This window comes from Arthrobacter sp. GAS37 (assembly GCF_044908325.1).
Taxonomy (GTDB): domain Bacteria; phylum Actinomycetota; class Actinomycetes; order Actinomycetales; family Micrococcaceae; genus Arthrobacter; species Arthrobacter ramosus.
This window is the reverse complement of record NZ_JBIYDB010000001.1, coordinates 285,936-343,166: the sequence shown is the minus strand read 5'-3', so window position 1 is coordinate 343,166 and position 57,231 is coordinate 285,936. Positions and strand designations below refer to the sequence as shown.

The 57,231-nt window shown below is 62.8% G+C and carries 55 protein-coding genes and 1 riboswitch (2 of these 56 running past the window's edge); of the genes, 30 read left to right on the top strand and 25 right to left on the bottom strand.

Annotated features, from left to right (window positions below; translation table 11 throughout):
• The 3 genes from ABH924_RS01605 to ABH924_RS01595 all read right to left on the bottom strand — a co-directional run.
• Nucleotides 1-67, bottom strand: partial view of a DUF3090 domain-containing protein gene (locus ABH924_RS01605; protein WP_404496382.1) — the start only. The gene continues 488 nt to the left of window position 1, outside the view; 67 of the gene's 555 nt are visible here — the first part of the coding sequence; its start codon is at nt 65-67; its stop codon lies off the left edge, out of view.
• Nucleotides 68-91: 24 nt separating this feature from the next.
• Nucleotides 92-784, bottom strand: coding sequence for a histidine phosphatase family protein (locus tag ABH924_RS01600; protein ID WP_404496380.1), 693 nt, complete (start codon nt 782-784; stop codon nt 92-94).
• Nucleotides 785-865: 81 nt separating this feature from the next.
• Nucleotides 866-1,645, bottom strand: coding sequence for an alpha/beta fold hydrolase (locus ABH924_RS01595; protein ID WP_404496378.1), 780 nt, complete (start codon nt 1,643-1,645; stop codon nt 866-868).
• A gap of 177 nt (nt 1,646-1,822) precedes the next feature.
• On the opposite strand from ABH924_RS01595, the gene ABH924_RS01590 reads away from it, so the two are divergent.
• The 4 genes from ABH924_RS01590 to ABH924_RS01575 all read left to right on the top strand — a co-directional run bounded on the left by ABH924_RS01590 (nt 1,823) and on the right by ABH924_RS01575 (nt 8,669).
• Entirely contained in the window at nt 1,823-3,496 is a 1,674-nt protein-coding gene (locus ABH924_RS01590; RefSeq protein ID WP_404496376.1) for a GNAT family N-acetyltransferase, read from the top strand.
• 588 nt (nt 3,497-4,084) lie between these two features.
• Nucleotides 4,085-5,860 carry an ABC transporter family substrate-binding protein gene (locus ABH924_RS01585; protein WP_234748378.1) on the top strand — a complete coding sequence of 592 codons (1,776 nt, stop codon included), beginning with the start codon at nt 4,085-4,087 and terminating at the stop codon, nt 5,858-5,860.
• Nucleotides 5,861-6,036: 176 nt separating this feature from the next.
• Complete coding sequence (locus tag ABH924_RS01580) at nt 6,037-7,578, top strand: ABC transporter permease (RefSeq protein ID WP_404496374.1); 1,542 nt, start codon at nt 6,037-6,039, stop codon at nt 7,576-7,578.
• On the top strand, nt 7,575-8,669 hold the full coding sequence (locus tag ABH924_RS01575; RefSeq protein ID WP_234748374.1) for an ABC transporter permease: 1,095 nt from the start codon (nt 7,575-7,577) through the stop codon (nt 8,667-8,669). The genes ABH924_RS01580 and ABH924_RS01575 overlap by 4 nt, the downstream gene beginning before the upstream one ends.
• Before the next feature lie 24 nt (nt 8,670-8,693).
• On the opposite strand, the gene ABH924_RS01570 is transcribed toward ABH924_RS01575, so the two are convergent.
• Nucleotides 8,694-9,320, bottom strand: coding sequence for a PH domain-containing protein (locus tag ABH924_RS01570; protein WP_404496372.1), 627 nt, complete (start codon nt 9,318-9,320; stop codon nt 8,694-8,696).
• A gap of 79 nt (nt 9,321-9,399) precedes the next feature.
• Between ABH924_RS01570 and ABH924_RS01565 the strand changes: the two genes are divergently transcribed.
• From ABH924_RS01565 to ABH924_RS01535, 7 genes are all read left to right on the top strand, one after another.
• Entirely contained in the window at nt 9,400-11,247 is a 1,848-nt protein-coding gene (locus ABH924_RS01565) for a dipeptide ABC transporter ATP-binding protein (RefSeq protein ID WP_404496371.1), read from the top strand.
• Between the two features lie 425 nt (nt 11,248-11,672).
• Nucleotides 11,673-13,355 (top strand): ABC transporter substrate-binding protein, encoded by a 1,683-nt coding sequence (locus ABH924_RS01560; protein ID WP_404496369.1) that lies wholly within the window; start codon nt 11,673-11,675, stop codon nt 13,353-13,355.
• Between the two features lie 133 nt (nt 13,356-13,488).
• The gene (locus tag ABH924_RS01555; RefSeq protein WP_059387472.1) at nt 13,489-14,418 is read left to right on the top strand and encodes an ABC transporter permease; all 930 of its coding nucleotides are present in this window, start codon (nt 13,489-13,491) and stop codon (nt 14,416-14,418) included.
• Nucleotides 14,419-14,425: 7 nt separating this feature from the next.
• Complete coding sequence (locus ABH924_RS01550; RefSeq protein ID WP_404496367.1) at nt 14,426-15,376, top strand: ABC transporter permease; 951 nt, start codon at nt 14,426-14,428, stop codon at nt 15,374-15,376.
• Nucleotides 15,377-15,387: 11 nt separating this feature from the next.
• Nucleotides 15,388-17,100 carry a dipeptide ABC transporter ATP-binding protein gene (locus tag ABH924_RS01545; RefSeq protein ID WP_404496365.1) on the top strand — a complete coding sequence of 571 codons (1,713 nt, stop codon included), beginning with the start codon at nt 15,388-15,390 and terminating at the stop codon, nt 17,098-17,100.
• Nucleotides 17,101-17,396: 296 nt separating this feature from the next.
• A complete protein-coding gene (gene typA, locus ABH924_RS01540; protein ID WP_234748362.1) occupies nt 17,397-19,325 on the top strand; it encodes a translational GTPase TypA in 1,929 nt (642 codons plus the stop codon).
• Between the two features lie 43 nt (nt 19,326-19,368).
• Nucleotides 19,369-19,749: a hypothetical protein gene (locus ABH924_RS01535; protein ID WP_404496363.1), complete on the top strand. Its 381-nt coding sequence runs from the start codon at nt 19,369-19,371 to the stop codon at nt 19,747-19,749.
• A gap of 1 nt (nt 19,750) precedes the next feature.
• Here the strand turns inward: ABH924_RS01535 and ABH924_RS01530 are convergent, their stop codons facing one another.
• Nucleotides 19,751-19,894, bottom strand: coding sequence for a hypothetical protein (locus ABH924_RS01530; RefSeq protein WP_404496361.1), 144 nt, complete (start codon nt 19,892-19,894; stop codon nt 19,751-19,753).
• Between the two features lie 106 nt (nt 19,895-20,000).
• Here ABH924_RS01530 and ABH924_RS01525 point away from each other — a divergent pair, with 106 nt between their 5' ends.
• The 3 genes from ABH924_RS01525 (at nt 20,001) to ABH924_RS01515 (ending at nt 21,589) form a co-directional block, all read left to right on the top strand.
• Nucleotides 20,001-20,207, top strand: a complete 207-nt coding sequence (locus tag ABH924_RS01525; protein WP_404496360.1) for a hypothetical protein — start codon at nt 20,001-20,003, stop codon at nt 20,205-20,207.
• On the top strand, nt 20,204-20,578 hold the full coding sequence (locus ABH924_RS01520; RefSeq protein WP_404496358.1) for a hypothetical protein: 375 nt from the start codon (nt 20,204-20,206) through the stop codon (nt 20,576-20,578). The genes ABH924_RS01525 and ABH924_RS01520 overlap by 4 nt, the downstream gene beginning before the upstream one ends.
• 201 nt (nt 20,579-20,779) lie before the next feature.
• Nucleotides 20,780-21,589, top strand: coding sequence for a type IV toxin-antitoxin system AbiEi family antitoxin domain-containing protein (locus ABH924_RS01515; RefSeq protein ID WP_404496356.1), 810 nt, complete (start codon nt 20,780-20,782; stop codon nt 21,587-21,589).
• Between the two features lie 239 nt (nt 21,590-21,828).
• On the opposite strand, the gene ABH924_RS01510 is transcribed toward ABH924_RS01515, so the two are convergent.
• Nucleotides 21,829-22,071: a hypothetical protein gene (locus ABH924_RS01510; RefSeq protein WP_234748349.1), complete on the bottom strand. Its 243-nt coding sequence runs from the start codon at nt 22,069-22,071 to the stop codon at nt 21,829-21,831.
• Nucleotides 22,072-22,207: 136 nt separating this feature from the next.
• On the opposite strand from ABH924_RS01510, the gene fdxA reads away from it, so the two are divergent.
• The 3 genes from fdxA (at nt 22,208) to ABH924_RS01495 (ending at nt 25,212) form a co-directional block, all read left to right on the top strand.
• Nucleotides 22,208-22,534, top strand: a complete 327-nt coding sequence (gene fdxA, locus ABH924_RS01505) for a ferredoxin (protein WP_018776555.1) — start codon at nt 22,208-22,210, stop codon at nt 22,532-22,534.
• A 15-nt stretch (nt 22,535-22,549) separates the two neighbouring features.
• Complete coding sequence (dapC, locus tag ABH924_RS01500; protein WP_404496563.1) at nt 22,550-23,698, top strand: succinyldiaminopimelate transaminase; 1,149 nt, start codon at nt 22,550-22,552, stop codon at nt 23,696-23,698.
• Between the two features lie 230 nt (nt 23,699-23,928).
• Complete coding sequence (locus ABH924_RS01495) at nt 23,929-25,212, top strand: citrate synthase (RefSeq protein WP_234748347.1); 1,284 nt, start codon at nt 23,929-23,931, stop codon at nt 25,210-25,212.
• Between the two features lie 128 nt (nt 25,213-25,340).
• Here ABH924_RS01495 and galE read toward each other — a convergent pair whose 3' ends face one another.
• Nucleotides 25,341-26,354, bottom strand: a complete 1,014-nt coding sequence (galE, locus tag ABH924_RS01490; protein ID WP_404496353.1) for a UDP-glucose 4-epimerase GalE — start codon at nt 26,352-26,354, stop codon at nt 25,341-25,343.
• Between the two features lie 114 nt (nt 26,355-26,468).
• Here galE and ABH924_RS01485 point away from each other — a divergent pair, with 114 nt between their 5' ends.
• On the top strand, nt 26,469-27,095 hold the full coding sequence (locus ABH924_RS01485; protein WP_404496351.1) for a TetR/AcrR family transcriptional regulator: 627 nt from the start codon (nt 26,469-26,471) through the stop codon (nt 27,093-27,095).
• Nucleotides 27,096-27,158: 63 nt separating this feature from the next.
• Nucleotides 27,159-27,770, top strand: a complete 612-nt coding sequence (locus tag ABH924_RS01480; RefSeq protein ID WP_234748340.1) for a hypothetical protein — start codon at nt 27,159-27,161, stop codon at nt 27,768-27,770.
• A gap of 29 nt (nt 27,771-27,799) precedes the next feature.
• Here the strand turns inward: ABH924_RS01480 and ABH924_RS01475 are convergent, their stop codons facing one another.
• Together ABH924_RS01475 and dapD are read right to left on the bottom strand one after the other, a co-directional pair.
• Nucleotides 27,800-28,642, bottom strand: coding sequence for a hypothetical protein (locus tag ABH924_RS01475; protein ID WP_404496350.1), 843 nt, complete (start codon nt 28,640-28,642; stop codon nt 27,800-27,802).
• Between the two features lie 11 nt (nt 28,643-28,653).
• Complete coding sequence (gene dapD, locus ABH924_RS01470) at nt 28,654-29,679, bottom strand: 2,3,4,5-tetrahydropyridine-2,6-dicarboxylate N-succinyltransferase (protein ID WP_234748336.1); 1,026 nt, start codon at nt 29,677-29,679, stop codon at nt 28,654-28,656.
• Between the two features lie 86 nt (nt 29,680-29,765).
• Here dapD and dapE point away from each other — a divergent pair, with 86 nt between their 5' ends.
• Nucleotides 29,766-30,890 carry a succinyl-diaminopimelate desuccinylase gene (gene dapE, locus ABH924_RS01465; RefSeq protein WP_404496349.1) on the top strand — a complete coding sequence of 375 codons (1,125 nt, stop codon included), beginning with the start codon at nt 29,766-29,768 and terminating at the stop codon, nt 30,888-30,890.
• Between the two features lie 102 nt (nt 30,891-30,992).
• On the opposite strand, the gene ABH924_RS01460 is transcribed toward dapE, so the two are convergent.
• The 4 genes from ABH924_RS01460 to ABH924_RS01445 form a co-directional block, all read right to left on the bottom strand.
• Nucleotides 30,993-31,847, bottom strand: a complete 855-nt coding sequence (locus tag ABH924_RS01460) for an amino acid ABC transporter permease (protein WP_404496347.1) — start codon at nt 31,845-31,847, stop codon at nt 30,993-30,995.
• Nucleotides 31,844-32,491 carry an amino acid ABC transporter permease gene (locus ABH924_RS01455; protein ID WP_404496345.1) on the bottom strand — a complete coding sequence of 216 codons (648 nt, stop codon included), beginning with the start codon at nt 32,489-32,491 and terminating at the stop codon, nt 31,844-31,846. The genes ABH924_RS01460 and ABH924_RS01455 overlap by 4 nt, the downstream gene beginning before the upstream one ends.
• 62 nt (nt 32,492-32,553) lie before the next feature.
• Nucleotides 32,554-33,453, bottom strand: coding sequence for a glutamate ABC transporter substrate-binding protein (locus tag ABH924_RS01450; RefSeq protein WP_404496343.1), 900 nt, complete (start codon nt 33,451-33,453; stop codon nt 32,554-32,556).
• Between the two features lie 50 nt (nt 33,454-33,503).
• A complete protein-coding gene (locus tag ABH924_RS01445) occupies nt 33,504-34,259 on the bottom strand; it encodes an amino acid ABC transporter ATP-binding protein (RefSeq protein WP_404496341.1) in 756 nt (251 codons plus the stop codon).
• Nucleotides 34,260-34,494: 235 nt separating this feature from the next.
• On the opposite strand from ABH924_RS01445, the gene ABH924_RS01440 reads away from it, so the two are divergent.
• From ABH924_RS01440 to ABH924_RS01425, 4 genes are all read left to right on the top strand, one after another.
• Nucleotides 34,495-35,295: a TIGR00730 family Rossman fold protein gene (locus ABH924_RS01440; protein ID WP_234748643.1), complete on the top strand. Its 801-nt coding sequence runs from the start codon at nt 34,495-34,497 to the stop codon at nt 35,293-35,295.
• 37 nt (nt 35,296-35,332) lie between these two features.
• Nucleotides 35,333-35,668, top strand: coding sequence for a DivIVA domain-containing protein (locus ABH924_RS01435; RefSeq protein ID WP_234748322.1), 336 nt, complete (start codon nt 35,333-35,335; stop codon nt 35,666-35,668).
• Between the two features lie 35 nt (nt 35,669-35,703).
• Entirely contained in the window at nt 35,704-36,930 is a 1,227-nt protein-coding gene (locus tag ABH924_RS01430; RefSeq protein ID WP_404496561.1) for a hypothetical protein, read from the top strand.
• A gap of 230 nt (nt 36,931-37,160) precedes the next feature.
• On the top strand, nt 37,161-37,328 hold the full coding sequence (locus ABH924_RS01425; RefSeq protein WP_009357720.1) for a DUF3117 domain-containing protein: 168 nt from the start codon (nt 37,161-37,163) through the stop codon (nt 37,326-37,328).
• Nucleotides 37,329-37,403: 75 nt separating this feature from the next.
• Here the strand turns inward: ABH924_RS01425 and ABH924_RS01420 are convergent, their stop codons facing one another.
• Nucleotides 37,404-38,036, bottom strand: a complete 633-nt coding sequence (locus ABH924_RS01420) for an O-methyltransferase (RefSeq protein WP_059387489.1) — start codon at nt 38,034-38,036, stop codon at nt 37,404-37,406.
• Between the two features lie 259 nt (nt 38,037-38,295).
• Between ABH924_RS01420 and sigE the strand changes: the two genes are divergently transcribed.
• From sigE to ABH924_RS01405, 3 genes are read left to right on the top strand one after another with little or no spacing between them, the layout of a single operon-like run.
• Nucleotides 38,296-38,940 (top strand): RNA polymerase sigma factor SigE, encoded by a 645-nt coding sequence (gene sigE, locus ABH924_RS01415; protein WP_234748318.1) that lies wholly within the window; start codon nt 38,296-38,298, stop codon nt 38,938-38,940.
• A 6-nt stretch (nt 38,941-38,946) separates the two neighbouring features.
• A complete protein-coding gene (locus ABH924_RS01410; RefSeq protein ID WP_404496338.1) occupies nt 38,947-39,858 on the top strand; it encodes a hypothetical protein in 912 nt (303 codons plus the stop codon).
• Between the two features lie 31 nt (nt 39,859-39,889).
• Nucleotides 39,890-40,273, top strand: a complete 384-nt coding sequence (locus ABH924_RS01405) for a twin-arginine translocase TatA/TatE family subunit (protein WP_059387493.1) — start codon at nt 39,890-39,892, stop codon at nt 40,271-40,273.
• 2 nt (nt 40,274-40,275) lie between these two features.
• On the opposite strand, the gene ABH924_RS01400 is transcribed toward ABH924_RS01405, so the two are convergent.
• Genes ABH924_RS01400 through ABH924_RS01390 form a run of 3 tightly spaced genes read right to left on the bottom strand, consistent with a single transcriptional unit; the run spans nt 40,276 to nt 43,392 of the window.
• Nucleotides 40,276-41,403, bottom strand: coding sequence for an Mrp/NBP35 family ATP-binding protein (locus ABH924_RS01400; protein ID WP_404496336.1), 1,128 nt, complete (start codon nt 41,401-41,403; stop codon nt 40,276-40,278).
• A gap of 11 nt (nt 41,404-41,414) precedes the next feature.
• A complete protein-coding gene (locus ABH924_RS01395) occupies nt 41,415-42,059 on the bottom strand; it encodes a DUF1003 domain-containing protein (RefSeq protein WP_404496559.1) in 645 nt (214 codons plus the stop codon).
• A gap of 49 nt (nt 42,060-42,108) precedes the next feature.
• Nucleotides 42,109-43,392, bottom strand: coding sequence for a magnesium transporter MgtE N-terminal domain-containing protein (locus ABH924_RS01390; protein ID WP_404496334.1), 1,284 nt, complete (start codon nt 43,390-43,392; stop codon nt 42,109-42,111).
• A 76-nt stretch (nt 43,393-43,468) separates the two neighbouring features.
• Here ABH924_RS01390 and ABH924_RS01385 point away from each other — a divergent pair, with 76 nt between their 5' ends.
• Entirely contained in the window at nt 43,469-44,302 is an 834-nt protein-coding gene (locus ABH924_RS01385) for a general stress protein (protein ID WP_404496332.1), read from the top strand.
• Between the two features lie 47 nt (nt 44,303-44,349).
• Here ABH924_RS01385 and ABH924_RS01380 read toward each other — a convergent pair whose 3' ends face one another.
• From ABH924_RS01380 to ABH924_RS01365, 4 genes are all read right to left on the bottom strand, one after another.
• The gene (locus ABH924_RS01380) at nt 44,350-46,833 is read right to left on the bottom strand and encodes an FtsX-like permease family protein (protein WP_404496331.1); all 2,484 of its coding nucleotides are present in this window, start codon (nt 46,831-46,833) and stop codon (nt 44,350-44,352) included.
• Nucleotides 46,790-47,560: an ABC transporter ATP-binding protein gene (locus tag ABH924_RS01375; RefSeq protein ID WP_404496329.1), complete on the bottom strand. Its 771-nt coding sequence runs from the start codon at nt 47,558-47,560 to the stop codon at nt 46,790-46,792. Before ABH924_RS01375 ends, ABH924_RS01380 begins: the two co-directional genes overlap by 44 nt.
• Nucleotides 47,557-48,495, bottom strand: a complete 939-nt coding sequence (locus ABH924_RS01370) for a lysophospholipid acyltransferase family protein (protein WP_404496327.1) — start codon at nt 48,493-48,495, stop codon at nt 47,557-47,559. The genes ABH924_RS01375 and ABH924_RS01370 overlap by 4 nt, the downstream gene beginning before the upstream one ends.
• Nucleotides 48,496-48,845: 350 nt before the next feature.
• Nucleotides 48,846-50,429, bottom strand: a complete 1,584-nt coding sequence (locus tag ABH924_RS01365; RefSeq protein WP_404496326.1) for an aminopeptidase P family protein — start codon at nt 50,427-50,429, stop codon at nt 48,846-48,848.
• An 80-nt stretch (nt 50,430-50,509) separates the two neighbouring features.
• Between ABH924_RS01365 and ABH924_RS01360 the strand changes: the two genes are divergently transcribed.
• Nucleotides 50,510-51,355, top strand: a complete 846-nt coding sequence (locus ABH924_RS01360) for a PHP domain-containing protein (protein WP_234748301.1) — start codon at nt 50,510-50,512, stop codon at nt 51,353-51,355.
• Here ABH924_RS01360 and ABH924_RS01355 read toward each other — a convergent pair.
• The 4 genes from ABH924_RS01355 to thiE form a co-directional block, all read right to left on the bottom strand.
• A complete protein-coding gene (locus ABH924_RS01355; RefSeq protein ID WP_404496323.1) occupies nt 51,352-52,215 on the bottom strand; it encodes a DNA-methyltransferase in 864 nt (287 codons plus the stop codon). The two genes, ABH924_RS01360 and ABH924_RS01355, sit on opposite strands and share 4 nt — an antisense overlap.
• An 8-nt stretch (nt 52,216-52,223) precedes the next feature.
• The gene (locus ABH924_RS01350; protein ID WP_404496321.1) at nt 52,224-53,930 is read right to left on the bottom strand and encodes a DEAD/DEAH box helicase; all 1,707 of its coding nucleotides are present in this window, start codon (nt 53,928-53,930) and stop codon (nt 52,224-52,226) included.
• Nucleotides 53,931-54,218: 288 nt separating this feature from the next.
• Nucleotides 54,219-55,733 (bottom strand): RNB domain-containing ribonuclease, encoded by a 1,515-nt coding sequence (locus ABH924_RS01345; protein ID WP_404496319.1) that lies wholly within the window; start codon nt 55,731-55,733, stop codon nt 54,219-54,221.
• A gap of 37 nt (nt 55,734-55,770) precedes the next feature.
• Nucleotides 55,771-56,460 (bottom strand): thiamine phosphate synthase, encoded by a 690-nt coding sequence (gene thiE / locus ABH924_RS01340; RefSeq protein WP_404496317.1) that lies wholly within the window; start codon nt 56,458-56,460, stop codon nt 55,771-55,773.
• Between the two features lie 26 nt (nt 56,461-56,486).
• Nucleotides 56,487-56,607, top strand: a riboswitch (TPP riboswitch).
• Here thiE and thiO point away from each other — a divergent pair.
• Nucleotides 56,598-57,231 carry the 5' portion of a glycine oxidase ThiO gene (gene thiO, locus ABH924_RS01335; protein WP_404496315.1) on the top strand. It continues 677 nt past the right edge of the window, so only the first 634 of its 1,311 coding nucleotides appear in the window; it begins with the start codon at nt 56,598-56,600; its stop codon lies off the right edge, out of view. It overlaps the preceding riboswitch by 10 nt.

Sequence of the window (57,231 nt, the reverse complement as noted above, 5' to 3'; positions counted from 1 at the left end):
CCGGAAGGCCGATGGTGCCGACGACGACCCGGTCAGGCCAGGCAAACTCGTGAACACGTGTAGGCATGTCAGTATTCTAGGCACATGAGGTTCATGGCGCCTTTTGTCCTGCACCGCCGCCCACCGGCGCATCGCCAGGATGGATGCCGTTCGACAGCCACGACAGATCACCCGCGTCGGTGTTGGTCGCGTGGACGCTGGGCCGACTAGCGCCGTAGCGCACGATCGATACGGAGCCGGGGCCCACGGTAATACGCTGGAACAGGTCAAGGTGCATGCCGAGCGCGTCGGCAAGGATTGACTTGATGATGTCCCCGTGGCTCACCGCCACCCACACCGCTCCTTGCCCGTATTCGGCTTCGAAGGCTGCATCGTGGCGTCGAATCGCTGCCACCGACCGAGCCTGCATGGCGGCCATGGATTCACCGCCGGGAAAGACGACGGCGGACGGTTGGGACTGCACAACCGGCCACAGATCCTCGGTCGCGAGATCAGTGAGCGTGCGGCCCTGCCACTGGCCGTAGTCGCACTCGGTGAGATCGAGATCAACCGGCGCGTACGGCGTGCCAGCCTGGCGATCGAGGATGAGTTGAGCGGTCTGCTGACAACGCTCAAGCGGGCTCGACACCACCGCGACCAAGGGCACGGCCGCGAGCCGGTCTCCGGTCAGAGCCGCCTGGTCGCGCCCGATCTCGTCCAGGCTGACGCCGGCGGCCCGACCGGCCAGCAGCCCAGTGACATTGGCTGTGGTACGGCCGTGCCGCACGAGAATAACTGTCGCCATCCACCCAGCCTAACCACCCGCTCCGCTTCAACGTGTAATTAAAGTCTGCCTCAATGCGTGAGCAGTCGAGCGAATTGTCGATTAGCCCCGACGGGCGACATCTTGGCTCAGAATATTGGGCCACGTTTCGACATCTCCTGGGGTGCGGGCGACCCTCAGCGTTGCTTGCGGGAGCAGTGCGGCAAGAGATTCCGCGGTTGACAGCGGGTGGCCCGGATCATCGACCCACGCCAGGATTGTCGTCGGTACGTCGATTCGCGCGACGGCCTCAGGAGCAGGCAGATCGCTGAGTGCCGCTCCTCGAAACAACGACGGCAAGAGGGCGTCGGCGACGTCGGGCACCGTCTCCGGCGCACCAATTGTGGCCGGCGGAGGTGTTGCTCCGCGCGTGGTGGCGAGGAATGCCTCGACACCAACAGATTCGATGAGCGCCGCGGCAACCCGGTAGTTTGCAGCCTGTGCAGCCCGGGTTTCCCACGCGGTGGGTGGCACCATAAGCGTGAGCCCGGTAAAGCGGGCTGGCTCGCGGGAAGCGGCGTGCAAGAGTGTGCCGGTACCCATGGAGGGACCAACCCCGTGGACACGTTCGCCTGGGAACCAGTGATCGAGCAGTCGCAGGAGGTCGTCGGCGAGGTTTTGCCACTGATATTCCTCCGGAACCTTCCGCCCCGTCGACCGGCCATGACCGCGTGCGTCGTACCGCAGCAGTCGAGTTCCACTAAGCCCTCGACCGAGGTCGAGGTTGAGCACCCGATCGTGCGCGCGGCTTGAGGTAAGGCCATGCAGTTGGACAACCGGGTGTCCACCTTCGTCGCTCAAAGCAACCGCAAGCTCGGCTCCGGGAACCTCGAAAGTGGGCATCAGGCTCCTCGTTTCGTGACTGAACGCGTCACGTCGAGTGGCCGCGTTGAACATTCAGGCTATCTGGGGCGATAGGATACTGCCATGCGGCTGACCAACGTCACGCACCTGCGCCTCCCGTTTGGACGACTTTGGGGCTACGACGTCAGTGTGTCTGCGCTCGACCGACGTCTTCCAGTGTCCTTTGACCAGCGGCTCCATGTGGGGGCAGGCGACCGCCTCGGCTCCTGGATGGCATTGTCTTTTCGGCTGCCTTCACCCACCCGTCGTGAGTCAATTGCCGATGCCTGGCTGGCTGTCATCGCCCGTCATGGCACACTGCGAACGGCATTCGTGCCCGGTGCGGATGGTGATCCGGAGCTTCACGAGATTGATATTGGTCCCGGAACCTGGGTGGAGCATCAGGTCTCTCCTGGCCAGGCCGTCAATGACGCGGTGCGGGACATTCTCGATGCCGCATGTTCGCCATACGCACAGCCCTCACACCGGCTGTGCGTATTGGAGACTGCTGCTGGACTCACCGTGGTGATTGCGGCCGACCACGCCCACGTCGATATGTGGTCGATGCTGGTGATCGCGCGGGACCTGCTGTCGGCGCTCGATGCTGGGAGGGCGGGCCGTGAACCGTTGCCCGGGGCGGCGCCCGCATTTGTTGAACACACGCAAGCGCTGCTGGATCGGAATGCGGCGCCGGACCACGTGCGTCACCGATGGGAAGACATCATCCGGGACAGCGGCGGCGTCATGCCGCAATTCCCACTGCCCTTGGGTGCGCCAGATCCGCAGCGCGAGCGTGTCGAAGTTCGCGATGTGTTCGATCTCGACGACGGTGCCGCATTTGCTGCGCAGGCCCGCAACGACGGTGTCTCGACGCTCGCACTCGCTGTTGTTGCGATGACAGCGGTGACCCGCGAGTTGGCGGGAACCCCGCTGCGAGCCGTTTTTCCAGTGCACAGCCGCTTCGACGACCGCTGGCATGACTCAGTCGGCTGGTTCATTACCAATTCGGTACTTGAGTCGGCGGTCGCCGAGCCGCGCGCTGCGGCGGCCGCAGTAAAAGAGGCTGTGCAGCTTGGCTCGTGGCCTCTCGCGGACGTACTGGCTCCATGGGGCGGCATGCCCGCAGCTCCTGGTATGTTCGCGATCTCCTGGCTGGACCTGCGCAGGCTGCCGGTGCGAATCGACTCCGTCGGACTCGACGCCCAATATGTGAGCGCGACAATCGACACCGACGGCGTCATGCTTTGGTTCATCCTGGACGAGTCCGGTCTGCACTTGAGATGCCGTTATCCCGACACCGTTGAGGCTCGATCCAACGTCGGCGGATGGCTTGATCTGCTGGTCGCTCGTTTGCAGGCAGATGCGCGATCCTCGGTTCGAGGACTGCTGCGGGTGGAGGGCCGGACCTTCAGGCTGGAACGGGCGGGTCGCGATGATGTCGAGGCCATCGCCGCGCTGCTGTCTGATGATCAGTTCGGTCCCGATCGTGAGTGCGTCGAGCTCGAACAATACGAGGCAGCCTACAACTTGGTTGTTCGCGACAATTCCAACTATCTGGGCGTTGTCCGCAATGATGCCGGGCGCATCGTCGCCACGATGCAATTGACCGTCATTCCAGGTCTTTCCCGGGGTGGTTCTTCCCGACTACAGATCGAGGGACTGCGAGTCGCGGCCGCGGAACGCTCGCATGGTTTGGGCACCGCGATGCTTGAGTGGGCACATAACTTCGGGCGTGCGCGTGGGGCGCAACTGGCACAGGTGACCACCGACGAAGCACGGGAACGGGCTCGGGCCTTCTACGCCCGACTCGGATATCGGACTGCCCACGTAGGACTGAAACGGCGCATATAGACGTCGGCATAGGCCGGGCTAGTCTGTATTCGGGTACCAGACTACGGTCGCGGGCTCGCCGTCGTCGGACTCATTAGCGGATTGATCGTCCAGGGGTTGGCCGTGTGCCAAACCAGACCATTGGTATTCTCCGCCTGGGTGAATCTCCGGGAAGTCCGATACCTCGCCCTCGCTGCGTTCTTTATCGCGGGGACCGCCCTCATACGTGAATTTCTCGCCCATACACCTCAACGTAAACCCCACGACGAGGTCTGGATACCCCTGCATCCTGCCCGCGGCCCACAGGGGTCTCTTCCCAGCGTTCCCGCCCGGAAGGTTCAGTGATGGGGCATTAACTGATAAAAGCCCCGGTTCGCCTTGAATCGGGGCTTATGTCATGTTGGCGCGAATCACGGAACCACTAGGACGTCCTTCAATGATTGCATCTCGATAACAAACTTTACCGGCGGGAAACTTTGGACCCAAAGATCCGTTCCGGGCGCTAGGCTACTGCTCATGTGAGACCAGCCACAAGCCTGCTGAGGGGGTTGTGGCAGTCTGCCGGAGTCAACAGCGCCGGCTTTTTCCACTCAAAAAATAGGAGGCGGAATGCGTTTCGGACGTACTTCCAAAGCAGTGGGTATTGCGGCAATCGCCGCGATCGCACTGAGCGCCTGTGCCGGCAATTCCGGTGGCAATACCCCATCCACCGGAGCAGCCAAGACGGGTGGCACGGCCACTGTGGTCGAGGTCAACGCTTTCAACACGTTCAACCCCAACACAGCCGACGGCAATACTGACATCAACTCCAAGGTCAGCTACGCAACGCACTCGGGCTTCTACTACATCGACAACAAGCTGAACGTCGTTCACAACGACAAGTTCGGCAAGATGGAGAAGGTCTCGGACAACCCGCTGACCGTCAAGTACACCATCAACGATGGTGTGAAGTGGTCGGACGGCACCCCGGTCTCCGCAGCTGACCTCCTCCTGCAGTGGGCGGCCTTCTCCGGTTACTACGACGACGCCGATTCCAAGGCCAAGACGGGTACGTCCTACTTCTCGTACGCTGGTGACAACACGGGCCTCAGCCTGACGGACTTCCCGGAGATCAGCAACAACAACAAGACCCTCACGCTTAAGTACTCCAAGCCGTTCGCTGACTGGGAGATCGTGCTTGGTGGCCCAGGCATTGACGTTCCTGCCCACGTCCTCGCCCAGAAGGCCGGCCTGAAGGACACCCAGGCCTTGATTGACTTCTTCAAGAGCAAGCCGCGCGGAGATTCCAAGGCACCGCTTCCCGCGGATCCGAAGCTGAAGGCAATGTCGGACATGTGGAACACAGGCTTCGATACGAAGACGCTTCCCGCAGACCCGACCCTGTTCCTCTCAAACGGTCCTTACATCGTCAAGAGCATGAACCAGGACCAGTCCCTCACTATGGTCCGCAACAAGGACTACAACTGGGGACCGACTCCAAACCTTGACGAAATCACCGTCCGGTACATCGGTTCCGCGCCGGCTCAGGTCCAGGCCCTCAAGAACGGCGAGGCGGACATCATTGCCCCGCAGGCTTCTGCGGACACTCTCGACCAGTTGAAGGCACTCTCCAGCCAGGGCGTCACCGTCGATCAAGGCAACCAGTTGGCCTTCGACCACTTGGACCTGAACTTCTCGGGTCCGCTGGCCGACCAGAACGTGCGTACCGCCTTCATGAAGACGGTGCCCCGCAAGGACATCGTCAACAAGATCATCGGCAAGCTTGATCCGAACGCGAAGCCGCTGGACTCCCAGATCTTCGTTCCCCAGCAGGCTGCCTACGCTGATTCCGCCAAGAACAATGGCTCCTCGGCCTTCCAGGACGTGGACATTGATGGTGCCAAGAAGCTCCTGAACGGTGCTACTCCGGAAATCCGCATCATGTACAACAAGGACAACCCGAACCGTGTTGACGCTTTCTCGCTGATCCGCGAATCCGCCACCAAGGCTGGCTTCAAGATCGTCGACGGCGGCTTGGGCGCCTCTGACTGGGGCAAGGCCTTGGGCAAGGGCGGCTATGACGCAACCATCTTCGGCTGGATCAACCCGGGTGTCGGAGTCTCCGGCGTTCCGCAGATCTTCAAGACCGCTGGTGGCAACAACTTCAACCAGTTCAGCAACACCGATGCGGACAAGCTGATGGAGCAGCTCGTGGTCACCACCGACCGCAGCAAGCAGGACGATCTCCAGAAGCAGATCGATAAGAAGATCTGGGACAGCTCTTACGGTGTTCCGCTCTTCCAGTCAGTGAACGTGGACGCCTACAGCGACCGCATCACCGGCGTGAAGCTCATGCCGAACCAGACTGGTGTTTGGTGGAACTTCTGGGAGTGGGCTCAGAAGTAAACCTTGCTCGCTGAGCTAAATTACCTGCCAAGGCGCCGGGACCGACGTATCATGGTCCCGGCGCTTTGGTTGGTGCACCGGCATATTGTCTGCTTCCCACAACCTCATCCAGGGAACGGGCACGATTCTGCGATGGGCGCCGGCGAACCCGGGCCTGGATTTCGAGGTTCCTCACCATGTTGACCTATATAGTCCGGCGGTTGGTTACGGCCGCATTCATTCTTCTCGGAGCATCGTTCCTGGTGTATCTCCTGACAGCGTCGTCCGGAGATCCCCTGGCAGAATACAGAGCCAGCAGCGCGCCGAACCGGCAAGCGCTGATGGATGCCCGCATCAATCTGCTTGATCTCAACACTCCGCCGCCATTGCGCTACTTCAAGTGGCTTGGTGGTGCGGCCCAATGTGTTGTGCCGTTTGGAAACGCCTGCAACCTTGGCAAGAACATCGCCGGACAGCCAATTACGGAGGCTCTCGGCTTTGCCTTGGTTCAAACCCTCACGCTCGTCACTGGCGCTACAGTCCTGGCCATCCTCATCGGCATTTCCCTCGGCATCGTTACTGCCCTCCGCCAGTACAGCGCCTTGGACTATGGCGTGACCTTCATGGCGTTCCTGTTCTTCTCGCTACCGATCTTCTGGGTGGCCGTCCTCCTCAAGGAATTCGGCGCCATCGGCTTCAACGACTTCCTTCGAAATCCGGAAATACCGCCTGCCGTGGCCTTGGGGATCGGTGCCGTTCTTGGCGTCATCGCCACCGTGGTCGTCGGCGGAGCGGCCAAACGGCGACTGATCGTCGGTGGCTCGGTCTTTGCGGCTGTCTCCCTTGTCCTTTTCTACTTCTCCCTGACGCAGTGGTTCCGCAATCCCGGTTTGGGTCCCGTCATCATCGCCATTCTTGGAGTGGGAATTGCCTTCGGAGTCACGGTATTGGTTTCGGGGCTCAAGAACCGCAAGGCTTTGCAATCGAGCCTGATCGTGGTGGGCATCGGCGTGATCGCCTACTTCGCCGTCCAACCGTTGCTCAATGACGCGACCGGGCTCATGATTTTCCTCCTTGCCATCGCCACTATCCTTGTTGGCGTGGCCATCGGGTACTTCATGGGCGGTTACGACCGCGGACAGTCAATGCGTGCCGCCGCCATCACCGCGTTCCTGGTCGGAGCACTCGTGGTCCTGGACCGCTTCATGCAGGCGTGGCCGTCGTACTTCAACAACAGCCGGGTTCGTGGGCGTCCTATCGCCACCATCGGGGCGGGAACCCCGAACATCCAGGGTGACTTCTGGATCATGTCCACCGACACGCTCACCCACCTCGTATTGCCCACGATCGCCCTGATCTTGGTCTCTCTGGCCAGCTATACGCGATTCACGCGCTCGTCGATGCTGGAAATCATGAACATGGACTACATCCGGACGGCACGGGCAAAGGGCTTGAGTGAACGGTCCGTGATCATGGGCCACGCGTTCCGAAACGCCCTGATACCCATCGCGACGATCGTCGCGTTCGACATCGGCGCATTGATCGGTGGTGCGGTCATCACGGAATCGGTGTTTTCCGTCCGTGGCATGGGCTTCCTGTTCATTGACGGATTGCAACGCTCGGATGTGAACCCGGTTATGGGCGTCTTCCTGTGCGTCGCCATCACCGCAATGGTCTTCAACCTCGTAGCGGACCTCGCGTACTCCGCTCTCGACCCGCGCGTAAGGATCAAAGCATGAGCCAGCCAACACAAGAGGAAGAAATTCTGGCACAACAGGCGCTTGCCGAAGCAGCACGCGCCGAGGCCGGTATTGAAGTTACCGGTGGCCTCAGCCAAGGCCAGATTGTCCGCAAACGGTTCTTTGGCCACACCGGTGCCTTGATCGGGCTCGCAGTGTTCGCTGCGATCTTCCTGCTCGCTTTCACTTCCGTTGGCGCTTTTGGCATACCTGGGTGGTGGAAGTACAACCACGTGGATGTTTCGCCCCTCGTCAATGATGGTGTCCCGACGTCGTCGTTGTGGCCCCTTGCCTGGGGAGAGCACCCGTTCGGCCAGGACCGGATTGGACGCGATCTGTTTGCCATGACCATGCGCGGCGCCCAACAGTCCATCACAGTCATGGTCCTGATCGGCGCCATCGCGGGTGCGGTCGGCGCAATCGTCGGCGGCCTTGCCGGCTATTTCCGCGGCTGGGTGGAAGCCGTCCTCATGCGCCTCACCGACGTCATCATCATCATCCCCGTGCTGCTCCTTGCGGCCGTGGTTGGCCAGATTGCCAACCGCAGGGATGAAGGCAGTTGGATTGCAGGCTTCGCTTCCAACAACGGCGTCGTCATTCTTGGCGTCTTCCTTGGCTTCGTCCTCTGGGTGGGCCTCGCCCGCCTGGTCCGCGGTGAGTTCCTGACCCTGCGCGAGCGGGAGTTCGTAGACGCAGCCAGGATCTCCGGAGCGTCCAACGCAAGGATCATCTTCAAACACATCCTCCCCAACGCCGTCGGCGTGCTGATCGTCAACGTGACGCTGACCATGTCCGCAGCGATCCTGTTGGAGACCGCCCTCAGCTACCTGGGCCTCGGCGTGAAGGCTCCCGATACCTCGCTCGGCCTGTTGGTTGCGCAAAACCAAGAAGCCTTCGCGACAAGGCCGTGGCTGTTCTGGTTCCCCGGCCTGTTCATCATCCTCATCTGCTTGAGCATCAACTTCATCGGCGACGGCCTGCGGGACGCCTTCGATCCGCGGCAGAAGAAGTTCAGGGCCAAGACCGCCGTCGAAACCGCGCGCCACTCCAGCACGACGGCGCCGGTTGCCGACGCCTCGAAAGGCAGCTGAGTGCTACCCGTGCGGGGAAACCTCCTAAAGGAAGACCGCCCAGTAACTGGCCGCGGCCAGGGCCACCGTGGCCGCTATCCGGAACCATCCGACGGCGACCGTCACCGAAGCGTCCTCAGCCCGGCCGGGTTCTACGCGTCCGGCTTCTACGAGGTCCTGCCAGCGGGTGCGGACGAGGACTGCTGCGGCACCGGAATCGGTGTTCTTGAGGTCTCCGGGGCGAACCGAGTTGCCGGGGCCGTAGGTGGTGCCCGGGAGTCCTTTGAGGTGCTCGGGGCGGGCATTGCGCCCGCCCCAGATTCCCGGCGCGGGAGCAGCCCACGCCGGGTACTTCTTGCCAGGCGTCACGAGGGTGAGGGCGTAGCGGGTATCAACCTGCACCAGGGCGTCCCACGGAACATCGATGGTCCGGTAGGGATTCTCCAGCGCGACGCCGGAATCCCGGACCACCACTACCGGACGCCAGAAAAGCAACCAGCCAAGGAAGGCTATGAAGAGCAGGGGAGTGGTGCCCGGAAGGGCGCGCGGCCCGGCCGCCACGAGCGTGACGACCACTCCGAAAACGGCAACTGCCCAGCAGATCCAAGCAAACATCTTGCTGGTGCGGGCCTTGAAGATTTCGACATTTCCGGCGTACGGCTTTCTGCTCATGCCCCTAATAATTCAGGATTCCGGGCTACTTCACTAATCACCCCTTGGAGGGTGGCCCGGGTGGAAGGGAAGACCCAACATGACTGACAACGCCAGCCCCGAACCGGAGGCTACCCACCTCGAGACCGAGTCGGACAAGAGCGCGCGGGGGGCCATGGTCCTGGAAGTACGCGACCTCAGCGTCGACTTCGGTGTCGACAAAAAATGGGTTCCTGCCGCCATCGGACTGAACTACGAGGTCCGGGCCGGTGAGGTCCTCGCCATCGTCGGCGAGTCTGGTTCCGGCAAGAGCGCCAGTTCCATGGCCCTGCTCGGCTTGCTCCCCAGCAACAGCCGCGTTCGGGGGAGTGTCAAGCTCTCGGGCAAGGAGTTGCTGGGTGACAAGTCTGGCAACATCCGGGAGGTCCGTGGGAAGGACGTCGCCGTGATCTTCCAGGAGCCCATGACAGCACTCAACCCGGTGTACACCGTGGGTGCGCAGATAGTGGAGACGATCCGGCTGCACAACTCGGTCTCCCCTGATGAAGCCAGGCAGCGGGCCGTGCGCATGCTCGAACTGGTGGAGCTGCCAGACCCGGAGAAGGCCTTCAAGTCCTATCCTCACCAGCTCTCCGGCGGCCAGCGGCAGCGAGCCATGATCGCGCAGTCATTGTCCTGTGATCCCAAACTCCTGATCGCAGACGAACCCACCACTGCCTTGGACGTGACTGTCCAGGCCGAAATACTAGACCTGATGCGCAACCTGCGCAACAAGCTGGACAGCGCCATCGTCCTGATCACCCACGACATGGGCGTGGTGGCCGACCTCGCCGATCGTATTGCCGTAATGCGCAAGGGCGTGATCGTGGAGAGCGGCACTGCGCAACAGATCTTCAGTAACCCGCAGCACGAATACACACAAGCTCTCCTAGCCGCTGTTCCCCACTTGGGACAAGGGGCGGACACAGCCGACGTCGACGTGACCGCAGCATTGGCTGCGGCAACCAATACGGAGCTGGAGTCCGTTGAACATGACGAGCTGCTGCGCCGGGAACGCGAGAACCAGGCTGCTTTGAAGGCAGCGGCTGACGAAGCTGCAAAGCCCAAGGGTGAGCCTGTGCTTGAGCTGATCGACGTGGCTATCGAGTACCCCAAACAGGGCCGGGTTCCCGCGTTCCGCGCCGTCGAGGGCGCCAACTTGGTGATCTATCCCGGTCAAGTGGTAGGCCTTGTTGGGGAGTCCGGCTCGGGCAAAACGACCATTGGACGCGCCGCCGTCGGGCTCTTGCCCGTAGCCGCGGGCAGCATGCATGTGGTGGGGCAGGACATTTCCGCCGCAAAGCGGAATGGAAAGCAACTGCACGAAGTGCGGCGGGACATCGGCATGGTGTTCCAGGATCCGTCGTCGTCGCTGAACCCGCGGCTGCCCATCGGCGAAAGCATCGGCGAACCGATGTTCCTCGCCCGGGTCGCGAAAGGCGTCGATCTGCAGAAACGGATTGAGACCCTCCTGGACCAGGTGGAACTGCCGCGCGGCTACCGCAACCGGTATCCGCATGAATTGTCAGGCGGCCAGAAGCAGCGCGTCGGCATTGCCCGGGCGCTGTCCCTGCAGCCCAAGCTCATGGTCGCGGATGAGCCGACGTCGGCGCTGGACGTTTCGGTACAGGCAAAGGTCCTGGAACTCTTCCAGAACCTGCAGAGGGAGCTGGGATTCGCGTGCCTGTTCGTCACGCACGACCTCGCCGTGGTGGATGTGCTCGCAGACCGGATCTGCGTGATGCAGCGGGGCCGGATCGTGGAGCAGGGCACCCGGGAGCAGATCCTTCGCAATCCGCAGGAGCCCTACACGCAGAGGCTGCTGGCCGCGGTGCCGCTTCCGGACCCTGAGAAGCAGCGCGAGCGTCGGGAACTGCGCGCCCAGCTCATGGCCGCAGGGATCGAGTAGCAACCCGGAGGCATTCCCGGCGGCACGTACCGGCGGTCGCAACCGCTAAAGAGTCCCTGTCGGCCATTGGCCGGCGGGGCTCTTTTTCGTGGTTTTCTGAGGCACTGAGTGTGTCCGTTGCACCCCTTTGGGGTGTCCGAAAAAGCCCTACATTCCGGGGGAAACTAGGGATCATGCATGTCGAGTGTAGCAAGGAAGCGCCTATTACGTGAAATGACTGCTTCATTTACTTGAAATGACTGCTTCATTACTGAAACTGTCAAGAGCACACTTCGTTGTTCATGCCAATGGGATTCCATATTTCGGACAAGGTGTGGTTAGGATTACACATCCATGTAGGCCGCGTCACAGGATAATTCTGTGTCTGGCCCCGGGGGCAGCTATGAGTTGCCCCGACCCATCCCCCTGAATCCATAGGAGGCGGAATGCGTTTTTCGCGCACTTCCAAAGCTCTTGGCTTGCTGGCTGTCGCCGCACTTGCCCTCACCGGATGCGGTAGCTCTGGCTCCGGAAGCAGTGGCCAGACCGCTGCCGGCGATCCAAACAAAATCATCACCGCATACAGCAATGAACCCCAGCACCCCCTGATCCCTTCCAACACCAACGAGGTGTACGGTGGCCGCGTTGTCGACCTCCTGTTCGAAGGCCTGACCAGCTACGACGCCAATGGCAAGTCCGTGAACGCACTCGCGGAATCCATTGACACGAGCGACGGCCAGAACTACACCATCAAGGTCAAGAAGGGCGCCAAGTTCACCAACGGCGAGGCAGTCACCGCCAAGAGCTTCGTTGATGCTTGGAACTTCGCCGCACTGAGCACCAATGCCCAGTCCAGCAGCAGCTTCTTCGAATCCATCGAAGGCTACGACGCAGTCAGCGCCGTCACGAAGACCAAGGGCGCGGACGGCAAGTCAACGTCGACTCCCGCACCGACCGCCCAGACGATGTCCGGCCTGGTGCTGAAGGACGATTCGACCATCACGGTCAAACTGGCACAGCCGGAGGCCGACTGGCCGCAGCGCCTCGGCTACTCCGCCTTCATGCCGCTTCCGGCCGACGCCCTCAAGGACCCGAAGGCCTTCGGCGAAAACCCCATCGGCAACGGCCCGTACAAGATGGCCGCCAAGGGTGCCTGGCAGCACGACAGCCAGATCGCCCTCGTCAAGAACCCTGACTACCAGGGCACTCGTATGGCCAAGAACGGCGGCGTGACCTTCAAGTTCTACACCGACCCGGCTCCGGCTTACACGGACGTCCAGGCCAACAACCTTGACGTTACCGACGTCCTGCCGACGAACGCCCTGAAGACCTACACCACGGACTTCCCGGACCACAGCCTGAACAAGGCTTTCGCGGGCAACGCAACCCTGAACATCCCGAACTACCTGCCTGAGTTCCAGGGACCCGCCGGCCAGCTTCGTCGGCAGGCCATCTCCATGGCGATCAACCGCGATGAGATCACGAAGGTCGTCTTCAACGGCACCCGTATCCCGGCGAAGGACTTCACGTCTCCGTCCATCGATGGCTACAACGCCAACGTGACCGGCTCCGACGTTCTGAAGTTCGACGCCGCGAAGGCCAAGGACCTCTGGGCAAAGGCAGACGCCATGAGCCCGTGGCCCGCCGCCAAGGTTCTCCAGCTCGCGTACAACACCGATGGTGGCAACAAGGAATGGATTGACGCCGTTGCCAACAATCTGAAGAACAACCTCGGCATCAAGGCAGAAGGCCAGCCGTTCGCCAAGTTCGCCGAGATCCTGAACCTCCGCACGGCCAAGACCCTCCCGGGCTTCACCCGCGCCGGTTGGCAGGCAGACTATCCGTCGCTGTTCAACTTCCTCGGCCCGCTGCTGAAGACCGGTGCCAGCGCCAACTACGAGGGTTACAGCAACCCCGAGTTCGACAAGCTGCTGACCGAGGGCCTGGCATCCAAGTCCACGGACGAGGCCAACAAGAAGTTCACCCAGGCACAGGAAATCCTCTTCAAGGACCTCCCGAACCTGCCCCTGTGGTACCAGGCACGCCAGGCTGTATGGAGCCAGAACGTTAGCAACGTTGACTCCGGCTGGAACGGCGTCCTGCTGTACTACAACATCACCGCAAAGTAGTCCTACCGGACTTGTTCCAAGCTCGTTAGCGTATGGGGGTCCGGCCACAAACCGGGCCCCCATGCCTTGATTCGGCACGAAAGCTGTCCCTAATGAATCCCCACATTTTCAAGAGCGCCCAGGAACCGTTGCTGTGACCCAGTACATCCTCCGGCGTTTGCTGCAGGTCATTCCCGTGTTCCTGGGAACCACCCTGCTCGTGTACTTCATGGTCTTTGCCCTCCCGGGCGACCCCATCCGCGCCCTGTTCGGCGACCGACCGCCCAGCGAGTCCGTCATTGCCGCGCTGCGCCAGCAATACAACCTCGACCAGCCGTTCTGGGTCCAGTACGGCCTGTTCCTCAAGAACCTCTTCACGTTCAACCTCGGAGTGGACTTCACCGGCCAGCCAATCGCCGCCACCCTTGGCCGCGTTTTCCCGGTCACCGCCATGCTCGCCGTCGAGGCTCTTGCCATCCAGGCTGTCTTCGGTGTGGCCTTCGGCCTGATTGCCGGCCTGCGCAAGGGGAAGATCTTCGACTCCACCGTGCTGGTCGCCTCCCTCGTGGTCATTGCCGTCCCGACGTTCGTCCTGGGCTTCGTGCTTCAGCTCGTCGTCGGCGTACAGCTCGGCTGGGCCAAGCCGACCGTTGGATCCAACGCGGACTGGGGCACCCTGATCCTTCCGGCCACGGTCCTCGGCCTCGTGTCCTTTGCCTACGTGCTGCGCCTCACCCGGGCCTCGGTCATTGAAAACATGAACGCCGACTACGTCCGCACCGCAACCGCGAAAGGCCTCTCCCGCCCCCGCGTGGTCCTGGCCCACATCCTGCGGAACTCCATGATTCCCGTGGTCACCTACCTGGGCGCGAACCTGGGTGGTTTGATGGGCGGCGCGATCGTCACCGAAGGCATTTTCAACGTGCCCGGCGTCGGCCAGAAGCTCTACCAGGCCGTGATCCGCAGCGAAGGCCCCACCGTCGTCGCCATTGTGAGCGTGCTGGTACTGGTTTTCGTTGCCGCCAACCTGTTGGTGGACCTCCTTTACGCCTGGCTTGACCCCAGGATTCGCTATGAAAAGTAGATCCGTTATGAAAAGTAACCGTGAGATCGAGCACTATGTTGCCCCTATCGACGAGACACCGCTGCTGGCGACCGATACCCTCAAGGTCGACGCAGCACCCCTGAGCCTGTGGGCGGATGCCTGGCGGAAGCTCCGCCGTCGGCCGCTCTTCATCATCTCGGCGCTCATGATTCTGCTGCTCCTCGTCGTCGCGTTCTTCCCGGGCCTGTTCACGCAGACAGCCCCGAACGACAACTGCCAGCTGGGCGACTCCCTCGCGGGCCCCTCGGCCGGCCACCCCCTGGGATTCACCTTCCAGGGCTGCGACATCTACTCCCGCGTCATCCACGGCACGCAGGCATCCTTGACTGTCGGCGTCGTCTCCGTCATCTTCGTCCTGATCATCGGAGTCACCCTCGGCGCGCTTGCAGGCTTCTTCGGCGGCTGGGTTGACACCATCATTGCCCGCATTGGCGACATCTTCTTCGCCTTGCCGTTGGTCCTTGGCGCACTGGTGGTTACCCAGCTCCCCTTCTTCCGCGAGAACAAGAGCGTCTTCACCGTGGTCATGGTCATTGTGATGCTCGGCTGGCCGCAAATGGCCCGTATCACCCGCGGTGCCGTGATCGAGGTCCGCAACGCGGATTTCGTCACTGCCGCACGCTCGCTCGGTGTCTCCAAGATCGGCACGCTGGTCCGGCACGTCGTTCCGAACGCTCTCGCGCCGATCATCGTCCTGGCCACCATGGAGCTTGGCGTCTTCATCGTGACGGAGGCAACGCTGTCCTTCCTTGGCATTGGCCTGCCCGGCAGCATCATGTCCTGGGGTAACGACATTTCCGCAGCGAAGGACACGTTGCGCACCAACCCCGAGGTGCTGATGTTCCCCGCAACCGCACTGTCCATCACGGTCCTGAGCTTCATCATGCTTGGCGACGCGCTGCGTGACGCCCTTGATCCCAAGAGCCGCAAGCGATGAAGGAGGCAATCATGACAACGTCCAACATCACCCTCGACGAAGCCGGAACCGAAGAGCGTCCGCTCCTGGAAATCCGGGACCTCGCCATCTCCTTCCAGACGGCGGGCGGCGAATTCCAGGCCGTCAAGAACGCGCACCTGACCATCATGCCCGGTGAGACTGTCGCCATTGTGGGCGAGTCCGGTTCGGGAAAGTCGACGACGGCGCTCGCCGCCATTGGTCTCCTGCCGGAGAACGGCAGGGTTTCCGGCGGGCAGATCCTGCTCGACGGCGTGGACATCTCCCATGCTCCGGAACGGCGCATGATCGAGCTGCGCGGCAACACGATCGGCATGGTTCCGCAGGATCCGATGTCCAACCTCAACCCGGTTTGGAAGATCGGCTACCAGGTCCGCGAGACATTGCGCGCCAACGGCAAGCCCAGCGGTCCTGCCGACGTCGCCCGCGTCCTGGGGGAAGCCGGATTGCCGGACGCCCGACGCCGCGCCAAGCAGTATCCGCACGAATTCTCCGGCGGCATGCGCCAGCGGGCCCTGATCGCCATCGGCCTGTCCTGCCAGCCGCGGCTCCTGATTGCGGATGAGCCGACGTCGGCCCTGGACGTCACGGTGCAGCGGCAGATCCTGGACCACCTCGAAACCATGACGGCGGAGCTCGGCACGGCAGTCTTGCTCATCACCCACGATCTTGGCCTGGCTGCCGAGCGTGCGGACAAAGTGGTGGTCATGTACCGCGGCAACGTGGTGGAGGCCGGCCCTTCGCTCGAATTGCTCCGTAACCCGCAACACCCCTACACCCAGCGGTTGGTGGCCTCGGCGCCGTCCCTTGCTTCCCGAAGGATCCAGGCCGCCAAGGCCGAAGGAATCCGGACGGAAGAACTCCTGGCGCCCACCGAAGCTGCGGTCGAAAAGGCGTTGTCGGACGACGTCCTGAAGGTCGAGAGCCTCAGCAAGGTCTTCAAGCTGCGCTCCGGAGTGGGCAAGGCAACGGACTTCAAAGCGGTGGACAACGTCTCGTTCAACGTCAAACGCGGGACGACGACGGCGATCGTGGGGGAGTCGGGTTCCGGCAAGTCCACGGTGGCCCAGATGGTCCTCAACTTGCTCGCACCGACGTCGGGGCGGATCGTGTTCGACGGCGTTGACACCTCCACCCTGAACAGCCGGGAGATCTTCAAGTTCCGGCGCCGAGTCCAGCCGATTTTCCAAGACCCGTACGGTTCGCTCGACCCGATGTACAACATCTTCAGGACCATCGAGGAACCGCTCCGGACCCACAAGATCGGTGACAAGGTCAGCCGCGAGAAGAAGGTCCGGGAACTCCTGGACCAGGTGGCGCTGCCGCAGTCCACCATACAGCGGTACCCGAACGAGCTCTCCGGCGGGCAAAGGCAGCGCGTCGCGATCGCGCGGGCCCTGGCCCTCGACCCCGAAGTGATCATCTGTGACGAGGCGGTCTCCGCCTTGGACGTTTTGGTGCAGGCGCAGGTACTGAACCTTCTTGCCGAGCTGCAGTCCAATCTCGGACTGACGTACCTCTTCATCACGCACGACCTCGCCGTCGTGCGGCAGATCGCCGACCATGTCTGCGTGATGCAGAAGGGCAAGCTCGTGGAAACGGGCAGCACTGACGACGTCTTCGATTCGCCGCAGCAGGACTACACCAAGGCGCTGCTTCACGCGATCCCGGGTGCCAGCCTGATGCTGCCGCCCGTGGTGGCCTGACGGGCCCGGCGCCCGTCGGCTGAGTGCCAGTTGGACGAGCAGAAGAGCCGGTACCACTTCCGTGGGGGGAAGTGGTCCCGGCTCTTTTGCTGTTTCCGGCTTGTCCCGGAACTCGCCGCCGATTGTGATGAAGGGCACAATTCCGCAGCCTTGGGGGTGATTTTTAGGCCAATAAATACCACAGCGTTTAGACTCTATGAAGGTGCCCTGTGTCAAAGGGTCTAATCCGTCGTGCGTTCCGGTTGGAAATGTCGCGATACAACAGCTGACTTCACCACTGAATCGAGCCATTACGCATGTCTGAAACCACCACCAACACCGCCGCGGCCACTGCATCGCGCAGTGATCTGCGCAACGTCGCGATCGTGGCCCACGTTGACCACGGCAAGACCACCCTGGTCGACGCCATGCTCAAGCAGACCAACTCCTTCGCCGAGCACAACCACCTGGAAGACCGCGTCATGGACTCCGGTGACCTGGAGCGCGAAAAGGGCATCACCATCCTCGCCAAGAACACCACGGTTGCCTACAACGGCCCGTCGTCCAATGGCGAGACCATCACCATCAACGTGATCGACACCCCCGGCCACGCCGACTTCGGTGGCGAGGTGGAGCGCGGCCTGTCCATGGTTGACGGCGTGGTCCTCCTGGTCGACGCTTCCGAAGGTCCGCTGCCGCAGACCCGCTTCGTGCTCCGCAAGGCCCTTGCCGCGCACCTGCCCGTCATCCTGCTGGTCAACAAGACCGACCGCCCCGACGCCCGCATCGACGAGGTTGTGCACGAGTCCATGGACCTGCTCCTTGGCCTGGCCTCCGACCTCGCGGACGAAGTTCCGGACCTGGACCTGGACAAGATCCTGGAAGTTCCCGTGGTCTACGCCGCAGCCAAGGTCGGCCGCGCCTCCCTGGACCAGCCGGCTGATGGCTCGGCACCGGACAACGAGGATCTCGAACCTCTCTTCAAGACGATCATCGAGCACATCCCGGCGCCGACGTACAACCCGAACGGTGTCCTGCAGGCGCACGTCACCAACCTGGACGCTTCCCCGTTCCTCGGCCGCCTCGCACTCCTGCGCATCTACAACGGCACCCTCCGCAAGGGCCAGACCGTCGCTTGGGCGCGTGCCAACGGCGAACTGAAGAACGTCAAGATCACCGAGCTCCTGGCCACCAAGGCCCTCGACCGCGTTCCGACCGACTCGGCCGGCCCGGGCGAGATCGTGGCTGTCGCCGGTATCGAGGAAATCACCATTGGTGAGACCCTGACCGACGCCGAGAACCCGCAGCCGCTGCCCCTCATTACGGTGGATGACCCCGCGATCTCCATGACCATCGGTATCAACACCTCTCCGCTGGCCGGCAAGGTCAAGGGAGCCAAGGTCACGGCCCGCCAGGTGAAAGATCGCCTGGACAAGGAACTGATCGGTAACGTCTCCATCAAGGTTCTGCCCACCGAGCGTCCCGATGCTTGGGAAGTCCAGGGCCGTGGCGAGCTTGCGCTGGCCATCCTCGTGGAGCAGATGCGACGCGAAGGCTTCGAACTGACTGTCGGCAAGCCGCAGGTTGTCACCCGGACCATCGACGGCAAGATCCACGAGCCGATGGAACACATGACCATCGACGTTCCCGAAGAGTACCTCGGTGCGGTCACGCAGCTCATGGCCGCCCGCAAGGGCCGCATGACCAACATGGCCAACCACGGTACGGGCTGGTGCCGCATGGAATTCATCGTTCCGGCACGTGGCCTCATCGGCTTCCGCACCAAGTTCCTCACGGACACCCGTGGCGCCGGCATCGCTTCCTCGATCTCCGAAGGCTACGAGCCGTGGGCCGGCCCCATCGAATACCGCACCAACGGTTCGATGGTTGCCGACCGCGCCGGCGTCGTCACCCCCTTCGCCATGATCAACCTGCAGGAACGCGGCTCCTTCTTCGTGAAGCCCACGTCCGAGGTCTACGAAGGCATGATCGTCGGCGAGAACTCCCGCGCCGACGACATGGACGTCAACATCACGAAGGAAAAGAAGCTCACCAACATGCGTGCCGCTTCCTCCGACACCTTCGAGAACCTGACGCCGCCCCGCGACCTCACCCTCGAAGAGTCCCTCGAATTCGCCCGCGAAGACGAGTGCGTTGAGGTGACCCCGGAGTCCATCCGTATCCGGAAGCTGATCCTGGACGCCAACGAGCGTGCCAAGGCCACCCGCGCCCGCGCCAAAGTCTGATCCTGCGCGGACTGCGTACTGACGCACTGAACGGACTGACGCATTGAATAAGGGAGCCACCGGAACAGCACGCGGCATTGCCGCGGCTGTTCCGGTGGCTCTTTTTGCTGCCCTTGCAGGCACCGCACTGCACCGGCAGGCGCTCCTCATTGCCGGCGTCGACCTCTATTGGGGCACCGCTGCGGCATTGCTCCTGCTCGCATCGCTCCAGCTCCTGCTGGGTGCGTGGTCGGGGTCTTTGCTCCCGACGGCGGTAGTGGGCATTGTTAGCTACGCGACCATAGGCCTGCTGTCTACGGGCGGAACGGGCAAGCAGCTGATCGTCGCGGATGTTCCCGGAAATGTGTGGGTCTACGGGAGTGCGGGCATCACGTTTGTGATGCTTTTGTGGTGCCGGCGCTACACGCATCTACCGCGCGGCTAGCTTAGTCGGCGCTCGGGTCCCGGTGGTGGGCGATCAAGAGCGAGGTGGCCTCGCCGTCGTCGTCCGCCGGAAGGCGCATGTATTCCTCGACGACTGCCCGCAGCTTGCCCATCATCTCCTGCTGCCGTGCAGCGTTGAACTTCACGCCAAGCCGCCACACATCGATATCCTCTGGTCCTTGCGGTGACTTTGCTCGGCGCCAGTGAGTTCGAGGTCGGCGCACTCAATGCCGCCGGCCTCGCGGCCTTCCTGTGGCCTGCACGGGCGGGGTCAACTTCTTCACCACGATCGCCTTCACCTTGATGCCGGTACTGGTCCTTCGTGAGCTGGAACTCGGTCCGGAGGGCATGGGCATCATTATGGCGGTCGGGGCGGTCGGCGGACTGATCGGAGCGGTTGCCGCGCCCAGCTTCGCGGCCTGGATCGGCGGGGGACCGTCATTCCTGTGGCGTCGATGATCAGCTCACTTTTCCTTCTCCTGGTTCCGGTGTGGGTGCTTGCCCCCGAACGATGGATGTCCCTGGTGATGCTCATCGTCTCCGAGTTCGGGTTCGCTTTCGGAGTCCTGGTGTACAACATCATGCAGCTGAGCATGAGGCAGCGGGTATGCCCGCCCCGGCTTCTGGGGCGCATGAATGCCTCCATTCGCTTCGTGGTGTGGGGAGTCATGCCGATCGCAGCCCTTGCCTCAGGCCTCCTGGCCGAGAACCTTGGCCTCGTCCCGACACCCTGGATCGGCCTGGGCGGAAGCATTGTTTTTGTTGCGCCTGTGCTCTTCTCTCCGCTTTGGGGAATGCGCAGGCTGCCGGACGAGGTGCATGGCGCCTGACCCTCCCTGGACATGCCCCGCCTTGGCCCGCAGCACTGGACATAATGGCAACATGCCCATTCCTTGGTCCCAACGTGGCGCATGCTCTGCGGTGACGTGGGCGCATGTCCAATGTTCGAGCGCGAGAGTGGACTGGGAGTTTTCCACATAGCCAATGTTGTCGCTTCCGCACCTCCCGCTTCGGCCGGAACGATGGGGCGCATGGTAAACATCATTGACGTCATTTCAGCGTACGACGGCGTGGCGCGGGCTAAGCATCTCGCTGCGGCCGGGGTGTCGCATTTCCAGCTGAAATCCGCGTTGGCGAGCGGGCGGGTTCTCCGCGTGGCGCGAGGGGTCTATGCGGTGCCGGGTGCCGATCCCGGCTTGCTCGCCATCCGGTCGCTTCCTGCGGAACCGGCCTGCATTTCCGCGGCCGGGCTGTCCGGGCTGTGGGTCATGGATGCCCCTCAAGTTCCCCATGTGGCGGTCCCTCACAGCCGAAAGTACGAGGGGTTTGTTTGCCATAGATCCGCGGCCCCGCCCACATTGATGGATTCAGTCGTCCAGGCCCTGCGGTGCCTGGCGGATCTGGACGGCCTGGTGATTGCCGAATCTGCCGTGGCTCTTGGCAGGTTGCCGCTCACGGCCATGAGGATGAGGCTGAGTGGGCGGAACGACGCACGGGAGCGGAGGCTCGTGTCACGGATTGTTCCCCAGTCACAGTCGATCATTGAGTGCATCGCCAGGTACCTCCTGCGGGAAGCAGGCTTCCACGTTGAATCACAAGTGAACATTCCGGGCATGGGGCATCTGGACCTGATGGTGGACGGAAGACTGGGGATTGAAACCGATGGATCAGGTTTCCACATGGACAAGCCGAGCTTCGAGGAGGACCGCCGTCGGTGGAATGTCACTACCAGGTTGGGTGTCCCTACCTTGGTTGTGAGCTATTCGGTGGTGAAGAACCGGCCTCGGGAATTTGTGGCGATGGTCCGGGACACTCTGAGGTCTCTCGACCGAGCCGCGTGACCTCCGCGTAGGCCAACATTCGCCCGTCTCCGAAGGGACATGCCCATCGCTGCTCATCAGGAACGGACATGTCCCTCGCTCGGGCCTGCGCTACCGCGGGACATACTCTGCCCTGAGAGTCAGGAATGCGCATATTGGCACTATGTCCAGTGGTTCGAGTGAGCAGGGGGCATGTCCATTGGTTCGAGCAAGGAGGGGGCATGTCCAGTGGGTGGGCGTGGGGGCGGGGGAGTGCGGGATTACTCGCGGGTTGTGCGCGTCCCTCGGCGTGGCGGCGGAGGCGGGACCTCTTTTGCCGCCACTACAAGGGCCAGCGGGATCTCGACGTCGGACTGTCGGGTACGGATGGTGCACGCACCGTCGGTGACGGAGAGCAGGTAGCCGAGGGCATCGGTGAAGCCGTTGTCCAGCCGGTATCGGACAACTACCCGTGTTCCGGATACGGTATTGAGCAGGAAATCCTGGGGCCGGGGCAGATTCACCAGTTCATAGTAAGACGCCCGGCTAGGTTGCTGAGTTCCGGCTGGTGGATAATAGGCTCAGAATTCGATGTACCGGCCACAGGGCCGGTGGTACTACCCGGAAATTGTCCGGGACAACTGTGGAGAGGCAAGGGACGTGACCTACGTAATCGCGCAGCCGTGTGTGGACGTCAAGGACAAGGCGTGTATTGAAGAATGCCCTGTTGACTGCATCTACGAAGGCGAACGTTCCCTCTATATCCACCCGGATGAGTGCGTGGACTGCGGAGCTTGCGAACCCGTGTGCCCGGTGGAAGCGATCTACTACGAGGACGATACCCCGGAGGAATGGGCCGACTACTACAAGGCCAACGTCGAGTTCTTCGATGACCTTGGCTCCCCGGGCGGAGCTGCGAAGATCGGCAACACCGGCAAGGACCACCCCTTCATCGCCGCGCTGCCTCCACAGAACCAAGACCACTGAGAACGGTTGCTTCCTTTGATTTCTGCGGCCCCCGCTTTCGGCCTCAACCTGCCCGACTACCCTTGGGAAGCTATGGCGCCGTACGTGGCCAAGGCTTCAGAGCACCCGGGCGGGGCAGTCAATCTCTCCATCGGAACCCCCGTGGATCCTACGCCGCAGCTGATCCGCGAGGCACTCGCCGGGGCAGCTGACGCCCACGGTTACCCAACGGTCCACGGCACGGAAGCTCTTCGCGAGGCCGTGTCCAACTGGTTCGCCAGCCGTCGCGGGGTCCCCGGGATCGACCCGAGGGATGTCATTCCGACCGTCGGCTCGAAGGAATTGGTGGCCTGGCTGCCGTTCCTGTTGGGACTCAGGGCAGGCGACGTCGTGGTACGCCCTACTGTGGCGTACCCGACCTACGACATCGGCGCCATGCTCGCCGGGGCCACTGCTATCGCCGCGGACAGCCTGGACGAACTGGACCCAGCCACCCGCTCCAGGGTCCGGCTCATCTGGATCAATTCCCCGGGCAACCCCACGGGCAGCGTCCGTGACGTCGAATCCCTCAGGCAGATCGTGGACCAGGCGCGCGAGATTGGCGCGGTCGTGGCGTCGGATGAATGCTATGCCGAGCTCGGCTGGGGCGAATGGGATGCCCAGCGTGGCGGCGAGGCGGTGCCGAGCGTCCTTGACCCGCGTGTCACCGGAGGGTCCACGGACGGCCTGTTGTGCGTCTACTCACTCAGCAAGCAGTCGAACCTGGCCGGCTACCGTGCCGCCTTCGTGGCCGGAGACTCGTCGATCGTGGCGAATCTGGTCAACAGCCGCAAGCACGCCGGCATGATCGTGCCCTACCCGGTCCAGGAAGCAATGCGCATCGCGCTCGGCGATGCCGGCCACGTGCTCGCCCAAAAGGATCTCTACCGCGGCCGCCGTGAACGCCTCCTGCCGGCACTGCGGAACTTCGGCCTGCAGATCCAAGAGTCCAAGGCGGGCCTGTACTTGTGGTCCACCGCAGGGGAGGCGACGTGGGACACTGTTCGGCGTTTCGCTGACCTGGGGATCGTCGTCGGGCCCGGCGTGTTCTATGGAGACGCCGGCAGTGGTTTCATCCGGGTGGCGCTCACGGGCACGGACGAACGCATCGATGCGGCCGTGGAACGCTTGAACACCGCTCGGTAACAATCCTGTGACTTGCCGCACAAGGCGCGTCATTCCGCGAGTAACCGTAGCTTGTGAATTAGTTTGTCCCGCTTACTGGCGGTAGCTTTTAACTGACTATCAATGGTGGCTTTCTCCAGGAAGGCAGTCCGGCCGATGGTGTCTGCACCTGCAGACTCCTGGCTGGAGTCACCAGATGTTGGTTGGATCAAGCTTTCGACCGAGGCCAAGAGCCTCATGAAGGGGACTCCATGACTGAGACCACCAGCGCTACCCTGCGCCATGCCGGCGGAGAGCTCGAACTCCCGCGGATCAAGGTTGTAGAAGGGAACGAAGGATACGACGTTTCCAAGCTGCTGAAGCAGACGGGCGCCGTCGCCTATGACCCCGGCTTCATGAACACCGCCGCCACCACGTCGGCAATCACCTACATCGATGGCGACGCCGGTATCCTGCGGTACCGCGGCTACCCGATCGAGCAGCTTGCCCAGCACTCAAGCTTCCTGGAAGTTTCCTACCTGCTGATCTACGGCAACCTTCCCACGCCCACCGAGCTGGACGCGTTCGACCAGCGGATCCGCCACCACACGCTGCTCCACGAAGAGCTCAAGGGCTTCTTCGGCGGCTTCCCGCGTGACGCGCACCCGATGCCGGTGCTTTCCTCGGCTGTCTCCGCGCTGTCCACGTTCTACCAGGACTCCCTGGACCCGTTCAATCCTGAGCACGTGGAAGTTTCCACGATCCGCCTTATGGCGAAGCTCCCGGTCATCGCGGCCTACGCCCACAAGAAGTCGATCGGCCAGCCCATGCTGTACCCGGACAACTCCATGAACCTCGTGGAGAACTTCCTGCGCCTGAGCTTCGGCCTGCCGGCAGAGCAGTACGAGCTGGACCCCGTCGTCGTCAAGGCGCTGGACCTCCTGCTCATCCTGCACGCCGACCACGAGCAGAACTGCTCGACGTCGACCGTCCGCCTTGTGGGGTCCTCGAACGCGAACCTGTTCGCTTCCGTTTCCGCAGGCATCAACGCCCTCTTCGGTCCCGCCCACGGTGGCGCGAACGAAGCCGTGCTGAAGATGCTGCGCCAGATCCAGGCCGACGGCATCAAGCCCGAGGAGTACATGGAGAAGGTCAAGAACAAGGAGGACGGCGTCCGCCTCATGGGCTTCGGACACCGGGTCTACAAGAACTACGACCCCCGCGCGAAGATCATCAAGGCGACGGCGCACGAGATCCTGGGCAAGCTCGGCGGCAACGACGAGCTCCTGGACATCGCGATGCGCCTCGAAGAGAAGGCCCTGGCCGATGACTACTTCATCCAGCGCAAGCTCTACCCGAACGTCGACTTCTACACCGGCCTGATCTACAAGGCCATGGGCTTCCCCGAGAAGATGTTCACCGTGCTGTTCGCCATCGGCCGGCTCCCCGGCTGGATCGCCCAGTGGCGCGAAATGATCAACGATCCCCAGACGAAGATCGGCCGTCCGCGCCAGCTCTACACAGGAGAGCCGGAGCGAGACTACCCGGCGATTTAGTCCCCACCGGCTCCCAGGCCTCGCAAGCTCGGCCCGGGTCCGTCGCCGGTGTGGGCCCTGCGAACGCGGGGTCACTTACGGTCCGTCCCAAGGGACATCGTGGGCCGTAAGTGACCCCGCGTTTGCTTTTAAGAGCTGTAGCCGAGCGGGTTGTTCTTCTGCCAGCGCCAGTGGTCTTCGCACATTTGGTCCACGGTCTTCGTGGTGGACCAGCTCAGATCCGCCATGGCGGAGGAGGCATCGGCCCAGAACGCGGGCAGGTCTCCGGCGCGGCGTCCCGTGATCTCGTACGGCAGCGGGTGGCCCACGGCCTGTTCGAAAGCGTGGAGCATCTCCAGCACGGACGTACCTTTTCCGGAGCCAAGGTTCCAGCGGTGCACGCCGGGGCGTTCGGCAACGTAGTCCAGTGCGGCGACGTGGCCATCGGCGAGGTCGACGACGTGGATGTAGTCCCGCAGGCAAGTGCCGTCCGGGGTGTCGTAGTCTCCACCGAAGACCATAAGCTTGTCGCGGCGGCCGACGGCAACCTGGGCGATGTACGGAACCAGGTTGTTCGGTATGCCTTGCGGATCCTCGCCGATCCTGCCGGAGGGGTGTGCACCCGCCGGGTTGAAGTAGCGCAACAAGGCGATGTGCCAGCGCTCGTCCGCGGCTCCGAGGTCCGTGAGGATGTCCTCGATCTGCTCCTTGGTGCGGCCGTAGGGGTTGTTCGCCCCGATCTCCATCTTCTCGATGTAGGGGATGGGGTTGTGCTCGCCGTATACCGTGGCGGAGGAACTGAAGACGATCGAGCGGACCCGGTGCTTGTCCATCGCGCGGAGCAGGTTCAACGTGCCCACGATGTTGTTGTAGTAGTAGTTCAGGGGTTCCTGCACGGATTCGCCGACCGCCTTGAGCCCGGCGAAGTGGATGACGGCGTCGATGCTGTGCTCGTCGAACACGGCCTCAAGCGCAGCCTCGTCCACCAGATCCACCTTATGGAACGCCGCCGTCTTTCCCGCCAGCTCGCCGACGCGGCGCAGGGATTCTTCGCTTGAGTTCACGAGATTGTCCACCACGACTACTTCGTGTCCGGTTTCCAATAGGGACAGGACGGTGTGCGATCCGATGTAGCCGGTGCCACCCGTGACAAGAATTCTCATGCAAGCAACGCTAGCCGAACTTTGGATGGCTCGCGCAGTGTTGCGTGCACCACAGTCCCGCGGTTCGAGTGCGCCGGACGGCACGGTTCAAGCACGTTTGTGCTAAAAAGATTTGTGCCCAAGATTGTTGATGCCGAAGCCCGGCGCCAGGAAGTAGTCGAAGCCGTCTTCAGGATCATCGCCTCGGATGGACTCGAGCGTGCCTCCTTGCGGGAGGTGGCCGACGAGGCCGGGCTTGCCGTTGGCTCGGTCCGCCACTACTTTGCCAGCAGCGATGAACTGCTGGTCCACTCCTTTGCCGTGGTCATCGACCGGATCGCCGGGCGGCTTGAGGAAGCGTTCGCCGTCGTCGAATCCTTGGATCCGGGCTCGGCGGAACACGACGCCGCCGTCTTAACCCTGCTGGGTCAATTCCTGCCGCTCGACGAGGAACTGGCCGTCGACGCCTGCGTGTGGATGGCATTCAGGCACGCGGCCCGGATCCGGCCGGTACTCGAACAAGAAGCCGCACGCAGCCACCGAGCCGTGGCCGCCGTCGTTGGCCGCTTGGTGATGCGGCTGATGCCCGACGGCGGATCCGGCCAGGAGCGTCTGGTGACCGAAGCCGAGCGCCTCCTGGCGACCCTCGACGGACTGTGCATGCATGCCCTGCTGCAGCCTGAGTGGATGACGGCCGAGGTCTGCCGCGACGTTCTGACCGCGCATCTGGACACTCTTGTTGCACTCCCGTCCAACCGTTAACGTCAAGGCTCATCGGGAATAGACTGGAACCCTGAGTGGGCACCTGCCAAGGGAGGCAATCGGATGCATGACACAGGCGGTCAGGGGTGGCGGATCACAATGGACACCTCCGGACCGATGCTCATTGCCTTGTATCTGAGAGACGTTGCTGGATTGGACGGAGCCGGTACGCCGACGTTGTCCCACGCCACACCCAAAGTCAGACATGCGGACCACACGCACCTCACCGCCGAGGTGGGCGGGGTGCCGGCCCTCAAGACAGAGTGGGAGGCCTGGTGGGAGCAGCTGCTGAGGGCATATCCGGATGCCGCTCCGGAGCTTTCACCCCCGGGATTCAATGCCTTCGGCAATTCGCCTGCCCTCCGGCGGGTATTGCAGGCACACTTCGGGGCCGCCCTGACGTGGGCCCGTGAACGCCTTGAAGAGTACGAAAAACTGGAGGCCGAACGCGAAGCGAGCGGCGCCACGTTGCTTCTGGGAGACATGGTGGAGGACCGGCTACTGGAAGTCGGACGGAGCTCCCGGGACTTTGAGCTGACCATCATCGAACTACCCCTCAACGAACCAAGGGCCTGGTACCTTGAGCCGGACAAGATGATCATGAGCCACAGGCTCTTGTCCGAGCCGGAGATATTCCGCAGCTACGTCCAGCCGGTGGTCGAACTACTGGTCTGAGGCGCGCGGCCTGGGACCCCAGCCAGGCATTACGTCTTCGGAGCCGAAACCGTGATGGTCACGGACCCCGATGCTGCCGCTGAATCCTGCCAGCCCTTGTGGTCCTGCCGGTTCCAGGTGGCGCCGGTCACGTCAACCTGCGTCACCGAAAGGTCCTTCGCGTTCGCCACTGCCCACTGCGCCACAGCCCACGCCTGCGCACCGGTAATGTTCAACTGGACCGTGCGGCCCTGTGCCGCGGCGGGCAGGGAGCCGAACGCCGTCGTCATGGCCGTCACAACGGCGCTCGGATCGCCGGCAGTGTCCGCGGCGCGGAGCGTGCAGTCCAGGGCCCTTTCGGAATGTCCCGTCAGCGCCGACGCATACGCCCGGCCCATTGGTTCCTGCTGCGCGTATGCCTGGGGGTATGCGGAATGCTGGACCGCTTGCGCCGCATCAGTGATCGCCATGGTTTCGTAGCCGGGCACTTTCAGCAAGTGGTCGTAGAAGGCGTTTGTCGCGTAGACGGGATCCATGACCTCGGCCTCGGTGCCCCACCCCTGGGAGGGGCGCTGCTGGAACAGTCCCCTCGAATCGGGGCCCACCTCGTCGCCGTGGCCGATGTTGCGAAGCTTGGATTCCTGCATGGCGGTGGCCACAGCGATCGTGGCCGCGCGCGGAGGCAGGCCCCGCTGCACGGCAATGGCGGTGATGAGGGCGGCGTTCGCGGCTTGGTCCGTCGCCAGCTCGTATGAGTCCGAGCCGACGACGGCGACGCAGCGCTCCGTAACCAAGGTTTCGGAGCGCTGCAGTACAGTCACCACGGCGTAGATGGCACCAGCCACCAAGGCGAGAGCCAGCAACAAGATGATGGTGCGTCGGAGACGGCGCATCCAGGTATCAGCTAGTTGGCGTGGAGGGCTTCGTTGAGTTCCACCGTCTGGCCCTTGCGGGGGAGGACCTCGACTTCACCAGTGGTCGAGTTGCGTCGGAACAGCAGGTTCGGCACGCCGGAGAGCTCAACGGCCTTGATGATGCTGCTGGTGTCCTCGCCGTTGGCGTCCTTCGGGCCTGGGATGCGCACGCGGGTTCCAGCGGTGACGTAGAGGCCTGCTTCAACCACGGAGTCATCGCCGATGCTGATTCCCACGCCGGAGTTGGCGCCGAGGAGCACGCGCTCACCCAGGGCGATCTTTTCCTTGCCTCCACCGGAGAGGGTTCCCATGATGGAGGCGCCGCCACCGACGTCGGTGCCGTCACCGGCAACAACGCCTGCCGAAATGCGGCCTTCCACCATGGACGTGCCGAGCGTTCCGGCGTTGAAGTTCACGAAGCCCTCGTGCATGACCGTGGTGCCTTCGGAGAGGTAGGCGCCCAGGCGGACCCGGTCGGCGTCGGCGATCCTGACGCCGGTGGGAATGACGTAGTCCACCATGCGGGGGAACTTGTCCACTCCGTAGACCGTGACGGCACCGCGCTTGCGCAGGCGGGCACGGGTCAATTCGAAGCCGTTCACGGCGGCGGGACCGAAGTTCGTCCACACAACGTTGGGGAGCTTGCCGAAGATGCCATCCAGGTTGATGCTGTTGGGCTTGACCAAGCGGTGCGAAAGCAAGTGGAGGCGCAGGTAGGCGTCAACAGTGTCCGCGGGGGCCTCGTCGAGGTTGATCTGGGCGAAGACCACCTTCTGTTCGGTCCCGCGGTCGGCGTCGTGGCTATCGGCTGCGAGTGCGGTCAGCGACCCGTCGGCGTGCTCCACGGCACGCAGGGATTCGGCCGCTTCGCCCAGTGCCGGCGCCGGAAACCATACGTCCAGCACTGTCGCTTCTCCGGCGTCGGAGGTGGCGATGGTTGCCAGGCCAAAGCCATAGGCGGAGCGATCGTTGTCAGAAGCGCTATCGAGAGCGGCAGAGGCAGCGGTTTCAGTCATGGCGCAAGTCTATCGAGAGCCACTGCTTCCCTTGAAACCGTGTGTGTACCGAAGGGGTCGCAATTGGCTCGGGATACAGTGGAGAGGTGACCGTTGAAACTACTCCAATCCTTCTTGACATCAGGCAAGACGTTGCGCTGCTGACCGCCGCGCTGATGGACATCAACAGCGTGTCCGGCAACGAAGCCGCGCTTGCAGACGCCGTTGAATCCGCCCTCCGCACGATCGCGGGCCTGCAGCTTGTGCGGGACGGCGACGCCATCATTGCCCGCACCGAGCTGGGACGCCCGGAGCGGGTGATCCTGGCCGGCCACCTCGATACCGTGCCGTTGCCCACTGTGAAGGGCTCACTCGGCACCGTGCCCTCCACATGGGAGTCCGGCGTCCCGGGTAGCGGAATCCTGTTTGGACGCGGAGCCACTGATATGAAGGGTGGAGTCGCGGTGCAGCTCGCGCTCGCCGCGACAATGTTCGACGGCGGCGCCGAGCCGGGCAAGGACGTCACCTTCGTCTTCTACGACCATGAGGAAGTTGAAGCGGTCAAGAGCGGCCTCGGCCGATTGGTCCGGAACCACGGCCATCTCCTGGAGGGGGACTTCGCGATCCTGCTCGAACCCACCGACGGCACGGTGGAGGGCGGTTGCAACGGCACCAGCCGCTTCGAAGCCACCACGGTCGGGGAAGCGGCGCATTCCGCCCGGGCCTGGATGGGCAGCAACGCCATCCACGCTGCCGCACCCATCCTGAGCCGCTTGGCAGACTACGAACCGCGCACAGTCAACGTGGACGGGCTGGACTACCGGGAAAGCCTCAATGCCGTGAAGATCAACGGCGGCACCGCGGGCAACGTGATCCCGGATCGCTGCGTCGTGGAAATCAACTACCGCTTCGCGCCGGACAAGACCCCGGACCAGGCCGAAGCCCATGTCCGCGAACTCCTGGAGGGCTTCGACGTCGTCCGCACCGATGCCGCTGCCGGAGCGCGGCCCGGCCTCAACCACCCGGCCGCCGCGTCCTTCGTTGCCGCCGTCGGTGCGGAACCCAAGCCCAAATACGGTTGGACCGACGTCGCGCGCTTCAGCGAGCTGGGAGTCCCCGCGGTCAACTTCGGGCCGGGCGATCCGCTTCTAGCGCACAAAGACAACGAACACGTCGACGCCGACGCCATCCGTGAGTGCCTCCGCGCGCTGCGGTCGTGGCTGGCTGACTAGGCGGAGTGACCTTATTTTTGCTTGAGATCGTGGGTGTGGCCCGTGGGCTTGGTTCCGGAACCAAGCCCACGGGCCACGCCCACGTTTCCGGCGTTCTTGGGCTTAGCCCTCGATCGCCACAATTTCCGACTTGGCCACCTTCACCACTTTGACGTTGCGGCGCATCCGGCTTTCAAGCCACTTGGCGATTCCAGCCAGGATCAGGCACATTCCGACGTACAGGACACCGGCGATGATCGCGGAAGGAATGATGGGCGAACCGTACTGGGCCTGGCTTCCGAAGAACTTCGCCTGGAACAGGATCTCGTTGTAGGTCACGATGAAACCCAATGCGGTGTCCTTGAGGATGACCACGAGCTGGGAGATGATCACCGGGAGCATTGAGCGGACCGCCTGCGGAAGCAGGATGTTCGTCATGACCGCGCTCTTCGGCAATCCGATGGCATAGCCTGCCTCGCTCTGGCCGCGGGGGAGCGATTCGATGCCGGCACGGAAGACTTCCGCGAGCACTGATCCGTTGTAGAGCACCAGGCCTGCAACGACCGCCGTGAACGGCGTGATCCCCTGGACACCGAGCGGAGGAAGCCCGTAGTAGAAGATCATCATGAGGATCAGCAGAGGAATGGCACGGAAGAGTTCCGTGAACCCATAGCAGGGCAAGCTGATCCACTTACGGTCGGAGAGCCTGCCGAAGGCCAGGAAGACACCCAGCACCAAGCTGAACACGGCTGCCGTGGCAAACGCCGAAAGCGTGGCACCCACCGATTGGATAATGGTCTGCTGGACCAGCGGGAACGTGAACAAGTGCCACTTCTTCTCATCGAACTGCCCGCTTTGGGCGAAGCGAAGGACGATGAATCCGACGATAGCGATAATGACCAAAGCGGTCACGACGCCGAGAAGTCGGTAGCGTGCGCGGGCCTTGGGGCCCGGAGCGTCAAAAAGGACCGAGCTCATCGGGCCACCTTCCATTTCTTTTCAAGCTTCCGCTGGACGAAGGAAAGAATGAAAACGAGCAGAACGAAGATCAGTGCGACCCAGAGCAGCCCGGCCATGGCAGGCTCACCGCGCTCGGAAAGATTCGACCGGATAGCTCCCGCTTCGGCGACCGAGAAGCCCGCGGCCACGGTGGTGTTCTTGAGCAATGCAATGAACACGCTGAACATGGGCGGGATGACGGCGCGGAAAGCCTGGGGGAGGATCACCAGCGTCAGGGTTTGCGTAAACGGCAGGCCGATGGCCCGCGCGGCCTCGGCCTGACCGACAGGCACCGTGTTGATGCCGGAGCGCACGGCTTCCGCCACATAAGTAGCGGTGTACAGGCTGAGGCCGACGGTTGCAGCGGTCATGAAATCAATTTCCACGAGGCCGAGCTTCGGGTAGCCCAAGGCAAAAAAGAACAGGACCAACGTCAATGGGGTGTTGCGCACAACGTTGATATACAACGTGGCCGCGGCGCGCATCGCAGGGATCGGAGAAACACGCAGTGTCGCCACGATGGTGCCCAGGATCAGCGCAAAGATTCCGGCAACGATGAAGAGTATGAGGGTGTTCCGGAACCCTGTGATGAACAGGTCCGAATTATTCAACAGCGTATTCACAGAATGGTCGCTTTCAGCCGATATTCGAGGGGGCGGCCAATGGCCGCCCCCTCAACATGGGTTTAGTAGTTGTCCACTGCGGGCTGGGTGACCTTGGTGCCGGACTGTCCCAGCGTGGAGTCGTAGATCTTCTGCCACACGGAGCCGCCATCCGTGAAGATCTTGTTCACGAACTTGCGGAAGGCGGTGTCGCCCTTCTTCAAGCCCACACCATACTTCTCAACGGTGAACGGCTGGCCGACGACCTTGAGGTTATCGGTGTCCTGGGAGGCATAGCCGATCAGGATTGCCTGGTCAGTAGTCACAGCATCGACCTGCCCACTCTTGAGGGCCTCGACACACTGCGAGTAGGTGTCGAACTCGGTGGTCTTCGTGCCGGGGAAGTTTGCCTTGATGTTCTGGATGGGAGTTGAGCCCGTGGCTGAACAGACGTTCTTCCCGGACAGGTCCTTCTCGCTGTTGATCGTGGTGTTCCCCTTCTTGACCAGCAGGCCTTGACCTGTCACGAAGTAGGGACCGGCGAAATCAATCAGCTGCTTGCGCTTGTCAGTAATGGAGTATGTGCCGACGTAGTAGTCGATGTCGCCGTTCGTGATGGCGGACTCGCGGTTGACCGAAGGAATCGGCTTGTACTCGATCTTGTCCTTCGAGAAACCGAGCGATGCCGCAATCCACTGTGCAACCTGGATGTCAAAACCGCTGTACTCGCCGGTCGCGGCGTCCTTGAAGCCCAGGCCAGGCTGGTCTTGTTTGACGCCGATCCTGATTTTTCCGTTCGATTTGATCGTGTCGAACGTGGGGCTGCCCGTAATGGACACGTTCTGGGCCACCGTGAACGGCGCGGACTCGCTGCTTGGCGCAGTGGTGGAACCCCCGCCGCCACCGCATGCGCTCAGGGAAAGGGCGAGCGCCGCGCTTGCAGCGACCAGGAGGGATTTCCTCCGGGTGATAAAAGCCTTCATGATATTCCTTTCATTGTGCGGCCGCCCCCGCGGCCTGGGTGCGGTGAGTGTCAGTGAGTCAGGAGTTTGGAGAGGAAATCCTTTGCGCGGTTGCTCTGGGGATTAGTGAAGAATTCCTCTGGCTTGGCGTCTTCCACAATCTGGCCGTCGGCCATGAAGACAACGCGGTCAGCAGCTTTGCGCGCAAAGCCCATCTCGTGGGTGACCACGATCATGGTCATGCCTTCCTTGGCCAGCTGGACCATGACATCCAGGACCTCGTTGATCATTTCCGGATCAAGTGCCGAGGTCGGCTCGTCGAACAGCATGACCTTCGGCTTCATGGCGAGCGCCCGGGCAATTGCCACGCGCTGTTGTTGGCCACCGGACAGCTGTGCAGGCATCTTGGGTGCCTGTTGCCCGACGCCAACCCGCTCCAACAACGCCATGGCGTCCTTGTCCGCGGTTGCTTTGTCCAGTTTCTTGACCTTGATCGGTCCCAGAGTGACGTTCTCGAGAATCGTCTTGTGGGCGAACAGGTTGAAGGACTGGAAGACCATCCCGACGTCGGCCCGGAGGAGGGCAAGTTCCTTGCCTTCCTCGGGCAGCTTGTTGCCATCGATCGAAATCTCGCCTGTATCGATGGTCTCCAAGCGGTTGATGGCCCGGCACAGCGTGGACTTGCCCGAGCCCGACGGCCCGATGACAACCACAACCTCACCCTTTTTCACCTGGAGATTGATGTCCTTCAGGACATGCAGTTGACCATAGTGCTTGTTGACGCCATTCAGGGAGACGAGGGCATCGCTGGCGGCTTGAATAGTCATGGGACGAATCTAGCGAAGAAATGATTCGAGATGAGCCAGCTCACAGCAAGTTCCGCAGATCGTGATTCAACAGATACCTGTTTTGCAGCTATCTGACAGCGAATGGTGGGCCGGACCCTCAAGACTGCAAACAACAGGGCCACGCCGGAACGGCAGCAGCCGCCATCCGCGCTAGCCTAGGTCAATGAGTACCAGCCAGCCCCAAGTTCCTAGTCCAGACGCCAATGGCAAGGCGATGAGCAACGGATCGGCAGCGCCGGCTCCGGCCGTAGCCGCAGAGCCGCCAGCCAAGCACAAAGGACCGTTGGAGCTTCGGCGTAAACAGGCCTCCATGCCGATGTCGGACCAGCGACTCCTGGACACCAGGGGAGCCGACCACTTCATTCACACGGACCCGTGGCGGGTCCTGCGGATCCAGAGCGAATTCGTTGAAGGATTCGGCGCGCTCGCTGAGCTCGGCCCCGCTGTCAGTGTCTTTGGCTCCGCCCGCACCAAGCCGGGCACCGGCTACTACGATATGGGCGTGCAGGTCGGCCGCCACCTCGCGGAAGCCGGCGTCGCCGTCATCACCGGGGGTGGACCGGGATCCATGGAAGCCGCCAACAGGGGAGCGGTTGAAGGCAACGGCGTTTCTGTTGGACTGGGCATCGAACTGCCCTTCGAGCAGGGCCTCAACCGCTGGGTGGACCTTGGCATCAACTTCAGGTACTTCTTCGCCCGCAAGACCATGTTCGTCAAGTACGCGCAAGGGTTCATTGTCCTGCCGGGCGGCCTGGGAACCCTGGACGAACTGTTTGAAGCCATGGTCCTGGTGCAGACCCGCAAGGTGACATCGTTCCCGATCGTCCTTCTGGGCGTCGACTTCTGGAGCCCGATGATCGAATGGATCAAGGGGACCCTGGTGGCCGAAGGCATGGTCTCCGCAAAGGACCTGGACCTCATCCAGCTTGTGGACGATCCTGCGGACGCCGTTCACCGTGTCCTGCACGGAATCCCGCGGCCACCCTCGACCAACGGCGACCAGCGCCCGGAGTAGCCTTGCCGGCACCGAGCTCTCAGCTGAGTCTGGCACGATGGTTGTTGTGAGCTTTTTTCTGGTCTTTCTCGCGATTGTCATCATCGGTGCCGTGTTGTTCCTCGGTACCGGAATGGCGAGATCCAGCCGCGACTCCGGCGCCGGTTTGGATGAACCCGTTCCGAACCTGCCGCCGGTTCTGCTACCGGCCGGTGCCAAGGCGTCCGACGTCGACCGCGTGCGCTTTGCCCTTGGCCTGCGCGGCTACCGGATGGACCAAGTGGATGAGGTGCTCGATGAGCTGAGGGATCAGCTGACCTCCCAGGAGAGGGAAATCGAACGGCTGAAACTGGCCCTAGAAGCAGCCGGGAACCAGGAAGAACCAAAAGAGTGACCCCGTCAGTCGAATCGCGGTCCCCGACGGGATCCCTGGCCCGAAGACTGCGCCGCGTCGGAGCCCACGCCGCGAGCTGGCCGTGGTGGGTCCAGGTGGCTCTCGTCTACATCGCTTCGAGACTTGTCAGTGCTTGTATCTTCATGGCTGCAGCATTGCAGCAAGGCGTCAATCCGTGGTTTCCGCCAGCACCGGACTACTGGAACTTCATCACGATCTGGGACGGGCGCTGGTACGCCGAAGCAGCAAACAACGGCTATCCGTCTGTTTTGCCGGTTGATGCGAACGGTGGTGTCGCCGAGAATTCCTGGGCGTTCTATCCGCTGTTCCCCTTCCTTGCCAGGGCCCTCGGTGCGCTCACTGGACTGGCGGCTCTGCCGGCCCTGACTGTCATTGCCGTGGTGGCCGGGCTCGGGGCGGCCATGGTGGCCTACAAGCTGTTCCGGGAATTCGCCGGGCGAACCACGGCGCTGTGGGCACTGACCTTCTTCTCGATGTTCCCGGTCTCAGCCATCCTGCAGGTCCCCTATGCGGAATCCCTCAATACCTTGCTGCTGGCGGGTTCGCTTCTGCTTGTGGTGCGACGCAAGTATCTTGGCGCGATGCCCGTCGTCGTGCTCATGTGCCTATCGCGGCCCACAGGCGTGCCCTTCGCGGCCATGGCAGGGCTGCTCCTGCTCCGCCACCTGTGGAAGAGGTTCGGGCGCCGCTCAGGGCCAGACGCCGTGCCGACAGACGCCGTGCCGACGCTCCGGGACCTTGGATCGCTGGCCGCGCTTGTGGTGGTCAGCGTGGCGGGCGCTCTCGCCTGGCCGGCCATTGCCTGGGCGGTCACGGGGGATCCGTCGGCCTACACCAAGACAGAGACTGTTTGGCGCGGGGCCGACCTCGTTCCGTTCAAGCCATGGTTCGAGACTGGTCAAATGCTCTTCGGACCAGTACTCGGCATTCTGGCGCCGTTTGTCTTCGTGGCGCTCTTTGTCCTGCTGATGTTGAGCAAACCAGTCCGGGCCCTGGGCATCGAACTGAGGCTGTGGTGCACGTGCTACATGGGCTACCTTCTGGTCTTCCTGCACCCCCAGACGAGCACATTCCGGATGCTCTTGCCCTTATTCCCCTTGGCGCTCAGCGCCGCCTGGTTGTCCCGCTCGAAGGCCTACCGCGGCACCGTGGTGGTCATGTTCTTCCTCCTCCAGATCGTATGGATCGTCTGGCTGTGGGCGTGGGCGCAGTTGCCGGGCGGCGGCGACTACCCGCCGTGATGCCGCACGTCCTTTCACCTGTTCAAGCGTGATCGCGGCCCGCCGGGAAAAGTCCATCAATTAGCTACGGGCGGGTAATTACGAGATAATGGACACAAGCAAGGACAAAAGCACTTTCGGGTGCTCGGCGACGACGACTGAACTGCCATGACTGTCGACGCCGTATATTCCACGCGGAGCCAGCCCGGCCGGGTTGGCGGGATTTGGGACAACTGGAGGGGATTTTCCTAATGGCGGCTATGAAACCACGTACTGGCGACGGCCCTATGGAAGTAACCAAAGAGGGCCGCAGCCTGATCATGCGTGTGCCGCTCGAAGGCGGAGGACGGCTGGTGGTCGAGCTCAACGCAGCAGAGGCGGCGAACCTCAAGGAATGCCTCGTAGGCGTTACCGAATAGATTCACTGGGCAGGGCCCGGCAGAAGAGCCGGCGCCCTGCTTTCATGTTTAAGCCTGAAAGCGAAGGCTGGCCGGTTACTTCTTGACCGCTACCAGCAAGCCGTCACCGGTGGGAAGCATCGCCGAAGAGAGCCGCTCGTCGTCGCGGATGGCCTTGCCGATCTGGCGCAACACCACGGTGGTGCTGTCCCTGGCAGCCGGGTTGGAAACTTTGTCCTTGTCGAGGGCGTCATTGATGACGAGTGTTCCGCCCGACTTGAGCAGCCGGATGGCTTGCTGAACGTAACCGGGAAAGTTGGGTTTGTCGGCGTCGATGAACACGAGGTCGTAAGCGGAGTCGGTGAGTCGCGGCAAGACGTCGGCTGCACGGCCGGAGATGGTCCGGGTCCGGTTCGCCGGACTGCCGGATTCCAGGAAGGCCTCGCGGGCGGCCTTGAGGTGCTCGACGTCGACGTCGATAGTGGTCAGGACAGCCTGCGGGCTGAGGCCGCGCAGCAGGCACACGCCTGAGACGCCTGCCCCGGATCCGACCTCTACGACCGTCTGGGCCTTCGACGCCGCGGCCAGGACTGTCAGGACGGCGCCAACGCCGGGGCTCACAGGAGTAACGCCCAGCTCGAAGGAGCGTTCACGGGCGCGAAGCAACACGTCGTCCTCGGCAGGCAGATCTTCTGCATAGGACCAGCTGGTTGACTTGTCGGCACTCATGGGGGTTCGCTTTCCAGGCAGAGGGGTATTGCTTCCAGACTACTGGCTACGGGCCGCCCGGCCCGGACGCCTGCGGCCCGCAATTCTGTGTCTTCCCGCGTGTCCTCCGGACGATGTTCGCTCTGCGGGAAAAGCCTGCCTGTGATCAGCAAAATCTCAGGCAAGACTGGGATGATGTATATCCAGCCATCCAAGCGAGGGCCGGCAACGAACTCCTGAGTGACCGGCAGGATGACAAACAGTTTGAGGGGAGCGGACGATGCGGGCATCAAGTGCTGCGCCAGTCCAGACAACGGCAGCAGTCCTGGGTTCCACCGACACGGCCCCTCCGGCCGAAGAATGGGTCAGGCCAAGCTGGGAGGAAGTGGTGGAGAATCACTCCGCCAAGGTCTTCCGCCTTGCCTACCGACTCACTGGAAACAAGTTCGACGCCGAGGACCTCACCCAGGAAGTCTTCGTCAGGGTCTTCCGTTCGCTCGAGAATTTCAAGCCAGGCACACTCGACGGCTGGCTGCACCGCATCACCACCAACCTCTTCCTTGACCAGGCCCGTCGGAAGAGCCGCATACGTTTCGATGCCTTGGCCGAAGACGCCGAATCCCGGCTGCCCGGGCATGAACCCGGTCCCGAGCAGAGCTTCGAGCTGAACAACCTCGACCTCGACGTCCAGCGGGCCCTGGAAGAACTCCCCCCGGACTTTCGCGCCGCCGTCGTGCTTTGCGATCTTGAAGGCCTTTCCTACGACGAAGTTGCCGAAGCACTTGACGTGAAACTGGGGACCGTCAGGTCCCGCATCCACCGCGGACGGACAATGCTCCGTGAAAAGCTGGCGCACCGGGATCCGCGTCCAGTCCAAGCCCGCAAACCGCGGCTCAAGATGCCGCGCATCGCCGGTCTCCTTTAGTCGCCGATGGGTTTGCTCAAAGGACGACGCGGTGGTTTAACTCGGGGAAATATCCGGCACAGCCGCGCCCCGGGCCACCTGCAGGAGTGCTCTGATTGCCACGCCGCGGTACTGCGGGAACGCCAATACCTGGAACGGCTTCGCCGTGCCGCTGTCCCCGAGGCCAGCCAGGATTTCACCAACAGGCTGATTGAACACACCCAGCGGTTGGCGCAATCCGATTTTCCGGAGCGCCCTGCTCCCCAGCGAAGCGTCTGGCACGGTATCCGGCTTGCCAGCGCCGCGGCCGGCGGACTCGCCGTGAGTGCCGGAATCCTGGCGGTTGCAGCCTACGCCCTCGGCGGTGAAGTTGCGCCGCAGGCGTCCAACCGCGGAGAGCAGGAAGTCCGGACCCTGGTCAGTTCAACCGTGCCCGGAAACGCCGGAGAGCAACTCCCTGTGACAGGTGCGCAGTTGAGTCTGCCCGCCAGCGTAGCCGGGACGGTCAGCCTGAGCGAGGAGCAGTTGTCCGAACTGCGGAGGGACGGCTGGGCATGTCCCGAAATGGCAAGCATGGGGTATCACGTGGTTTCCGCCCGGGCCTTGATGCAGGACGGGCACCCCGCCGTTGAGCTGCATCTGAGCGACGGTGACCACCACGCCACCTTGGTGGAGCAGCATTTGGAGGGCAGCGGCGCTTCGGGGACCCAACTGTCCATCACCCAGGGGGCCCCGTGGCAGGCCGTCTACTCCTCGCCGGTGGCCGTGCTGCGTTATTCGTCCGACATGCCTCCCAATCAGGCTGCGGGAGCCGTTCCTGAGCTCGTGAATGCGGGCGATTCTCTGGTGGTTGCCCGGCCCGCCGAAAACAGTGCAGAGACCTGGAATGAACGGCTGCAACGGGGACTCCATGCCCTGGCCGGCCTCGCGGGTTTCTGAGCGGACCAACGGACAAGGTAATCTTCGATACGTGTTTGGAATCAATGGCTCGGAGTTTCTCATCCTGCTGATCATCGGCGTTATCGTGATCGGTCCCAGCCGTTTGCCTGAATACACGCGGAAGTTGACGAATCTGGTCAAGGAACTGCGACGCATGGCGTCCGGTGCCCGTGAGCAGATCAAGGAAGAAGTCGGCATCGATATCGATGAAGTCGACTGGAAGAAGTATGACCCGCGCCAGTACGATCCGCGCCGGATCATCAAGGAAGCACTGCTCGACGACGACACGAAGCCTGTCAGTGACGGTGCGCCTGTCGCTGTTGCAGCCGTGGACACCCCGACGAAAGCTCCCGAGCGGGTTGTTGAACGGCTTTCCGTCGGTGAAAAGGCGCCCTTCGACGCTGAGGCCACCTAAAGCTATTTTGGCTGGATCCCGAGGGACATTCCGGCCAGGCCGCGCGGCTTGGCGTTGAGCTTGCCCGCAATGCCCTGAAGGGCCTGTGCCGCGGCCGTCTCGGGAGCCGACAACACCACCGGGCGGCCCGCGTCGCCGCCTTCGCGCAGACGGATGTCCAGGGGGATCTGTCCCAACAGCGGCACATCGGTCCCGACGGCGGCGCTCAACCGCTCAGCCAGCACAAGCCCGCCGCCGCTTCCGAACAATTCCATCCTGCCGCCGTCGGGCATCTCCAGGAAGGACATGTTCTCCACGACTCCCGCAAGCTTCTGGCCCGTCTGCGTTGCGATGGTTCCGGCCCTCTCGGCAACATCCGCTGCTGCGGCCTGCGGGGTGGTCACCACGAGGATTTCAGCCTTGGGAAGCAACTGCGCCACCGAGATGGCGATGTCGCCCGTTCCTGGCGGAAGATCCAGGAACAGGGCATCCAGATCGCCGAAATAGACATCCGTGAGGAATTGCTCCAATGCACGGTGGAGCATGGGCCCCCGCCAGGCCACAGCCTTGTTTCCGGAAACAAACATGCCAATGGAGATCACCTTCACGCCGAAGGCCACGGGCGGGAGGATCATGTCGTCCACCCGTGTGGGCTGCTGCGTGATTCCCATGAGTGCCGGGACCGAGAAACCATGGACATCGGCGTCGACGATTCCCACGCGCAGCCCCTGTGCCGCAAGGGCGCACGCAAGGTTGACCGTCACCGAGGACTTTCCCACACCGCCCTTGCCGCTGGCCACAGCGAAGACTTTCGTCAGGGAGCCCGGCTCGTTGAAGGGGATTCCGCGTTGTCCGCCTGCGCCTCGCAACTGTTCCTTGAGGGCGTCGCGTTGCGGCTGCGTCATGACCTTGAGCTCGACCTCGACGCCCGTCACACCCGGAACCCGCGTCAGGGCAGCGGTGGCGTCGGCCGTGATGGTTTCACGCAGGGGGCAACCCGCGATGGTCAGGAGCACCGCAACCCGGACGGTTCCGTCCGCGCTGGCCTCTACCGAATCCAGCATCCCCAACTCAGTGATGGGACGGCGGAGTTCGGGATCGATGACGGTTGCCAAGGCAGCGTTGAGAGCCTCGACGGATGGTGTGCTCATGGGGTGGATGTTCAGCTTTCAGGCTGGTCGGCTGGACCTGAGTGTTGCGTCGGCGAAGTGCCGACGGCCGAAAGGTCGGGTTCAGGTTGCGTGGCGCTGGAATGCGCCGGATGGATCTTGGGGATCTGCTGCGTGGGGGGATTGCGCTGTTTGTTGCGCTTGTCCTTGATTTTCTCCTTGGCCTTTTCGCCGTTGTTGGAGCCTGTGGAATTGTTCGGACGCAACTCATCCTGCGCTTCGAGCAGATCCGACAGCAGCGAGCGGAGTTCGGCACGCACGTAGTCCCTCGTGGCGACCTCCCGAAGGACGATGCGAAGAGCCGCGACTTCACGGGTCAGGTATTCGGTGTCTGCCAGATTGCGCTCGTCACGGGCGCGGTCCTGTTCGATGGTCACACGGTCCCTGTCGTCCTGGCGGTTCTGGGCCAACAGGATCAGGGGCGCAGCGTAGGAGGCCTGCGTGGAGAAGAAAAGATTGAGGAGGATGAACGGGTAGGGGTCCCATTGGAAGCCGAACAAGCCAACAACATTGAACGCGATCCAGACGATCACGAAGATCGTCATGTAGAACAGGAAGTTCGCCGTACCCATGTAGCGGGCGAAGCGCTCGGCAAATCGGCCGAAGGCATCGGGATCGTTGCCGAAATTCGGTAGCATGCGGGAACGCAGCTCGAGCGGCGTGTCCAGTCCTCCGCTGGCGGGCTTCTCAGCCAATTCGACCTCCTAGTTTCCTGATCGGGGCTCCGTCTTCGTGGGTTCGCCAGTCGTCCGGGAGCAAATGGTCTAAGAGGTCATCAACAGTCACCGCCCCTACCAGGCGACCGGCGCTGTTCACGACCGGGAGGGAGTTGAGGTTGTAGGAGGCCATGGTGTGGCTGACCTCGCTGACGCTGGCGTGATCGGAGACCGGCTCCAGGTTCTTGTCCACGATGCTGCCCAGCTGTTCGGGCGGGGCGCTGCGGAGCAATTGCTGGATATGGACGACGCCGAGGAATCGTCCCGTAGGGGTCTCCAACGGCGGGCGGCAGATAAAGATGGCCGAGGCCAGGGCGGGGGAGAGTTCCTCGCTGCGCACATGGGCAAGCGCTTCAGCGACCGTAGCTTCCGGGGGCAGAATAACGGGCACCGGGGTCATGAGGCCGCCGGCAGTGTCTTCGTCATACTGCAGGAGCCTGCGGACGTCGTCAGCCTCTTCGGGCTCCATCAGGAGCAGCAGTTCCTCGGCCTTCGCGGAAGGCAAGTCCGCCAGCAGGTCCGCGGCGTCGTCCGGGTCCATTTCTTCAAGCACATCGGCTGCGCGTTCGTTGTCCAAAGCGGACAGGAGCGTCACCTGGTCTTCTTCCGGCAATTCCTGGAGCACATCGGCGAGGCGCTCGTCCTGGAGCTCGCTGGCCACTTCAATCCGTCGCTTGTCCGACATCTCCTGGAGTGCGTCGGCAAAGTCGGCCGGTTTGAGGTCCTCGTGGGTGGCAACGAAGTGGCTGGCACCCTGGGGATCGTTCTCGGAACCCTGCAGCGTGTCCGCCCAGTCCACCAGCAGCGTGTGACCGCGGCGCAGGCCCCGGAGCCTGGACGTAGACGTGCCGCGTCGAATGAAAAGTTTGGAGACCAGCCAGTCACCGTTGCGCTGCTGGTCCATGGCGATGTCTTCGATGATGGCGTCGCCGCTGCCGTCCTTGAGCGTCACCTTGCGGTCAAAGAGCTCGCCGACCACCAGCTGCTCGGCACCGCGTTGCTGGAATCGCCGCAGATTGACCAGGCCGGTGCAGATGATCTGGCTCTGGTCCATGGACGTCAGCCGGGTCATGGGAACGAAGACGCGCTTCTTGCCCGGAACTTCAACGACGATACCCACTGCATGCGGGGCCCCGCGCAAGCCGCGCGAGAGCACCACGACGTCGCGCAGCCGGCCCAGCCGATCGCCCAAGGGGTCGAAAACGTCCAGACCGAGCAAACGCGCAACAAAGATGCGTGAAGGATTTGTGCTCACCCTTACAGGCTACCGAGTCTGCTCTCTTTTAGCTGAATTTCAGCCGGTTCACATGTGTATGGGACAGAATGGGGGTATGGCGAACATTTTCGGTGCCCCTAAGGCCACGGAGGAATCCCGCAGCGTCCCCAAGGGGGACACCGTGGGCTCTTACAATTCCTATCTCGATGCCCAGAAGGCGGTGGATTATCTGGCCGACCAGCAGTTCCCCGTCCAGCATGTCTCCATTGTCGGAAACGACCTCAAAATGGTGGAGCGGGTAACGGGACGGCTCAGCTACCCTCGGGTCGCTTTGTCCGGCGCCCTGAGCGGCATGTGGTTCGGCCTGTTCGTGGGCGTCATGCTTTCGTTCTTTACCCCGGCCGGTGGCCCCTTCTCGATTGTGACGTCGGTCCTCATGGGTGCGGCATTCTTCATGCTCTTCGGGATCGTCACCTACGCTGCTCAGCGCGGGAAGCGGGACTTCACCTCCACCAGCCAGGTAGTGGCGACGAACTATGACGTCATTGTCGCGCTTGAGGCATCCCACGAAGCCCGCCGTCTCCTTCACCAGTTGCCCATGAATCCTTCCGAGGCAGCCTTCGGCCGGCCGCCGCAGGCGTACACGCCGCAGGACTACCGGAACCCGCCGGTCCATCCAAGTGCGCCACAGGGCCCGGCCCCGGAACGTCCAGCGTCCTGGCAGGACCCCTATGGCCAGCGTGGACCCGAAGCGGGACAGGGAACGGCCGGCGAGCCCGCCCAGCCTGTTGCGGATGCCCCAGCCCCAGCCCCAGCCGAGGCCGCGCGGCCGACCGCCGGCGTTCGCTACCCGGACCTTCCCGACGGCCGTCCGCAGTACGGTGTGCGAGTGAACGAACCCGGAACCGGAGAGCAAGCCGCTAACGGTGAGGATCCGGCCAAGCAGTAGTTATTGCAGGGGGCGGAAACCCCTCTTCGCTCCTCCGCTATCGGCCATCACTCAGCCCTCAGGGCAGCTGCTGGCTCTATTCGAGCCGCCCTGCGGCTCGGTCCTATCGCCGCAAGGCATAGCGCCGTCAAGGTGACAATTGCGATTCCGCTGAATGCCAGGACGGTAAAAGTAGGACTCAGCGTCACGCCGAGTGCCCCGGCGACAAGCTGGGTCAGGACCCACCCAGCCAACTGACCAACGAGAAGGCCCCCGGCCAACGCCGCAATTCCGAGCAAAATCGCATCAACGGCAACTAGCCTCGTTATGTCGCCGTGGGTGGCACCAATCGCGCGCAGCATCCCGAACTCTTTCTCCCGACGAGCGACGCCGACTGAGAACAGGCCGGCGGCGCCGACCGCGCCGAGACTGAGTGCAAGCACCACGATGCCGAAGGCCGCTCCGGCGTATGAACCGAGCTCTGATTCTGCGCGCTCCTTCATTTTGGCGGCCGTGATCACCGAGACCCCAGGGATGTCGGCAACTGAATCAGCGATCTGGTCCCGGAGCGCTGTGACGTCGACGCCCGGCTTCGCTTCTACATTCCAGCCGTTGGATCCAGTGATTCCCAGCTCGGCAGCCGTGTCACGACTCATCACCACTTGGTTCCCTGTTGCCAAGGACGCAAACGTCCCGACAAGGCGAAGCGAGAGTGTCTTGCCTGCCCGATCTAATCTGACGGTGTCGCCCAAGGAAATATCGCGGCTCACGGCGAGAGCTTCAGGAATGATGACCGCGCCTCCCTCTTCCAGGGCAAGAGGCGCAGTCCCGTCACTTCCCCGGCGCCATGGAAGCTGAGCTGTGGCGAAATAGCTGTTTGGATCGACAGCAAGGATTGCAATCTGGCTCGAGGTCCCCTGGAACTGCAATGCTCCGCGGTCCCAAACAGTGTCTGAAACCCTGTTGATCATTTCAATGGACCCCAGGCGTTCGGTTAATTTTTCAGTGATAGGCGTCGTGGAGGATATTTGAATGTCAGCTCCGAATTGGCGAGCAATCTGCTCCATCATCGCGCTCTTTACCGAGCCGACTCCGATCACAAGGGCGGCACCCAGGCAGACGACAACGCCCATGATGGCCGTCGCGGAGTCGAGCGATGCGTGTTTGCGCAGACGCTGGGCCGCAGCCTTGCCTGTCCACCCCTTGAAGATCTGTAGCCTGGCGGTGGCTTCGAGAATTAACGGAGCAAGGAATCCCACGGCGGCCAGCGATAGGACGAAGCCAACGAGCTTCACGACGACGGAGTCAAGCCAGTAGCTGCCGACTCCGAATACGAGGAGCATGATGCCGACGGCGGCACGGAGTCTCTGCCCAGACCTGCGCTCTGCGACTTCAGGCGAGATGGCGGTAAGAGGGGCCTGGCGTAGCACTTTCACTATGGCCCGAGCCGCCCCCGCGCAGCCCGCAGCGACCCCGCTCAGGATGGCAAGCAGTGCCTGCCAAAGTTCGACCGCCACTGTTGCTGGAGGTATGTTGCCGATCGATGAAAGGCCTTGGTTGAGGATCCAGCTGACCCCAAACCCAAGCCCCAACCCGACCACTGAGCACGCGAACGTGAGCATGAATGCCTCACACAAGACGGCGGCTGCCAGCCAGGAACCGCGGGCGCCGACGGCTCGCATGACACCATAAGTCAGCCGGCGGGCATTCACGACGGATTGGAAGGCCGTCGCTGATAGGAGGATCGAAATGCCCAGAACGGTGCAGGAGGCGATCATCAAGACGAGTGAAACAACCGTGATGAGGGGACCAAGGGTCGAATTGAGGGCAGAAGTGTCCTGCACTTTGAACTGAGCAGGCAGGCTGGACGAATATTCGCTCTGCCAGCGTTCCGCGGAGTGTCCGGCCGCTAGCTGGATGTCAACTCTTGATACTTGGCCCTGCTGGTTGAATATCATCTGGGCGTAGGACAAATCGACAAAAAAGTTGTCGTATGCCAACGGACCAAGAATCTTGCCATTGAACACGCCTACGACGCGTAGCTGCGTGGTCCCGTCGCTCGACGCGACCACCAGCGAATCGTCTACGTCCACGCCTAAGCGCGAAGCGACGTCAGCCGGAACCAGGGCCTCGGGCTTGTTTACGGCAGGGAGCCCGCCCCTAAGCTCGAGCGTCATGCGTTGAAGCTCTGTGTTGAACGTGGTGGGGTAACCCGTAACCGTCAGCGGGTGGCCCGCGCCAAGGGTTCCCGATGGCCGGACGCTCGAATTCCGTGCCAGAGTCGGGATCGGCGTCGCAACCCCAGGGAGATCCGCTATTGCCCTCACTGCGCTCTCGGGAGCCGTGGTCCCGGGAATAGCAGGCACCACCGCGACGTCGCCTATGCCTGATAACGAACCAACCCCTTGCGAGAGCTGGTCGTTGATGCTTTTCGATGTGAGCAGAGTCCCGAAAATGAGCGCAACGCCGAACACAAGCGCAACGGCTGCGATTCCATACCGGGGAAAATCAAAGCGAAGTTGCCGCAAACCACGAGCGAACGCGCTCGTCATGAGAATCTCCCTCCTGATGTGGTGCGTTGAGGTCAAGTTGATCAATGATCTTCCCGTCCCGCAGCGCAATGATCCGGTCGGCATAACTCGCAGCATGTGGATCATGGGTGACCATCAGCCCGCTTGTACGACGATCGTCGCCAATCGCGTCGCGAATCAGACGGAGAACAATATCCCTGTTCCTCGAGTCGAGGCTTCCCGTCGGTTCATCGGCGAGGACGATACTGGGAGTCCCGAATAGCGCCCGACCTACGGCGACCCGCTGACGTTGCCCGCCTGACAACTGATCGGGAAATCTATCGGCATATTCAAACAGTCCCAGCTGATCGAGCAGCACCAGAGCATCTGCTCGCCAACGAAAGTCTCTTTGACCGGAAACGATCGATGACAACGCGACGTTCTCCAGCACCGTCATGCTTGGAACAAGATGAAATGCCTGGAAAATGAATCCAACATTCTCCCGCCGGAAGATTGTCTTCTGCTTTTCGTCCATCCCGGAGACCCGGAGTCCTGCTACGTCGATGCTCCCTGCAGTCGGCGAATCGATTCCACCGACCAATTGGAGCAGGGTTGACTTGCCGGATCCAGATGGGCCAATGACGGCAACAAGTTCACCTGGTCGGATCTCCAGTTCAACAATGTCTAGTGCGGCTTTCTCGTTTCCGGCACCGTCGTCATAGTGGCGACGAACGCCTTTGAGGGACATGGCGGGAAGGTTGCCGGTCATGTCTCGATGGCCCAGACCTGGGGGAGCATCCGGTCAAATTCAAACCACATTTCCCATTCCCCGACGTCCCCGGCGAGAAGCTCCGACTCAATGACATCCCAGACGGCCAGCAGGGAGCGGCGACGTTTATCGGATGACACAGGCGGTGGTATGGCAGGATGGTATTTGAGTCGAAAGCGGCCGTTGCCGATGGCACCGAGTGTGAGAGGGACCATAGGGGCACCGGAAACATGGCTCAGGATAATCGGACCGGTGGGAACCATGATGGTCGTCCCCAAGAATGGAATTCGGGCATGGTGCTCGTCCACTCCACGAGGGTCCAGTTCAGGGAACATGGAAAAGATCCGGCCCTCGCCCAAGGCCGTAAGGCCAGAGCGTATCGCCGATGTGCTCCCGAGCTTGATCCCGCGGAAGTCCAAGTCAGGAAAGGAGGCTGTGTGGATCTCGTCAAAATTCATTCGATTGTAGAGCGTCGTTGTCGGCATTTCATACGCGAGCATGGGAATGGCAGCATATGAGGGTCCCAGATGCAGCGGGAGCGCGATTACCCCTCGGCCACTGGATGCCGCCTCGTGAAGGTGCTCGCGTCCATCGACGGCCACAACGTCCCGAAACAGGGTCTCAGGGTCTTTCATCCACAGATTGATGAAAGTCGACTCAAACTGAAGCTTCGGTCCGTACTCAGCAAAGCTCGTGGCGTGCAATTCCTTGTCAAAGCCATCAAGCCCAGGGACCGCATTCATGAAATCCAGGGCCCGGGCCTTCAAGACCTCGAAATTGTCTACGTTCGGTTGCCTTGCCCGGTAGATGGGCCGATCGAGGGCGTCCAGCTCCTTCATAAGGTTCCACGCGCCAACTGGCCCCGCAGCATGGATCGCCTCATAGAAATTCTTGTGCTTCGGAAAGTCGAAAATATTGAACAGTGGCAAGCGCACGCTGTCCCCCCAAATTCAGTGTTGTTCGTATCCTTGCTATCTCACTTGGTACAGGCCAGGGTGGCTCCCGCCTCCAGCCCATGCGCCTAGGAGGAGGGTACAAGTGCCGAGGGGCGTCTCCGTGTGGATTTCGTCAATCTAAGTGGTCAAATCCGCAAATCTCAGTGCAAAAATCGCGAAATTAAGTGGACGGCAGCCGGGGTCTACGTGTTTGAACTCCAGGAGGACGTGGCACAGGAGCACCTGCTCATCGTCGCAGCCCGCCACCACTACTAGGGCCGTCCCCAAAGCAAGAGGAGGGCTACCGGAAAAATATCCGGGAGCCCTCCTCTTGCGTTTTGCCTAAGTGGTTACGCTTCGGCGTCCTGGTAGATGCCAGCCATCCAGGACTCGACGTCGTCGGCCTTGCGGGGGAGAGCGGCGCTGAGATTGACGGGACCGTCTGCCGTCATCAGGATGTCGTCCTCGATCCGGACGCCGATTCCACGGTATTCCTCCGGAATGGCGAGGTCCTCGTTCTTGAAGTAGAGCCCGGGCTCGATGGTGAACACCATGCCTTCGGTGAGTACGCCGTCCAGGTAGAGATCGCGCTTGGCCTGGGCACAGTCGTGGACGTCCAGTCCAAGGTGGTGGCTTGTACCGTGCGGCATCCAGCGGCGGTGCTGCTGGCCTTCGGCACTGATGGCCTCTTCCACGGAGACCGGCAGCAGGCCCCACTCGGCAAGGCGCTCGGCGAGGACCGTGGTGGCGGCGGTGTGGATGTCGCGGAACTTCACTCCCGGCTGCGCTGCGGCGAATCCGGCGTCGGCGGCGTCAAGGACGGCTTCATACACCTTGCGCTGGACGTCCGAGAACTTTCCGTTGGCGGGAATGGTGCGCGTGACGTCGGCTGTGTAGAGCGAATCTGCCTCCACGCCGGCATCGAGGAGCACGAGTTCCCCGGCGTTGACCTTGCCCGTGTTCCGGGTCCAGTGCAGCACCGTGGCGTTGTTTCCGGCGGCCGCGATGGTGTCGTAGCCGAGCTCGTTCCCTTCCTCGCGGGCACGCGCGAAGAAAGCGCCTTCGATGACGCGTTCGCCGCGGTGGTGGGTCATGGCGCGGGGGAGGGCGCGCACGACCTCGGCGAAACCTTCCACGGTCGCGGACACGGCGATCTTCATCTGCTCGATTTCCCAGGCGTCCTTGAGCAAGCGCAACTCGGAGAGCGCCTCGCTGAGCACTTCGTCAAGGGCATCGAGTTCGCCGAGGTCCAGGTTTTCCGGATCTTTGGCCGTGTTGTAGCGGGCGGTGTCCACGAGGGCATCGATGTTCTCGTCAACTTTGCGGACCAGACGGATGGAGATGCCACCGATTTCCGGGGCACCTACGTTCTTGGTGATGGCCATCTCGAGTTCGTCGAGGTGCGCGGTCCTGAGCCCGAGGCGCGCTTCGAATTCGGCGAGCGTCGGACGCGCGCCGATCCAGAACTCACCGGAACGCGAGTCGGCGTAGAACTGTTCCGTGTCCCGGCCAGCGAGCGGACGGAAGTAGAGCGTCGCGAGGTGGTTGCCGCCGTCGTCGCCGGTTCCCTCCTCGACGGGTTCCAGGACCAGCACGGCATCGGGCTCGTGGTCCAGGCCCAAGCCCGTGAGGTGGGCAAAGCCGGAGTGGGGGCGGAAGCGGTAGTCGCAATCGTTCGAGCGGACCTTGAGCGGGCCGGCCGGTACGACGAGGCGCAGGCCCGCGAACTTGTCGGAGATGGCCCGACGACGCGTGGCGGCATGGTCTGCGACGGCGTCACGTGCAGGGGTCACCTGCGGCGCTGGCGCCCAATTGCTGGCCATGAACGCCTTGAAGGCATCGGATGTGGGCCGCTGGGAGCGGTTGTTGACGCGCTCCTCCAGGGGCTGGGAGGCTGTGGTTTCACCGTTTTGGGTGTTATCTGCATCGTTCACCGTCCAATAGTCCCATCAAGGCCGATACTAGGCCAGCGGCGCAACGGTCCAAGCCGTCCCTGATCAAATAGGCTTGGAAAGTGAAGATCGACCTGCACGCGCACTCCAATGTTTCCGACGGGACCGAGGCTCCCGCGGGAGTGATCGCTTCTGCATCAGCTGCGGGTCTGGATGTGGTGGCCTTGACCGACCACGATTCCACTGACGGATGGGAGCAGGCCTCCGTCGCGGCCCTCGAATTCGGGGTGGCTTTCGTGCCGGGGATAGAGATCTCGTGCCGTACCCGGGAAGGGATCAGCGTCCATCTCCTGAGCTACCTCCACGATCCCGGACACCCCGGCCTGCTCGAGGAAATCACCAAAGCGAAAGACGCGAGGCTCACCCGCGCCAAACGCATGGTCACGCTTTTGGCCGAGGATTACCCCTTGAGCTGGGACGATGTCATCCATCATGTCGCTCCCGGAGCCACTGTGGGCAGGCCCCACATCGCCGACGCCCTCGTGGCGGCCGGTGCGGTGGCGAGCCGCTCCGAGGCGTTCACCGCGATCCTGACTTCGCACTCGCGCTATTTCGTGCAGCACTACGCACCGGACCCGGCGCTCGCCGTCGAGCTTGTCCGGTCGGCGGGCGGTGTTCCCGTCTTCGCGCATCCGGTGGCCTCGGCCCGCGGCCGGGTGGTCGGGGAACGGACTTATCGGGAAATGATCGACGCCGGCCTCCTGGGCCTGGAAGTGGAGCACCGCGACAATCCCGAGGAAGGCCGTGTGTTCCTGCGGCGCCTGGCTGCCGAACACGGGTTGTTCATGACCGGTTCGTCCGACTACCACGGAACCGGCAAACCCAATCTGCTCGGCGAGAACCTGACGTCCCCCGATGTCCTGGCCCGCATCGAGGAACTGGGCACGGGTAGTTCGGTGGTCCGTTAGACGGGGTAGAAAATGGCCTTGCCGTCCAGGCGCTTCCGCATCACTTCGATCGCCGGGGCGTTCTGGTCGACGCAGACGAACCTGCGCTCGAGTTTCGCCGCGACCGAGCCGAGCGTGCCAGAGCCTGCAAAGAAGTCGAGGCACCAGTCTCCTGGCCGGCTGGACGCGGTGACGATCCGCCGGACCAGGCCTTCCGGCTTTTGCGTCGGGTAGCCGGTCTTTTCCCTGCCGGTCGGGGAAACAATGGTGTGCCACCAAACGTCCGTGGGAAGCTTCCCAAGTTCCCGCTTGGCCGGCGTCACGAGGCCCGGCGCCATATACGGCTCACGGTCAACCTCGGCGTTGTCGAAGTGGTACTTGGCGGGGTTCTTGACGTACACGAGGATGTTGTCGTGCTTGGTGGGCCAGCGGTTCTTGGCGCGTGCGCCGTAGTCGTAGGCCCAGATGATCTCGTTCAGGAAACACTCCCGGCCGAAGATCGAATCCAGCATGACCTTGGCGTAGTGCACCTCGCGGTAGTCGAGATGCAGGTACAGGGTGCCGTCGTCGGCGAGCAGTCGCCAGGCCTCCACGAGCCGGGGTTCCAGGAAGGACCAGTAGTCGCTGAAGGCGTCGTCGTAGCTGTGCAGGGCGCCCTTGATGGTGTCATAGGAGCGGCCTTTGAAGCCGACGCGGTCGCCGTCGCCGTCGGCGTTGCGCACCATGCGCGTTTCCTGGCGGCTCTGGACCCGGCCCGTATTGAAGGGCGGGTCCACGTAAATCAGTGTGAAGGTGCCGTCCGGCAGCGTCGGGAGGAAATCCGCGTTGTCCGCGTGAACCACCAGATTGCTGCCGTCCGGCGCCCAAACAATGTCAGTCATTGAGGCCGTTAAGCCTCGGTGCTCTCGCCGGATGCACCGGAAGCGGACACCACTTCGCCGTTGCGGCGGCGGGTGCGGGAACGGCGTGCGCGGGAAGGCTTGTCCGCGCCCTCGGCGGACTGCGGCTCGGCAGACTGGGCCGTTGCCTCGGCGGGGGCTGCTTCGCCTTCGGAAGTACGACGGCGGCGGGTGCGGTTGCGTCCGCCCTCACCGTCTCCTTCGCGGGACGGAGCATCGCTGGACTTGGGACCGCGGCGTGCACCTTCACGGCCACCATCACGCCCGGCGTCGCGTCCCGTGCGTCCACGCCCGGAATCGCCGCCGGAACGGGAGTTCTTCTTGCCGGTCTCGCCCAGGTCTTCCAGGACCTCGGCGTCGACGCCTGCGAGGGTGCGCTTGTCGCGGGGCAGGCGGCCCTTGGTGCCCGCGGGGATGTCCAGCTCCTCGAAAAGGTGCGGCGACGAGGAGTAGGTTTCCACCGGCTCCGGATAGCTCAGGCCCAGCGCCTTGTTGATCAGGCCCCAGCGCGGCATGTCGTCCCAATCGACGAACGTCACGGCCGTGCCCTTGTTGCCTGCGCGGCCGGTGCGGCCAACGCGGTGCAAGTAGATCTTTTCGTCTTCGACGCACTGGTAGTTGATCACGTGCGTGACGTCATCGACGTCGATGCCGCGGGCGGCGACGTCGGTGGCCACGAGGACGTCCACCTTGTTGTTGCGGAAGGCGCGGAGTGCCTGCTCGCGGGCGCCCTGGCCCAGGTCACCGTGGATGGCGGCGGCTGCGAAGCCGCGGTCCACGAGTTCCTCGGCAACCTTGGCTGCGGTGCGCTTCGTCTTGGTGAAGATGATGGTCCGGCCGCGGCCGCGGGCCTGCAGAATGCGGGCGACGACCTCGACCTTGTCCATGCTGTGGGCACGGTAGATGAGCTGCCGGATGTCGCGCTTGGTCAGGCCTTCGTCGTCCGGGTCGGCGGCACGGATGTGCGTGGGCTGCGTCATGTAACGGCGCGCCATGGCGATGACCGGGCCAGGCATGGTGGCCGAGAAGAGCAGGGTCTGGCGGACGGCGGGTGTGCCGGCAATCAGGGTCTCGACGTCCGGAAGGAAGCCGAGGTCAAGCATCTCGTCTGCTTCGTCGAGAATCACCATGCGAACGTTCTTGAGGTTCAGGTGCTTCTGCTTGTAGAGGTCGATCAAACGGCCGGGCGTGCCGACAACAACCTCGACGCCCTTTTGCAGGGCCTCGATCTGGGGCTCGTAAGCGCGGCCGCCATAGATGGTGGCGATGCGGGCGTTGCGCTTCCGGGACGCCGTCTGGAGGTCGTTGGCCACCTGAACGGCGAGTTCGCGGGTAGGAACAATCACGAGGGCCTGGGGTGCACCCGGGACAGCGAGCTTGTCGTGGCCGGCGTCGTCCGGTCCGACGACGCGCTGCAGCGCCGGAATGCCGAAGCCGAGGGTCTTTCCGGTACCGGTCTTGGCCTGGCCGATGATGTCGTGACCGCCCAGGGCAACCGGGAGGGTCATGGACTGGATGGGGAACGGGTGGGTGATTCCGGCGTCGGCGAGGGATTCAACGATGTCGGCGCGGACGTTGTAGTCGGCGAAGGTTTTTTCTGCGATCTCGTGGGGTGTTTCGTCCGAGGAAATGGTTTCCTCGGGTTCGATCGTTTCGGTTCCGTCTGTCAGAACTTCATGGGTGTGCAATTCACTCACAGTGGAGTTTTCCTTATTCATTTGGGCTGCGCTGCGTGCTCAACGGTTGTGGCAGGGCCGTTCCGGAGCACGGATGGGCGCAAGCAAATCCAGTGGAAGCCGATCGCGGGCTATCTAAATACTGGCACTGGGGACCAGCTGGTGTATCTCAAGATCGCGTAGGGGCGGGCTTGTTGATGTCAAAAAATTAACTGAATCAACGACCGGGCATCCATTACTACTCACCCAGTCTAGCGTCTGGGGGCGATAATCCCCGGATCGCGGCCCCGGCCCTGCGGACGGGGCGCGCTACGGGAGCAGTTCGAAGGTGATTTGGCGGGTGGCAATGTCCGCGTCGAGCAGTTTCACGCGGACTTTCGTGCCCGACTCCATTTCGCCGTCGCAACGAGCGGTGACCGCGGGCTCGGCGATCTGGACGATGCCGTAGGGGCCGTGCGGGGCTCCGTTCCCATTGCCATTACCGTTGTTGCCGTTGGTGCTGTTTCCGTTGCCGTTACCGTTGTTCTTGGCGGGTTTCGATCCGGAAATCACCACGGCGTCGAATTCCTGTCCGATGTGGTTGACCAGGAGTGCTGCCTCCACGGTGTCCAGGGCCAGGCGCTCCATTTTGGCGGCAAGCTGGTCGGAAGACGCCATGATCTCGGGCAGGCTCGGCAAAGCATCCCGGGCCCATGCAGGGATCTCTGTTCCATTGCTCAGAGCTTCGCAGATGACCAGCACAAAACGATCGACAAGTCGGCGCAGCGGCGCGGTGGTGTGGGCATACGGCGCCCCGATGGCTGACTGCATGACGCTGCCCGGTACCTCGCCGTCGAAAGGCGTGTAGCCGGCACCACGGAAGAGCAGCCCCGCGGAATGGAGGATGGCGAGTTGCCGGGGATCCTTCGCGTCAAGGGTCCGCAGGTACTCGCCGTAGCTGGTCCCCGCGGTCCAGGGCTTGCCGAGTGCCCCCGTTTGCCGTTTGAAATGGAGCAGCGAGCGCTCATCGGGGGCGGGCATGGTGCGCAGGATCCCCACTTTGCCGTCGAGCATCAACTGGGCGGCGGCCATCCCGGTCAGGAGCGAAATCTGGGCGTTCCAGTCCTCCACCGGCAGCGAGGGAGCTGCGACGATCCTGTACCCCTCGCCGTCGGGCAGTTGGACGATTTCCTGCTCAGGCATGTTCAGGCTTGCTCCGCCGCGGCGGCGTTCGAGTTCCACCCGCTTGAGCCCGACCTCCTTGAGCAGCTCCAGGACGGGATCAGCCGTTCCGGAATCGATCTCCGCCTGCACGCCCTTGTAATTGAGTTTGGCGCGGCTCCGTACGCTTGCCCGACGGACGGAGACGGTGCGGAACTCCGCCTCGGCATCGAGTTCGAAGTCCCACACGAACGCGCCGCACGTCTGGCCGGCCAGCAGGCTTCCGGCATGCTCGCTGATGATCTCGGGGTGCAGCGGTATGCGGCCATCCGGGGCATAGTACGTTTGCCCGCGGTGGCGGGTCTCGGCGTCGAGCGCTCCTCCCGGGGGCACAAAGGAGGGCACATCGGAGATGGCGTAGAGAACCCTGTAACCATCCCCGGACCGGTCGATGAAGAGGGCCTGGTCGAGATCCATGGAAGAGGCCGGGTCGATCGTGATGAACGGAACGTCCGTGAGATCCTGCGCTGGCAGGGTGTGTCCGGAAACCGCGGCTTCAGCGTCGCGCAGCGCTTCAATGGGATAACCTGCGGGCAGCTCGAGTTCAGTCCGAAGCGCCGCCAGCGCTTCCGCGAGGTGGTTCGACGTTTCACTGACATTCGGGGCTACCCGCTGATGTGACACGAAAATCAGGGTAACTCCAAAATCTTCCGGCGTCTCGCTAGGCCGCCGCTGCGTCCAAGGCAGCCAGAAGGGCCTGGGCTGCCGCCGTCGGATCCTGTGCTTCGGTAATGGCTCGCACCACAACGACACGGCTTGCGCCGGCCTGCACCACCTCTTCCACGTTGCTGAGATCGATACCGCCGATAGCAAACCAGGGGAGCACAACACCGCCGACGGTCTCTTCGTCTGCCTGCTTCACCGCGTTGGCGGCGTACTTCACCAGATCGAGCCCGACGGCGGAGCGTCCCGGCTTGGTGGGGGTGGCCCAGACCGGCCCGACGCAGAAGTAGTCCAGTCCGCTGCGGCTGGGTGACGCGGCGATGGCTGCGTCAATTTGTTCCGGCGTGTGCGTGGAGAGACCGATGATAGTGCGGTCGTGGAGCAGTTTCCGGGCCGAGCGCAGCGGAATGTCCTTTTGGCCGATATGGAACACCGGTGCGCCGGAGAGGGATGCTACGTCCGCGCGGTCGTTGACTGCCCAGAGACGGCCGTGACGATGCGCCACGGATTGCAGGATTTCCAGGAGCTCCAGTTCCTCGGCCGCCTCAATTGTCTTGTCACGCAGCTGGATGATGTCCACGCCGCCCTCGAATGCGGCATCGACAAATTGCTCAAAATCACCCTGTTGCTTGCGGGCGTCGGTGCAGAGGTACAGGCGGGCGGTGGTGTGGACATGGTGCTGGGTCATGGAAACAGAGTAGTTCCTCTAAACTGGGCTGGTACCGCGGGAGCCGCGGCGGCAGTCACAATCGCCGCGCGGCTGAGAGGGCTTCAGCGCCGACCGCTTGACCTGATCCGGCTAGTACCGGCGTAGGGAAGGACCCCATGGACGAAGTAAACACCCAGCACGGACCCCTGCACGCGGATGTGGCGGTGATCGGAGGCGGTGTCATTGGCCTCGGCATCGCGTGGGAAGCCCGCAGGTCCGGCCGCTCGGTTGCCCTGATCGATCCCGCGCCGGCCAGCGGCGCCACCTTCGCGGCGGCGGGCATGTTGGCGCCCGTCAGCGAACTGCACTACCAGGAAGAGGACCTCCTGGAGCTCATGCTCGAATCGTCGGCGTTGTGGCCGGACTTCGAACGCAATGTGACCGGATCAAGCACCGGACGCAGCACGGGTTACCGCACGACGCCGACCCTCGCCGTCGGCGCGGACGCTGCGGACCGCCGGGCGCTCGCCGATCTCAGGGATGTCCAGCTGGCCAACGGCCTGGTGGTGGAATCCGTGCCGTTGCGCGAGGCACGGGAGCGTGAGCCGCTGCTGAGCCCGCAGATTTCCTGTGCCTTCGACATCCCGGGCGACCACCAAGTGGATCCGCGCCGGCTTTCGGCCGCGATTCTCGGCGCGCTGGCAGACCACCAGCCCGGCGATTCCAGTTGGATTCCGGGGGCCGAAGGCGGTTTTGCGGTCCAGGACACCGCGGCGGGCCTCCTGTGGGAGGACGGGCGCGTCGTCGGGG

Coding starts and splice junctions, on each gene's coding strand:
- ABH924_RS01385 (WP_404496332.1), top strand. CDS start 43,469: ATGGCGAACATTTTCGGTGCCCCTAAGGCCACGGAGGAATCCCGCAGC.
- ABH924_RS01420 (WP_059387489.1), bottom strand. CDS start 38,036: ATGAGTGCCGACAAGTCAACCAGCTGGTCCTATGCAGAAGATCTGCCT.
- typA (WP_234748362.1), top strand. CDS start 17,397: ATGTCTGAAACCACCACCAACACCGCCGCGGCCACTGCATCGCGCAGT.
- ABH924_RS01410 (WP_404496338.1), top strand. CDS start 38,947: ATGGGTTTGCTCAAAGGACGACGCGGTGGTTTAACTCGGGGAAATATC.
- ABH924_RS01400 (WP_404496336.1), bottom strand. CDS start 41,403: ATGAGCACACCATCCGTCGAGGCTCTCAACGCTGCCTTGGCAACCGTC.
- ABH924_RS01545 (WP_404496365.1), top strand. CDS start 15,388: ATGACAACGTCCAACATCACCCTCGACGAAGCCGGAACCGAAGAGCGT.
- ABH924_RS01585 (WP_234748378.1), top strand. CDS start 4,085: ATGCGTTTCGGACGTACTTCCAAAGCAGTGGGTATTGCGGCAATCGCC.
- ABH924_RS01460 (WP_404496347.1), bottom strand. CDS start 31,847: ATGAGCTCGGTCCTTTTTGACGCTCCGGGCCCCAAGGCCCGCGCACGC.
- ABH924_RS01355 (WP_404496323.1), bottom strand. CDS start 52,215: ATGACTGACATTGTTTGGGCGCCGGACGGCAGCAATCTGGTGGTTCAC.
- sigE (WP_234748318.1), top strand. CDS start 38,296: ATGCGGGCATCAAGTGCTGCGCCAGTCCAGACAACGGCAGCAGTCCTG.
- ABH924_RS01395 (WP_404496559.1), bottom strand. CDS start 42,059: ATGCTACCGAATTTCGGCAACGATCCCGATGCCTTCGGCCGATTTGCC.
- ABH924_RS01425 (WP_009357720.1), top strand. CDS start 37,161: ATGGCGGCTATGAAACCACGTACTGGCGACGGCCCTATGGAAGTAACC.
- ABH924_RS01595 (WP_404496378.1), bottom strand. CDS start 1,645: ATGCCCACTTTCGAGGTTCCCGGAGCCGAGCTTGCGGTTGCTTTGAGC.
- ABH924_RS01565 (WP_404496371.1), top strand. CDS start 9,400: ATGACTGACAACGCCAGCCCCGAACCGGAGGCTACCCACCTCGAGACC.
- ABH924_RS01560 (WP_404496369.1), top strand. CDS start 11,673: ATGCGTTTTTCGCGCACTTCCAAAGCTCTTGGCTTGCTGGCTGTCGCC.
- ABH924_RS01580 (WP_404496374.1), top strand. CDS start 6,037: ATGTTGACCTATATAGTCCGGCGGTTGGTTACGGCCGCATTCATTCTT.
- ABH924_RS01550 (WP_404496367.1), top strand. CDS start 14,426: ATGAAAAGTAACCGTGAGATCGAGCACTATGTTGCCCCTATCGACGAG.
- ABH924_RS01570 (WP_404496372.1), bottom strand. CDS start 9,320: ATGAGCAGAAAGCCGTACGCCGGAAATGTCGAAATCTTCAAGGCCCGC.
- ABH924_RS01380 (WP_404496331.1), bottom strand. CDS start 46,833: ATGACGAGCGCGTTCGCTCGTGGTTTGCGGCAACTTCGCTTTGATTTT.
- ABH924_RS01475 (WP_404496350.1), bottom strand. CDS start 28,642: ATGCGCCGTCTCCGACGCACCATCATCTTGTTGCTGGCTCTCGCCTTG.
- ABH924_RS01445 (WP_404496341.1), bottom strand. CDS start 34,259: ATGACTATTCAAGCCGCCAGCGATGCCCTCGTCTCCCTGAATGGCGTC.
- dapD (WP_234748336.1), bottom strand. CDS start 29,679: ATGACTGAAACCGCTGCCTCTGCCGCTCTCGATAGCGCTTCTGACAAC.
- ABH924_RS01495 (WP_234748347.1), top strand. CDS start 23,929: ATGACTGAGACCACCAGCGCTACCCTGCGCCATGCCGGCGGAGAGCTC.
- ABH924_RS01520 (WP_404496358.1), top strand. CDS start 20,204: ATGATCAGCTCACTTTTCCTTCTCCTGGTTCCGGTGTGGGTGCTTGCC.
- thiE (WP_404496317.1), bottom strand. CDS start 56,460: ATGACCCAGCACCATGTCCACACCACCGCCCGCCTGTACCTCTGCACC.
- ABH924_RS01375 (WP_404496329.1), bottom strand. CDS start 47,560: ATGACCGGCAACCTTCCCGCCATGTCCCTCAAAGGCGTTCGTCGCCAC.
- ABH924_RS01480 (WP_234748340.1), top strand. CDS start 27,159: ATGCATGACACAGGCGGTCAGGGGTGGCGGATCACAATGGACACCTCC.
- galE (WP_404496353.1), bottom strand. CDS start 26,354: ATGAGAATTCTTGTCACGGGTGGCACCGGCTACATCGGATCGCACACC.
- ABH924_RS01575 (WP_234748374.1), top strand. CDS start 7,575: ATGAGCCAGCCAACACAAGAGGAAGAAATTCTGGCACAACAGGCGCTT.
- ABH924_RS01435 (WP_234748322.1), top strand. CDS start 35,333: ATGGTTGTTGTGAGCTTTTTTCTGGTCTTTCTCGCGATTGTCATCATC.
- ABH924_RS01440 (WP_234748643.1), top strand. CDS start 34,495: ATGAGCAACGGATCGGCAGCGCCGGCTCCGGCCGTAGCCGCAGAGCCG.
- ABH924_RS01515 (WP_404496356.1), top strand. CDS start 20,780: ATGGTAAACATCATTGACGTCATTTCAGCGTACGACGGCGTGGCGCGG.
- ABH924_RS01450 (WP_404496343.1), bottom strand. CDS start 33,453: ATGAAGGCTTTTATCACCCGGAGGAAATCCCTCCTGGTCGCTGCAAGC.
- ABH924_RS01600 (WP_404496380.1), bottom strand. CDS start 784: ATGGCGACAGTTATTCTCGTGCGGCACGGCCGTACCACAGCCAATGTC.